The sequence below is a fragment of the Terrabacter sp. FW104-15G4B genome, from assembly GCF_058790095.1.
In genome coordinates, this window is the sequence record NZ_JBYTCI010000009.1 from 54,501 (window position 1) to 111,455 (window position 56,955).

At 70.9% G+C, this 56,955-nt stretch carries 47 protein-coding genes and 2 pseudogenes (2 of these 49 running past the window's edge); 24 read left to right on the forward strand and 25 right to left on the reverse strand.

What is annotated here, in order from left to right:
* A protein-coding gene (locus AC3WRT_RS09465) for a nitrate reductase subunit alpha (RefSeq protein WP_492721225.1) crosses the window boundary here: on the reverse strand, positions 1–1,642 show its 5' portion. 2,129 nt of this gene lie to the left of the window's left edge; the window shows 1,642 of its 3,771 coding nt (coding positions 1–1,642); it begins with the start codon at positions 1,640–1,642; the stop codon falls past the left edge of the window.
* A gap of 467 nt (positions 1,643–2,109) precedes the next feature.
* Here AC3WRT_RS09465 and AC3WRT_RS09470 point away from each other — a divergent pair, with 467 nt between their 5' ends.
* A complete protein-coding gene (locus AC3WRT_RS09470) occupies positions 2,110–2,292 on the forward strand; it encodes a hypothetical protein (RefSeq protein ID WP_492721226.1) in 183 nt (60 codons plus the stop codon).
* A 142-nt stretch (positions 2,293–2,434) separates the two neighbouring features.
* Here the strand turns inward: AC3WRT_RS09470 and AC3WRT_RS09475 are convergent, their stop codons facing one another.
* Positions 2,435–4,186 (reverse strand): serine/threonine-protein kinase, encoded by a 1,752-nt coding sequence (locus tag AC3WRT_RS09475; RefSeq protein WP_492721227.1) that lies wholly within the window; start codon positions 4,184–4,186, stop codon positions 2,435–2,437.
* A gap of 255 nt (positions 4,187–4,441) precedes the next feature.
* Here AC3WRT_RS09475 and AC3WRT_RS09480 point away from each other — a divergent pair, with 255 nt between their 5' ends.
* Complete coding sequence (locus tag AC3WRT_RS09480) at positions 4,442–5,443, forward strand: YihY/virulence factor BrkB family protein (RefSeq protein ID WP_492721228.1); 1,002 nt, start codon at positions 4,442–4,444, stop codon at positions 5,441–5,443.
* 83 nt (positions 5,444–5,526) lie between these two features.
* Positions 5,527–6,810, forward strand: a complete 1,284-nt coding sequence (locus tag AC3WRT_RS09485; protein WP_492721229.1) for an FUSC family protein — start codon at positions 5,527–5,529, stop codon at positions 6,808–6,810.
* On the opposite strand, the gene AC3WRT_RS09490 is transcribed toward AC3WRT_RS09485, so the two are convergent.
* Positions 6,735–8,519, reverse strand: coding sequence for a hypothetical protein (locus tag AC3WRT_RS09490; RefSeq protein ID WP_492721230.1), 1,785 nt, complete (start codon positions 8,517–8,519; stop codon positions 6,735–6,737). The two genes, AC3WRT_RS09485 and AC3WRT_RS09490, sit on opposite strands and share 76 nt — an antisense overlap.
* A 160-nt stretch (positions 8,520–8,679) precedes the next feature.
* On the opposite strand from AC3WRT_RS09490, the gene AC3WRT_RS09495 reads away from it, so the two are divergent.
* Genes AC3WRT_RS09495 through AC3WRT_RS09505 form a run of 3 tightly spaced genes read left to right on the forward strand, consistent with a single transcriptional unit; the run spans position 8,680 to position 11,709 of the window.
* Positions 8,680–9,333: an MBL fold metallo-hydrolase gene (locus tag AC3WRT_RS09495; RefSeq protein WP_492721231.1), complete on the forward strand. Its 654-nt coding sequence runs from the start codon at positions 8,680–8,682 to the stop codon at positions 9,331–9,333.
* Between the two features lie 22 nt (positions 9,334–9,355).
* A complete protein-coding gene (locus AC3WRT_RS09500) occupies positions 9,356–10,162 on the forward strand; it encodes an ABC transporter ATP-binding protein (protein ID WP_492721232.1) in 807 nt (268 codons plus the stop codon).
* Positions 10,138–11,709: a hypothetical protein gene (locus tag AC3WRT_RS09505; RefSeq protein WP_492721233.1), complete on the forward strand. Its 1,572-nt coding sequence runs from the start codon at positions 10,138–10,140 to the stop codon at positions 11,707–11,709. Before AC3WRT_RS09500 ends, AC3WRT_RS09505 begins: the two co-directional genes overlap by 25 nt.
* Before the next feature lie 40 nt (positions 11,710–11,749).
* Here the strand turns inward: AC3WRT_RS09505 and ppgK are convergent, their stop codons facing one another.
* Both ppgK and map read right to left on the reverse strand, forming a co-directional pair.
* A complete protein-coding gene (ppgK, locus tag AC3WRT_RS09510; protein ID WP_492721234.1) occupies positions 11,750–12,520 on the reverse strand; it encodes a polyphosphate--glucose phosphotransferase in 771 nt (256 codons plus the stop codon).
* Positions 12,521–12,585: 65 nt separating this feature from the next.
* Positions 12,586–13,467, reverse strand: a complete 882-nt coding sequence (map, locus tag AC3WRT_RS09515; protein WP_492721235.1) for a type I methionyl aminopeptidase — start codon at positions 13,465–13,467, stop codon at positions 12,586–12,588.
* A gap of 98 nt (positions 13,468–13,565) precedes the next feature.
* Between map and AC3WRT_RS09520 the strand changes: the two genes are divergently transcribed.
* Positions 13,566–13,769, forward strand: a complete 204-nt coding sequence (locus AC3WRT_RS09520; protein WP_492721236.1) for a methionine aminopeptidase — start codon at positions 13,566–13,568, stop codon at positions 13,767–13,769.
* 67 nt (positions 13,770–13,836) lie between these two features.
* Here the strand turns inward: AC3WRT_RS09520 and panB are convergent, their stop codons facing one another.
* The gene (gene panB, locus AC3WRT_RS09525; protein WP_492721237.1) at positions 13,837–14,727 is read right to left on the reverse strand and encodes a 3-methyl-2-oxobutanoate hydroxymethyltransferase; all 891 of its coding nucleotides are present in this window, start codon (positions 14,725–14,727) and stop codon (positions 13,837–13,839) included.
* A 277-nt stretch (positions 14,728–15,004) separates the two neighbouring features.
* Here panB and AC3WRT_RS09530 point away from each other — a divergent pair, with 277 nt between their 5' ends.
* The 4 genes from AC3WRT_RS09530 to AC3WRT_RS09545 all read left to right on the forward strand — a co-directional run bounded on the left by AC3WRT_RS09530 (position 15,005) and on the right by AC3WRT_RS09545 (position 23,169).
* Entirely contained in the window at positions 15,005–17,335 is a 2,331-nt protein-coding gene (locus AC3WRT_RS09530; RefSeq protein ID WP_492721238.1) for an immune inhibitor A domain-containing protein, read from the forward strand.
* Between the two features lie 143 nt (positions 17,336–17,478).
* Positions 17,479–18,816, forward strand: a complete 1,338-nt coding sequence (gene glnA, locus AC3WRT_RS09535; RefSeq protein ID WP_492721239.1) for a type I glutamate--ammonia ligase — start codon at positions 17,479–17,481, stop codon at positions 18,814–18,816.
* Positions 18,817–18,871: 55 nt separating this feature from the next.
* A complete protein-coding gene (locus AC3WRT_RS09540) occupies positions 18,872–21,904 on the forward strand; it encodes a bifunctional [glutamine synthetase] adenylyltransferase/[glutamine synthetase]-adenylyl-L-tyrosine phosphorylase (RefSeq protein WP_492721240.1) in 3,033 nt (1,010 codons plus the stop codon).
* Positions 21,901–23,169, forward strand: coding sequence for an MFS transporter (locus tag AC3WRT_RS09545; RefSeq protein WP_492721241.1), 1,269 nt, complete (start codon positions 21,901–21,903; stop codon positions 23,167–23,169). Before AC3WRT_RS09540 ends, AC3WRT_RS09545 begins: the two co-directional genes overlap by 4 nt.
* A 100-nt stretch (positions 23,170–23,269) precedes the next feature.
* Here the strand turns inward: AC3WRT_RS09545 and AC3WRT_RS09550 are convergent, their stop codons facing one another.
* From AC3WRT_RS09550 to AC3WRT_RS09560, 3 genes are all read right to left on the reverse strand, one after another.
* The gene (locus tag AC3WRT_RS09550) at positions 23,270–24,256 is read right to left on the reverse strand and encodes a peptidoglycan-binding domain-containing protein (RefSeq protein ID WP_492721242.1); all 987 of its coding nucleotides are present in this window, start codon (positions 24,254–24,256) and stop codon (positions 23,270–23,272) included.
* A 194-nt stretch (positions 24,257–24,450) separates the two neighbouring features.
* Positions 24,451–25,941 (reverse strand): MFS transporter, encoded by a 1,491-nt coding sequence (locus AC3WRT_RS09555; RefSeq protein ID WP_492721243.1) that lies wholly within the window; start codon positions 25,939–25,941, stop codon positions 24,451–24,453.
* Positions 25,938–26,381 carry a DUF1810 domain-containing protein gene (locus tag AC3WRT_RS09560; RefSeq protein ID WP_492721244.1) on the reverse strand — a complete coding sequence of 148 codons (444 nt, stop codon included), beginning with the start codon at positions 26,379–26,381 and terminating at the stop codon, positions 25,938–25,940. Before AC3WRT_RS09560 ends, AC3WRT_RS09555 begins: the two co-directional genes overlap by 4 nt.
* 47 nt (positions 26,382–26,428) lie before the next feature.
* On the opposite strand from AC3WRT_RS09560, the pseudogene AC3WRT_RS09565 reads away from it, so the two are divergent.
* Positions 26,429–26,548, forward strand: a pseudogene (locus tag AC3WRT_RS09565) (hypothetical protein); the annotation flags it as partial.
* 320 nt (positions 26,549–26,868) lie between these two features.
* Positions 26,869–27,480, forward strand: a complete 612-nt coding sequence (locus AC3WRT_RS09570) for a flavodoxin family protein (RefSeq protein ID WP_492721246.1) — start codon at positions 26,869–26,871, stop codon at positions 27,478–27,480.
* A 101-nt stretch (positions 27,481–27,581) separates the two neighbouring features.
* Here the strand turns inward: AC3WRT_RS09570 and AC3WRT_RS09575 are convergent, their stop codons facing one another.
* A complete protein-coding gene (locus AC3WRT_RS09575; RefSeq protein WP_492721248.1) occupies positions 27,582–27,932 on the reverse strand; it encodes a TfoX/Sxy family protein in 351 nt (116 codons plus the stop codon).
* Positions 27,933–28,586: 654 nt separating this feature from the next.
* Between AC3WRT_RS09575 and AC3WRT_RS09580 the strand changes: the two genes are divergently transcribed.
* Complete coding sequence (locus AC3WRT_RS09580; RefSeq protein WP_492721250.1) at positions 28,587–29,084, forward strand: hypothetical protein; 498 nt, start codon at positions 28,587–28,589, stop codon at positions 29,082–29,084.
* 171 nt (positions 29,085–29,255) lie between these two features.
* Complete coding sequence (locus tag AC3WRT_RS09585) at positions 29,256–30,947, forward strand: sigma factor-like helix-turn-helix DNA-binding protein (RefSeq protein ID WP_492721254.1); 1,692 nt, start codon at positions 29,256–29,258, stop codon at positions 30,945–30,947.
* Positions 30,948–30,996: 49 nt separating this feature from the next.
* On the opposite strand, the gene AC3WRT_RS09590 is transcribed toward AC3WRT_RS09585, so the two are convergent.
* A complete protein-coding gene (locus AC3WRT_RS09590) occupies positions 30,997–33,117 on the reverse strand; it encodes an APC family permease (protein WP_492721257.1) in 2,121 nt (706 codons plus the stop codon).
* An 81-nt stretch (positions 33,118–33,198) separates the two neighbouring features.
* On the opposite strand from AC3WRT_RS09590, the gene AC3WRT_RS09595 reads away from it, so the two are divergent.
* Positions 33,199–34,662, forward strand: coding sequence for a sensor histidine kinase (locus tag AC3WRT_RS09595; RefSeq protein ID WP_492721260.1), 1,464 nt, complete (start codon positions 33,199–33,201; stop codon positions 34,660–34,662).
* Positions 34,659–35,453, forward strand: coding sequence for a response regulator (locus AC3WRT_RS09600; protein WP_492721263.1), 795 nt, complete (start codon positions 34,659–34,661; stop codon positions 35,451–35,453). The genes AC3WRT_RS09595 and AC3WRT_RS09600 overlap by 4 nt, the downstream gene beginning before the upstream one ends.
* A 23-nt stretch (positions 35,454–35,476) precedes the next feature.
* On the opposite strand, the pseudogene AC3WRT_RS09605 reads toward AC3WRT_RS09600, so the two are convergent.
* Positions 35,477–36,533: pseudogene (locus AC3WRT_RS09605) on the reverse strand (IS3 family transposase); the annotation flags it as partial.
* A gap of 163 nt (positions 36,534–36,696) precedes the next feature.
* Positions 36,697–37,128 carry an SRPBCC family protein gene (locus tag AC3WRT_RS09610; RefSeq protein ID WP_492721265.1) on the reverse strand — a complete coding sequence of 144 codons (432 nt, stop codon included), beginning with the start codon at positions 37,126–37,128 and terminating at the stop codon, positions 36,697–36,699.
* Positions 37,129–37,347: 219 nt separating this feature from the next.
* On the opposite strand from AC3WRT_RS09610, the gene AC3WRT_RS09615 reads away from it, so the two are divergent.
* Both AC3WRT_RS09615 and AC3WRT_RS09620 read left to right on the forward strand, forming a co-directional pair.
* Complete coding sequence (locus AC3WRT_RS09615; RefSeq protein ID WP_492721267.1) at positions 37,348–37,515, forward strand: hypothetical protein; 168 nt, start codon at positions 37,348–37,350, stop codon at positions 37,513–37,515.
* Positions 37,516–37,704: 189 nt separating this feature from the next.
* Entirely contained in the window at positions 37,705–38,379 is a 675-nt protein-coding gene (locus AC3WRT_RS09620) for a methanogen output domain 1-containing protein (RefSeq protein ID WP_492721269.1), read from the forward strand.
* Between the two features lie 647 nt (positions 38,380–39,026).
* Here AC3WRT_RS09620 and AC3WRT_RS09625 read toward each other — a convergent pair.
* The 3 genes from AC3WRT_RS09625 to glnA (AC3WRT_RS09635) all read right to left on the reverse strand — a co-directional run bounded on the left by AC3WRT_RS09625 (position 39,027) and on the right by glnA (AC3WRT_RS09635) (position 41,925).
* Entirely contained in the window at positions 39,027–39,680 is a 654-nt protein-coding gene (locus tag AC3WRT_RS09625; protein ID WP_492721271.1) for a vWA domain-containing protein, read from the reverse strand.
* 35 nt (positions 39,681–39,715) lie between these two features.
* On the reverse strand, positions 39,716–40,135 hold the full coding sequence (locus AC3WRT_RS09630) for a hypothetical protein (protein WP_492721273.1): 420 nt from the start codon (positions 40,133–40,135) through the stop codon (positions 39,716–39,718).
* A gap of 365 nt (positions 40,136–40,500) precedes the next feature.
* Positions 40,501–41,925 carry a type I glutamate--ammonia ligase gene (gene glnA, locus AC3WRT_RS09635; protein WP_492721275.1) on the reverse strand — a complete coding sequence of 475 codons (1,425 nt, stop codon included), beginning with the start codon at positions 41,923–41,925 and terminating at the stop codon, positions 40,501–40,503.
* Between the two features lie 195 nt (positions 41,926–42,120).
* Between glnA (AC3WRT_RS09635) and AC3WRT_RS09640 the strand changes: the two genes are divergently transcribed.
* Positions 42,121–42,606: an RDD family protein gene (locus AC3WRT_RS09640; protein WP_492721277.1), complete on the forward strand. Its 486-nt coding sequence runs from the start codon at positions 42,121–42,123 to the stop codon at positions 42,604–42,606.
* 159 nt (positions 42,607–42,765) lie between these two features.
* Here the strand turns inward: AC3WRT_RS09640 and AC3WRT_RS09645 are convergent, their stop codons facing one another.
* The 5 genes from AC3WRT_RS09645 to lipB all read right to left on the reverse strand — a co-directional run bounded on the left by AC3WRT_RS09645 (position 42,766) and on the right by lipB (position 47,444).
* The gene (locus tag AC3WRT_RS09645) at positions 42,766–43,500 is read right to left on the reverse strand and encodes a DUF4191 domain-containing protein (RefSeq protein WP_492721279.1); all 735 of its coding nucleotides are present in this window, start codon (positions 43,498–43,500) and stop codon (positions 42,766–42,768) included.
* A gap of 5 nt (positions 43,501–43,505) precedes the next feature.
* Positions 43,506–44,531 carry a lipoyl synthase gene (gene lipA / locus AC3WRT_RS09650; RefSeq protein WP_492721282.1) on the reverse strand — a complete coding sequence of 342 codons (1,026 nt, stop codon included), beginning with the start codon at positions 44,529–44,531 and terminating at the stop codon, positions 43,506–43,508.
* A 138-nt stretch (positions 44,532–44,669) separates the two neighbouring features.
* A complete protein-coding gene (locus tag AC3WRT_RS09655) occupies positions 44,670–45,719 on the reverse strand; it encodes an ABC transporter permease subunit (protein WP_492721284.1) in 1,050 nt (349 codons plus the stop codon).
* Positions 45,716–46,678: an ATP-binding cassette domain-containing protein gene (locus AC3WRT_RS09660; protein ID WP_492721285.1), complete on the reverse strand. Its 963-nt coding sequence runs from the start codon at positions 46,676–46,678 to the stop codon at positions 45,716–45,718. The genes AC3WRT_RS09655 and AC3WRT_RS09660 overlap by 4 nt, the downstream gene beginning before the upstream one ends.
* Before the next feature lie 94 nt (positions 46,679–46,772).
* Positions 46,773–47,444, reverse strand: a complete 672-nt coding sequence (gene lipB / locus AC3WRT_RS09665; RefSeq protein WP_492721288.1) for a lipoyl(octanoyl) transferase LipB — start codon at positions 47,442–47,444, stop codon at positions 46,773–46,775.
* 36 nt (positions 47,445–47,480) lie between these two features.
* Here lipB and AC3WRT_RS09670 point away from each other — a divergent pair, with 36 nt between their 5' ends.
* On the forward strand, positions 47,481–48,548 hold the full coding sequence (locus AC3WRT_RS09670) for a Gfo/Idh/MocA family protein (RefSeq protein ID WP_492721290.1): 1,068 nt from the start codon (positions 47,481–47,483) through the stop codon (positions 48,546–48,548).
* A gap of 128 nt (positions 48,549–48,676) precedes the next feature.
* Positions 48,677–50,251, forward strand: a complete 1,575-nt coding sequence (locus tag AC3WRT_RS09675) for a serine/threonine-protein kinase (protein ID WP_492721291.1) — start codon at positions 48,677–48,679, stop codon at positions 50,249–50,251.
* On the opposite strand, the gene AC3WRT_RS09680 is transcribed toward AC3WRT_RS09675, so the two are convergent.
* Genes AC3WRT_RS09680 through lpdA form a run of 3 tightly spaced genes read right to left on the reverse strand, consistent with a single transcriptional unit; the run spans position 50,229 to position 54,529 of the window.
* Positions 50,229–51,137, reverse strand: a complete 909-nt coding sequence (locus AC3WRT_RS09680) for a TIGR01777 family oxidoreductase (RefSeq protein WP_492721293.1) — start codon at positions 51,135–51,137, stop codon at positions 50,229–50,231. The two genes, AC3WRT_RS09675 and AC3WRT_RS09680, sit on opposite strands and share 23 nt — an antisense overlap.
* A gap of 25 nt (positions 51,138–51,162) precedes the next feature.
* Positions 51,163–53,118: a 2-oxoglutarate dehydrogenase, E2 component, dihydrolipoamide succinyltransferase gene (gene sucB / locus AC3WRT_RS09685; RefSeq protein ID WP_492721296.1), complete on the reverse strand. Its 1,956-nt coding sequence runs from the start codon at positions 53,116–53,118 to the stop codon at positions 51,163–51,165.
* Positions 53,119–53,149: 31 nt separating this feature from the next.
* Positions 53,150–54,529: a dihydrolipoyl dehydrogenase gene (lpdA, locus tag AC3WRT_RS09690; RefSeq protein WP_492721298.1), complete on the reverse strand. Its 1,380-nt coding sequence runs from the start codon at positions 54,527–54,529 to the stop codon at positions 53,150–53,152.
* A gap of 220 nt (positions 54,530–54,749) precedes the next feature.
* Here lpdA and AC3WRT_RS09695 point away from each other — a divergent pair, with 220 nt between their 5' ends.
* Together AC3WRT_RS09695 and AC3WRT_RS09700 are read left to right on the forward strand one after the other, a co-directional pair.
* Positions 54,750–55,097, forward strand: a complete 348-nt coding sequence (locus AC3WRT_RS09695; protein WP_492721302.1) for a hypothetical protein — start codon at positions 54,750–54,752, stop codon at positions 55,095–55,097.
* 129 nt (positions 55,098–55,226) lie between these two features.
* The gene (locus AC3WRT_RS09700) at positions 55,227–55,427 is read left to right on the forward strand and encodes a DUF5302 domain-containing protein (protein ID WP_492721307.1); all 201 of its coding nucleotides are present in this window, start codon (positions 55,227–55,229) and stop codon (positions 55,425–55,427) included.
* Between the two features lie 64 nt (positions 55,428–55,491).
* On the opposite strand, the gene AC3WRT_RS09705 is transcribed toward AC3WRT_RS09700, so the two are convergent.
* Positions 55,492–56,955, reverse strand: the 3' portion of a protein-coding gene (locus AC3WRT_RS09705; protein WP_492721308.1) for a leucyl aminopeptidase. 6 nt of this gene lie beyond the right edge of the window; 1,464 of the gene's 1,470 nt are visible here — the last part of the coding sequence; its start codon lies beyond the right edge, outside the window — the gene reads right to left on this strand; the stop codon is at positions 55,492–55,494.

Below are 56,955 nucleotides of genomic sequence, written 5' to 3' on the forward strand. Positions count from 1 at the left end.
AGTTCGTGGCGAACTCGCGCGCGATGCGGATGCACTGCTCGGCCGGCACGCCGGTGATCTCGGCCTGCCACGCCGGGGTGTAGGGGGCGCTGACGTCGTCGTAGCCGGTGGGCCAGCTTCCCGGCAGGCCCTCGCGCCCCACGCCGTACTGCGCGAGCATGAGGTCGTAGACGGTGGTCACGAGGTGGCCGCCCACCCGGCGGGCGGGCACGCCACGGCGCAGCACCGAGCCGGTGCCGTCCGGCTCGACGAAGGCCGGGAGCAGCACCTCGACGTTCTCGGCCAGGAGCCCGTCCATGCTCAGGGCTGGCCGGACGCCCTCGAGGTCGAGGTTCCACCGGCCCTTGCCCGAGTCGGCGTAGCGGAAGCCCATGGAGCCGTTCGGGACGACCGGCTCACCCGTCGCCTCGTCGAGCAGCACCGTCTTCCAAGCGTTTTCGTCAGGGCTGGTGTTGCCGTCAGGGGCGAGGTCGGCCGCGGTGAGGAACTTGCCGGGCACCCGCGGCACGGTGGCGGCGTCACCCGAGGAGACGGCATACGCCCCCTCGGCGGGCTCCAGCCGGATGAGGAAGGGCAGGTCGCTGTAGGTGCGCACGTAGTCGGTGAAGAACGGCACCTCCCGGTCGACGAAGAACTCCTTGAGCAGGACGTGACCCATGGCCATCGCGAGCGCGGCGTCGGTGCCGGCCTGTGCGGGCATCCACTCGTCGGCGAACTTGGTGTTGTCGGCGTAGTCGGGGCTGACCGTTACGACCTTGGTGCCGCGGTAGCGCACCTCCGCCATCCAGTGCGCGTCGGGGGTGCGGGTCACCGGGACGTTGGAGCCCCACATCATCAGGTAGGTCGCGTCCCACCAGTCGCCGGACTCCGGCACGTCGGTCTGGTCGCCGAAGACCTGGGGGCTCGCGACGGGCAGGTCGGCATACCAGTCGTAGAAGCTCGTCATGACGCCGCCGATGAGCTGGATGAAACGGGTGCCGACGCAGTGCGACACCATCGACATCGCCGGGATCGGCGAGAAGCCCGCCACCCGGTCGGGGCCGTACTCCTTGATCGTGTGGACGTGCGCCGCGGCCGCGATCTCGACCGCCTCGCCCCACGATGCCCGGACGAGGCCGCCCTTGCCGCGTGCGCTCTGGTAGCGCCGGCGCTTCTCCGGGTCGGTCGTGACCTCGTGCCACGCCGCCACCGGGTCACCCAGGCGAGCCTTGGCCTCGCGGTACATCTCGAGCAGGACGCCGCGCACGTAGGGGTAGCGCACCCGGGTGGGGGAGTAGGTGTACCAGGAGAAGGCCGCGCCACGGGGGCACCCGCGCGGCTCGTACTCCGGCCGGTCCGGCCCCACGGACGGGTAGTCGGTCTGCTGCGTCTCCCACGTGATGATCCCGTCCTTGACGTAGACCTTCCACGAGCACGATCCGGTGCAGTTGACGCCGTGGGTCGAGCGGACGACCTTGTCGTGACTCCAGCGGTCGCGGTAGAAGACGTCCCCGGCCCGACCGCCCTCGCGGTAGACGGCACGACCGTCCTCGGACTCCTCCCAGCGGCTGAAGAACCGCCCAGCCTTCAGGAGCGCGGCGGAGGCGGGCCCGTCGACGCCCGCGGCGCTGGCTGGGAAGGCGGCTGAGCCGGGGTGGGCCATGCCGGGACGACCTTTCGCGGGCGAAGAGGGGGCCGGTGTCGGAACCACCCCGCCGGAAGGGCTGCGCGGACGGGTGTCGTGTCGAGACGGCGACCCAGCCCGATCCCGCGCCACGCTACTGACGCATTCGTCGTCGGGGGAGCGATATGGCGGATCCGCGCGGTTGAGACGAGGACATCCCGTCGCGGATGGGTGCGTGCACGAGGTGCGCGCGACCACTCCGGGCGGGAGCCTGAGCACGCCGTCACGTCGTCATCGACCTCGGCGTGGAGTCGCACGCGCCGCCCCGGCCGCTCGCCTGACCCGTCCTTCAGCAGGCCGTGACTTGCACGTCCCTTGAGACTTTCTTGACTTTCTTGCGGAAACTGGGGCAATAGGGATGTATGCGGCCATCTCGGCTGGTACACCTTCTCCCAGGGACAACCGGATGCAGGGAAGCGCCGGCGGACGTGACTAGGAGACCCACGATGAGCGCAGTGACGTCGGCCGACGACGAGACGATGGTCACCGTCATGACCGGCAGCGAGCGGGCAGCGATGCTCGAGCGCCTGGTGCAGGCCTGCACGACCAGCGCCGTCGCGCCGATCGGCTCGTCCGGGAACCGAATGGGTCACCCGGGTCGTTCAGTGGGCATGTGGCGCTGCCAGTGACGGGTCATCCCGTCAGGACGCAGGCCCGCCCCGATCACCCCGCCGGCCGCGGCGCCCCGCCCACGTTCTGAGGGCACGGCCACCCGAACGCGGTCGGCGGGGCTCGATGACGTGACGTGGCCCGGGCGCGGTGCCCGACCCGCTACAGCTGCCGGCTGCTCAGCACGGACGATCGGTCGATCTTGAGGATGCCGCCGTCCCGGACGAGGGTGTAGGACGTGCGCTCCTCGAACCGGCGGCCGTCGCTGAAGTCGTAGCGGACCGTGGCCACGACCGAGGCAGGAGCGGAACCATCCGCCTGGCGCACCTGCACGGCGTCCACCGACTTCCAGAACTGCTCGTACGTCGCTCGGTTGTGGGCCGTGGTTGCCCGGTAGCGGTCGGTCAGCCGCGCCCAGCCGGCGTCGGTGTTGCCGGGAAGCAGGCCGTAGTAGTCGCGGATCGCGCGAGCCAGCTCCGCGCCCGTGACCGCGCCCGGTGCCTTCGAGGTGGGTGCCTGGCTGGTGGGTGCCTGGCTGGTGGCTGCGGGGCTCGAGGGGGGTGACGTCGACGGGCTGGCGGTGGACGAGGGCCGCTGCGTGGTGGTGGGCGACGACGACGGCCGCCCGGTCGACGTGGTGGCCGAGGGCGAGCTGGGCCGAGGTGTCTCGGCGGAGGCGCTCGGGACGCTCGGCGGTGCGGCCTGCGTGCGGTCGGCGTCGTGGGGCAGCAGCGCCCACAGGAGTATGCCGGCGCCGACGAGCGCGACGACGAGCAGGGCGACGACGGCTCCGCGTCGTCGGTGGGGCCGTGGCCCGGGCCCGGCGGTGCCGCCGGGAGGGGCGCCATCCCCATCGCCGCGTGGAGTCATCGGGACGGGAGGCCCGGCCGTTCTCACCGCGCCAGCAGCGCCAGCAGCGCCGGCAGCGCCGGCAGCGCCGGCGGCACCCATCGCCGCGGCGGCCGCGCCGCCGCCCTTCCCGCTGTCGACGGACGGTCCGGACGTACGCGCGGTGCCACCGGTCACGGGAAGCACCCTGGTCCGTGTGGCTGGGGCGTCGGTCGCTCCGGCAGCGGACCCCAGCCGACGGACGGGGCGCCCTGCCGCCACGTCGGCGAGCGCCTCGGACGCCTCCTGCATCGAGGGGCGGTCCTCCGGCGCAGCGGCGAGCATGCGCAGCAGGACGGGCGCGAGCGGGCTGTCACCGGGCGGCGTGATCGTGCCCGACGCCACCCGGTGCAGCAGCGCCATCGCGTTGTCGCCGGTGCCGAAGGGAGGCCTGCCCTCGAGGACGGCATAGAGGGTGGCGCCCAGGGAGAACACGTCCGAGGCAGGGCTGGCGGTGGTGCCCCGGGCGACCTCCGGTGCCAGGTAGGCCGGGGTGCCCGTCACCATGCCGGTCGAGGTGAGCGACGCGTCCCCGAGCGCATGGGAGATGCCGAAGTCGGTGATCCGTGCCGTGCCGTCCTCCGCCATGAGCACGTTGCCCGGCTTGACGTCGCGGTGCACGATGTCGGCTTGGTGGGCGGCCGCCAGCGCCGAGGCGAGCTCGCTGCCGAGCCGCGCGACCTCGCGAACCGACAGCGGGCCCCGTTCCGTCAGCACGGATTGCAGGCTGCGAGACGGGAGGTACTGCATGACGAGGCAGGGCGCGCCGTCGTGGTCGACGACGTCGAAGACCGGCACGGCGTTGGGGTGATGCAGGCGTGCGGTGATGCGTGCCTCGCGCATCGCCCGCTCGTGCGCGATGCGGGCGTCCGCCTCCGGGAGGCCGACGGGGGAGTGCAGCTGCTTGACGGCAACTGCGCGGCTCAGGCGCTCGTCCCAGGCCAGCCACACGTGTCCCATGCCGCCCGAGCCGATGCGGTTCATGAGCCGGTAGCGCCCAGCGATGAGCTCGGGCCGTTCGGCCACCATCGTCAGCGTCTCCCTCCGAGGCCGTCCGCCTCGCGATCGGCACGGCGTGCCCTGGTCGGTCGGTCAGTGTCGGTCAGTGTGGTTGGTAAGTGTGGTCGGTGCGCGTCCTGGCGTGTCCGCGCCTGTTCGCGTGTTCGCGCGGTCGGAGGGTGACGTACCCAGACAGGAGCTCCTGCTGCCACCCGGCCCTTCTCCCGGCCACCCGCCCGCACGTCCTGTGCCGCGCCGCGTGCCAGTGGGTACGGCTGCGACATGGCACCCGAACCGGACACCGCCCGTCATGACGCACCGGACAGCCCCACCGAGCTGCCCCGCTCGTCCATCGTGGCCGTCCTCAAACGCGCTCGTGTCGAGTTCAAGCGGGACAACCTGACCGACCTCGCCGCCTCGTTGACCTACTACGGCCTGCTGTCCATCGCCCCCGCACTGGTCGTGCTCGTCTCGGCTCTGGGTCTGCTCGGCCGTGACGCGACCTCCCAGGTCGTCGACCAGGTCCAGGCCATCGCGCCGGGGTCCAGTGCCCAGTTCGTGCGCACCCTCATCACGCAGGCGCAGAGCAACCGCGCCGGCGCCGGCCTCGGGGCCGTGTTCGGCATCCTCGTGGCGCTGTGGTCCGCATCGGGTTACGTGTCCGCCTTCATGCGCGCCTCGAACGTCATCTACGACATCCCCGAGGGCAGGCCGATCTGGAAGACGCTGCCGATCCGCGTCGGCGTCACCGTCTTCGCGGTCGTCGTCATGGTGGTCGCGGCCGTGATCGTCGTGGTCTCGGGCCCCGTGGCCCGACAGATCGGCGACCTCGTGGGGGCGGGTGACACCGCACTGCTCGTCTGGAGCATCCTGAAGTGGCCCGTGCTGCTCATCCTGGTCTCGGTGCTCTTCGCGGTGCTCTTCTGGGCGAGCCCCAACGCCAAGCAGGGCGGCATGAAGTGGGTCAGCCCCGGAGGCCTGCTCGCGGTCGTCATCTGGCTCGTCGTCTCCGGCCTCTTCGCGCTGTACGTCGCGTACTTCTCCTCCTACAACAAGACGTACGGCTCCCTCGCGGGCGTCGTCATCTTCCTCGTCTGGCTGTGGCTGACCAACATCGCCATCCTGCTCGGGGCGGAGGTCAACGCCGAGCTCGACCGGAGCCGCGCCATCGCTGCCGGCCTGCCCGAGGACCTCGAGCCCTTCGCCGAGCCGCGCGACACGCGGAGCATGGACGACATCGACAAGCGGGCCATGGCGCAGGCGGCCGAGCGTCGCTCGCGTTGAGGGGCGGGCCCTCAGCACGGGCCGGGGCCAGGCCCCGTACGCCACCGGCACCGCCCGCCGGCTCACCTTCCGGGCGACCGCCGATGAGGGGTTGGCGCGACGACAACCGGCAACGGGCTCGTGCGCTCGGACGCGCGCTGCGCCAGGCCGGGCCGGAGCGCGACGCGCTGCTGTTGCTGGTCAAGGCGGCGGCGGCGACGGTCCTCGCGTGGCAGTTCGCGGTGCGGGTGCTGCACAGCCCGGTGCCCTTCTACGCGCCGATGGCGGCCCTGCTCGTCGTGGACCGCACGATGGTCCGGTCGCTCTCGGCGAGTGCCCAGCGCATCGCCGCGGTCGTGCTCGGCCTCGGGGTCGCGTGGCTCGTCGCCACGGTGTTCGGGGTGACGTGGTGGACGGTGTTCGGCGTCATCCTCGTCGCGCTGGTCATCGGCCGCTGGTCGCGGCTGGGCGACCACGGCATCCAGGTGCCGTCGATGGTGCTGCTCTCGCTCATCACGGCCGGTGGCACCGACGAGCAGTTCACCTACCTGACCATCATCGAGACCGTCGCCGGCGGTGTCATCGGCGTGGCGACCAACGCGATCGTCCTCGCGCCCCTGCACCTGACCAGGCCACGGCAGCGCGTCACCGCGCTGGGCCGGCAGGTGTGCGAGCTGCTCGACGAGATGGCCGAAGGGCTGCGTGAGGACTGGGACGGTGAGAGCGCTCGCCGGTGGTACCGACTCGGCAACGACACGGCGGACAAGGCGCCGCTGGTGCTCGCCGACATCCGCACGGGCCAGGAGAGCACGCGTTTCAACCTGCGCCAGAACCTCCGCCCTGCTGACATCGACTGGCAGGGCTACGAGCGCACGGTCACGACGCTGCGCCGGACGCTGTGGCAGGTGACGGGCATCAGCCGGACGCTCGTCGACGCGGCCGAGGGAAGGGAACACCATCCCGCTCCGTCGGCCGACTTCCTGGTGCGGTATGCCGACGCGCTCGCCGCCATGTCGGTGGCCGTCTCGCAGCTGGGCAAGCACGACGACGCCTCCCTGGAGGCGCTGGACGACGGGCTCGCCAAAGCCCTCCTCGTCCTGACGACCCTGCGGGAGGAGGTACGCAGGACACCGCTCGACGACCCCGAGCAGTGGCCCGTCTACGGCTCGCTCATCGCCGACTCCCTCCGGCTGGTGGCCGAGCTGGAGTCGGCGCGCGACGCCGCCGTGGTGCCCACCGAGACCGGGCCGCTGCGGCTCCCACCCACCCGTTCACCGGTGTGGGGGCGGGTGCGGCGATCACGCCTTCGGCGTCACCCCTGGCGGCGGAATGCATCGCGCAGGTTGACGAGCAGCACGACCACCGCGACCGACACGAGGCACCAGTAGGTGACGACCTGCCAGTGGTCCGCGAAGGTGACCACCAGCTCGACGAGCGCGACGACGAGCACGACGCGGACGGCATACGCCAGGAAGTAGCCGCGGGTGAACGCCTCCACGGCCAGCACGAGGGCGAGCAGCGCCACCGCGCCGAGCGGCCGGTCGGTGACCTGGGGCTTGAAGAAGCCCGCCACGAGGTAGATGACGATCGGCGTGCTCACCACCGCCCAGGCGCCGAGCAGCCGGTGGCGCGACCGCTCGCTCACGGTGATGGGGGTACGCCGGTGGTTCAGGTGGGCGTGCGGGCCGGGGGTGGGCAACCCCTCGTCCAGCACCCGCTCCATGCGGGCCCGCTCGTCGCGCAGCCGCACGGCCTCCAGGCGCAGGGTCGTCAGCTCCCGCTCCGCCGGGGCGAGGCGCCGCACGTCGGGGCTGTCGGGACCGAGCCCGGCCGCGCGGGTCGTCAGGGCGAAGGCAGCGGCCTGCGACTCGGCGGTCATCTCGACGAGCCGCTGGTCGATCTCCTCGATGCGGTCGGCGACGAGCCTCGTCTCGGCCGGGGGACTGGGGGCGACCTTGGCCAGTGAGGCCCAACCGACGGGGTCTCCCCACGACGGCCGCACCGTGGCATTCCGCTCGTAGCGCGGGCCCGCCGGACCGCGCTCGCCGCCGAGGCGGTCCTTCGTGTCGTGACCCCACAGGCCGCGGTACTCGCGGACCCACGGCGTGTCGTCGTCGATGACCACCGGGTTCCACGCGTGGTCCGCGCCCGGCCCGATGCACACGCCGTCTCCGCGGGCGTAGTCGATGTAGGGGATGCCGAGACCGTCGCCCTGGGCGGCGCGCGCCCATGGCGTGAAGAGCTTGGCCAGCCAACGCGCCGCCGGGATGAACCCGCCCCACGACGGCGGCACGACGGTGATGAGGTAGTCGCCGCGAAGGTAGGCGCCCGAGTGCGACCCCGCCCCGGGGAAGACGACCGGATGTCGTGCGTCCACAAGGGCGAGGTCGGGGTCGTCCCAGCGCCGGCGCAGGTCGTCGCCGGTCTCGTCGTGCGCGCTGAAGACGACCCAGCGGGGCGGGGGGAGGCCGTCCTGTCCAAGCGTGCCGGAGCCGTCGAGGAAGACGGTCACCTGCTCCCAGTCGCCCTCGTGCTCGTTGACCCCGGAGAAGCCGGACCGCCAGTTGTTGAACGAGTAGAAGAACCAGTACTGGCACACGACCCAGGAGTCGCTGCGCACCACGCGCCCGTAGTACGTCGGTCTGTCCGGCGCCAGGTACTCCTGCTGGACCGCGAAGGCGGCCGCGGCGCTGCCACCCGGCACCGACCCGCGCAGCAGCAATGAGAGACGGCTGATGGTGTCGATTGTGCGTCCGAGCAGACCCACCTGGGCCAGGCGGCTCCCGGCATGGAAACCGGGTCGCGCGCCGGGCAGCCACCGGCGAACCCGATCGCCGACGGTCCGCGGCTCGGTGATGCCCGACAGGGAGAGACCGGGCCCGTCGTGCTCCGCCCCGTGGGCGGCGAGGCCCGCGAGGCCGAGGGCGCCCGGGGCTGCGAGGACGTCAGTGGAGCCGGCCCGGTCACGGATCAGGCTCGCGTGCGCGACGTACGCGTCGACCGCGACGGGGACGAAGTACTCCCCTCGCGTGAGCCGGACGACCGGCTCGTGCGCCCGCAGCAGCGCAAGGTCCTCGTCGTGCCCGACGGAGTCCACGCGTACCGCACCCCCACCAGTCCGAAGCGGCGCTGCCGGACCGGACGGACCGGCCCTGGCGCCGAGTCTGGCACCCGCACCTGACCGTCGTCGCGGGTTCCCTGACCTGGCCCGTGGTGTCTCGCCGACCGGACGCCGGTGCCCGTGGTTAGGTTGGGCCATGCGCGTGACTCATCTCGGACATGCCTGCCTCCTGGTCGAGGCGGCCGACCGCCGCATCCTCATCGACCCGGGCAGCTTCTCCTCCGGCTTCGAGGAGCTCACGAGCCTGGACGCGGTTCTCGTGACGCACAACCACGCCGACCACTTCGACCCGGAGCGGGCCGCCGCCCTCATCCGCTCGAACCCCGGCGCGACGGTCCACACCGACCCGCTGACGGCCGAGAAGCTGCGCGACGAGGGCCTCACGGCCGTGCCGTCGCGGCAGGGTGAGGACTTCACCGTCGGCGATGTCACGGTCACCCCGGTCGGTGAGCTGCACGCGTTCAACCACGCCGCGATGCCGCGCATCCCCAACGTCGGCGTCGTCCTGCGGGCCGACGGCGAGCCCTCGCTCTTCCACCCGGGAGACGCCTACGACGGCGAGCCCGGCCAGATCGACGTCCTCGCGCACCCGCTCAACGCCCCGTGGGCCGCCAGCCGGGACTCGATCGCCTTCGTCGGTCGCATCGCCCCCAAGGTGTTCATCCCCATCCACGACGCGCTGCTCAGCGACGTGGGGCACAGGATGTACTCCGGCCACATCGAGCAGTTCTCGGGGGTCGAGGGCCTGACCTACACCCCGCTGCGCGACTCCGAGTCCGCGACCTTCTGACGCCCGGCGTCGGGGGAGAGACATGGTCGAGATCGCCGGAATGCCCGGACCACACGGAGACCCGAGCGACGGGCCTGCCCTCGCGATGCGTGGGCTGGGCAAGCGCTTCGGCGACCTCATCGCCGTCAAGGGCATCGACCTCGACGTGCCCCGCGGGTCGTTCTTCGGCCTCGTGGGCCCGAACGGCGCCGGCAAGACGACGACCCTCTCGATGGTCACGGGGCTGCTGCGCCCCGACGCGGGCCAGGCGTTCGTCCTGGGCCGCGACGTGTGGTCCGATCCCGTCGCCGCCAAGCGCCTCCTCGGCGTGCTGCCCGATGGGCTCAAGCTCTTCGACCGGCTCACCGGGCTGCAGCTGATCACGTATGCCGGCCTGCTGCGTGGCATGCCGCGCGAGCTCGCTGCCGAGCGGGCTGCCGAGCTCGTGGCCGCCCTCGGGCTGACGGAGGCCCAGGGCAAGCTTGTCGTGGACTACTCCGCCGGGATGACGAAGAAGGTGACCCTCGCGTCGGCCCTCGTGCACGCCCCGCGGGTGCTCGTCCTCGACGAGCCCTTCGAGGCGGTGGACCCGGTGTCGGCCGCGACGATCCGGCACATCCTCGCCGGCTTCGTGGAGTCGGGAGGCACCGTCGTGCTCTCGAGCCACGTCATGGACCTCGTCGAGCGGATCTGCAGCCACGTCGCCGTCATCTCCGAGGGGCTGGTGCTGGCCGCGGGCGAGCTGGACGACGTGCGCGCGGGCCGCTCGCTCGAGGAGCGGTTCGTCGACCTCGTCGGCGGGTCCACGGAGGTGGTGGGGCTGTCGTGGTTGCGCACCTCGTCCGACTGAAGCTCGCCCTGCTGCGCAACATCTTCCGGCGCAGCAGGGCCCAGGCGGTCGGTGCCGTGATCGGCGTCGTCTACTTCGCGGTGCTCGTCGCCGGGCTGGCCGTCATCCTGGCCTCCTTCCGCGGGTCGCTCGACGTCGCACGGGTCGTGATCCCGCTCGCCGGCGCCGCGGGAGTCGTGCTGTGGACGGTGGTCCCGCTCTTCTCCTTCGGGTCCGACCCGACGCTCGACCCGGGCCGTTTCGCCACCTTCGCCGTGCCGCACCGCGACCTCGCCGTGGGGCTCGTCGTGGCCGCCCTCGTCGGCCTGCCCGCGATCGCCTCGATGGTGCTGGCCGCGGGCGTCGTCGTCGCCTGGTCGCACACTGCGGCCTCGACCGTCGTGGCCGTCGTGGCGACCGCCATCGGTCTGCTGACCGCCGTCACGACGAGCCGGTGGGTCTCGGCGCTGATGAACCACGCGATCTCGAGCCGCCGCGGCCGCGACGCCATCGCCATCGTCGGCCTGCTGCTGCTCGTCGTCATCGGCCCGGCGATCTCCGTCGTCGCCAACCTCGGCAGCGACCTCCGGGGCCTCGCCACCGCCGCCTCGCAGGTCGTCTCCTGGTCGCCGCTCGGGTGGGCGTGGGCGGCTCCGGGCGACGTGGCTGCGGGTGATGTGGGCACCGGCCTGCTGCGGCTCCTGCTGGCGGCCGGTGCGCTCGGCACCGTCTTCGTTCTGTGGTCACGGGTTCTGCGCCACGAGGTGGACAACCCACGTGCGGTGTCGCGCCTCGACTCGGGAGCGTCCGAGGGCGACGACCTCGGCCTGCTCGGACGACTGCCGGGCACCCCGCTCGGCGCCGTCGCTGCGCGGGTGCTGACGTACTGGCGCCGCGACCCGCGTTTCCAGATCAGCATGGCCATGACGCCCCTAGTGCCGCTGGCTCTGCTCATCCCGTTCTTCACCGCCGACCTGCGGTGGACGCCGTTGCTGATGGGCCCGCTCGTCGCGTTCCTGCTCGGCTGGAGCGAGCACAACGCCGTCGCCTACGAGTCCGACGCGCTGTGGCTGCACATCGTTTCGGGCACGTCCGGCCGTGACGACCGGCGCGGGCGTCTCGTGCCCGACGCCGCGCTCGCCGCCCTGCTCGTGCCCGCCTACAGCCTCGTCGGGGTCGCGGTCGGCGGGCGCTGGGACGTGCTGCCGGCGGTGCTCGGGCTGGCGGTCGCCCTGCTCGGCGCCGGGTATGCCGTCGCGAGCGTCATGAGCGTCGTGCTGCCCTACCCGGTGCCTGAGTCCGGGGAGAGCCCGTTCAACGCTCCACCCGGGGCCGCCGGGATCACCATCGCCGCGCAGTCGCTCGCGAGCGTCGGCACCATCGCTCTTGCCTCACCCGCGATCCTGCTCGCCTGGCTCGGCTGGCAGGGCTCGACCCCGGCGGTCTGGGCCGCCGGGGTCGTCGGCATGGGCCTCGGCGTCGTCGTCGCTGCCGTCGGTGTCGCGCTCGGCGCACGGCTCTACGACCAGCGTGCCCCCGAGCTGCTGTCGTCCCTGCGCCGAAGCTGACTCGCGGTCGCCCCACCGATGCGAGGGCACGACGCCTCGGTCAGCGCCTGGCCTCGGCGAGGTCGACGGCCAGGTGCGCGGCGCCGATGATCCCGGCCTGGTTGAGCAGCTGGGCCGGCACGATGGGGCAGCGCAGCTTCAGCCGCGGCAGGAAGTCGTCGCTGTCCTTGGAGATGCCGCCGCCGACGATGAGCAGGTCGGGGGAGAAGAGCTTCTCGATCGTGTCGTAGTACGTCTGGAGGCGTTCGACGTAGTCGTCCCAGGAGAGTCCCTCGGCGTCCTTGGCCGACGAGGCCGCCCGGTCCTCGGCGTCGTAGCCGTCGATCTCGAGGTGACCCAGCTCGGAGTTGGGCAGCAACCGCCCGTCGTGGATGATCGCGCTGCCGATCCCGGTGCCGAGTGTGGTGAGGATGACCAGCCCCCGCACGCCCTTGGCGGCGCCGTAGTACAGCTCGGCCAGGCCGGCGGCGTCGGCGTCGTTGAGCACGGTGACGCTGCGGCCGGTGTGCTCCTTGATGAGAGCCTCGGCGTCGGTGTTGATCCAGGACGGGTCGATGTTGGCCGCGGACAGCACCGTGCCGCGAATGACGACGGCCGGCACGGTGACACCGATCGGCGAGTCGCCCGTCTGCTCGGCGAAGTGGTCGACGATCTGGTCGACGACCTGTGCGACGGCTTCGGGCGTGGCCGGCTTGGGCGTCAGGATCTTGCGCCGCTTGCCGGCGAGCTCGCCCGCCTTGAGGTCGACGGGCGCGCCCTTGATGCCGCTGCCGCCGATGTCGATGCCGAGCGGCTTGCCGTGCTTGGCCATGGTCCTGCTTCCTGGTCGAGACGTGGTCGTCGTGTGACTGGTGCGTGGTGGGGGAGCGCGACGGCTCAGGGCGCCTCGACGCCCTCCGGGAGGGTGAGGATCTCGAAGCCGTCGTCGGTGATGAGGATCGTGTGCTCGAACTGTGCCGAGCGCAACAGGTCGCGCGTCACGACGGTCCACCGGTCGTCCCACATGTCCCACTCGTGGGTGCCGAGGTTGAGCATGGGCTCGATGGTGAAGGTCATGCCCGGCTCGATGACCGTCTCGTAGTGGGGCGCTGCGTCGTAGTGCGGGATGATGAGCCCGGAGTGGAACTCGAGGCCGATGCCGTGACCGGTGAAGTCGCGCACGACCCCGTAGCCGAAGCGCTTGGCGTAGCTCTCGATGACGCGGCCGATGACGTTGATCTCGCGGCCCGGGCGGGCGGCGCGGATGCCGCGCATCATCGCCTCGTGCGTGCGCTCGACGAGCAGGCGCGATTCCTCGTCGACGTCGCCAACGAGGTAGGTGGCGTCGGTGTCGCCGTGCACGCCGTGGATGTATGCCGTCACGTCGATGTTGACGATGTCGCCGTCCTCGAGCGGGCGGGCGTCCGGGATGCCGTGGCAGATGACCTCGTTCACGCTCGTGCACACCGACTTGGGGAAACCCTTGTAGCCGAGCGGCGACGGGTAGGCGCCGTGGTCGAGCATGTACTCGTGCGCTACGGCGTCGAGGTCGTCGGTCGTGGCCCCGGGGGCGATGGCTCTCGAGGCCTCGACCATGGCCGTGGCCGCGATGCGCGACGCGATCCGCATCTTCTCGATGGTCTCGGCGTCCTTGATCCGCAGGTCGCCGTCCTCGCGTGGGCTCGGCACGTCCACGTAGTGGGGCCGCTCGATGGAAGCCGGTACCGGTCGTCGCGGACTGAGGGGGTGCGGGGACACCCGCGGCTGGAGCAACGGCATACGGTGGAGTCTAGGTCGTCAGCAGGTGGCGTTCACGACGGGCGCCCACGGGACGGACCGACGTCATCGGGACGGTTCCGAAGAGAGAAGGAGTCCTCGTGAGCTTCTGGTACAACGTCGACACCGGTCAGGTCGAGACCGACGAGAACCGCAGCCGGGGGGAGCAGGTGCTCGGCCCCTACCCCACGGAGGCCGCGGCCCGCGCCGCCCTCGACACCGCGCACGAGAAGACGGAGCAGTGGGACTCCGAGGACCGCGAGTGGAACGAGCGCGGTGGCTCGGCGGGTGGCACGAAGGACTGAACGTCGAGCGCGCTGCCGTCGCGCTCCTGCGCCCGCCCCGTCGAACGACCGGGCGGGCGCCGCCGCGTCAGGAGTCGAACGAGTGCTCGGCGTCGGGGAACGCCCCCGACTCCACGTCGGCGGCATACGCCCGGGCCGCGTCGAGCAGCGTCCCGCGCAGGTCGGCGTACTTCTTGACGAAGCGCGGGGCCTTCCCGCTGCGCAGGCCGGCGAAGTCGCTCCAGACCAGCACCTGGGCATCGGTGCCGCTGCCCGCCCCGATGCCGATGGTCGGGATGCGCAGCTCCTCGGTGACCCGGGCCGCCACGGGGGCCGGGACCATCTCGAGAACCACCGCGAACGCGCCCGCGTCCTGGAGGGCGCGGGCCTCGGCGACGAGCGCGTCACCGGCCTCGCCGCGACCCTGCACGCGGTAGCCGCCGAGCTGGTGCTCGCTCTGAGGAGTGAAGCCGACATGGGCCATGACGGGGATGCCGGCGTCGGTCAGGAGCTTGACGAGCGGCACCATCGCGGTCCCGCCCTCGAGCTTGACGGCGTGGGCGAGCCCCTCCTTCATCAGCCGCACGGCACTCGCGAAGCCCTGCTCGGGCGAGCCGCCGTAGGAGCCGAACGGCAGGTCGGCCACGACCAGGGCCCGTCGCGCGGCGGACGAGACCGCGCGCACCAGCGGGATCATCTCCTCGAGGGTGACCGGCACCGTCGTCTCGTAGCCGTAGACGTTGTTGCCGGCCGAGTCGCCGACGAGCAGGACCGGGATCCCGGCCTCGTCGAAGATCTGCGCGGCATACATGTCGTATGCCGTGAGCATCGCCCAGCGCCGGCCCTCGGCCTTCATCGCGTGCAGGTGGGGGATGCGCACCTTGCGTGGGCTGGCGGCGCCCGTGCCGCCGGGCGATGGCTGCTGCGGCCGGTTGCCGGAACCGTAGGGACTCTGCTCCTCGGGGGCGTCTGCGGTCATCCGGGGAGCATAGCGGTGGGGCGCTGTTCGCAATGTCGCTCACGGGATGGGACCCACGGTGCATCTGGGGCGGATGAGGTTTGTGGGATCGCTACCTCATCGGCGGCCGAAAGAGAAGATTTCGGGCACCTGACTTTACGAAGATTTTACCTCTGACGCACTGAACGACGTTGTGGCACAGGTTTTTTCGAATTATCTGTGCGCACGCACCACATCGTCTGTGATCTGTGTTCTTATACGCGAGGCGCCCGATTTGTGGCGCCTTGACCAGGAGGACATGATCTTGAACAAGCGCCACTGGAGTGCTGTCTCGGGACTGGCCGTGGGGGCGCTCGTCGTCACCGGCCTCACCAGCCCGATGCAGGCTCAGGCAACCCCTGTTGCCAAGGCCCCGGTGAGCGGCGACCCCGCTGCAGCCCAGGCCTCCCAGCCGGACACCCTGCCCAACCCTCTCGCCGAGGCCCAGGCGGCCGAGCGCAAGGACGCGGTCGCCAAGCTGCTCAAGGGCGAGGCGACGACCAAGACGATCAACGGCAACCGCGTGATCGAGGTCAAGACGGCCGCCAAGAACGGCAAGGCCGGCAAGTCGAAGTTCGTCAACTACCCGGTCAACCGGGAAGAGGACATCTTCACGATCCTGGTCGACTTCGGCGACCAGATCAATCCCACCACCAAGGGCTCGGCAGGCCCGGTGCACAACCAGATCCCGAAGCCGGACCGCAACTGGGACGGCAGCTCGACGGACGACAACTCGACCTACTGGCTGTCGGACTTCAACCGCGAGCACTACCAGCAGATGATGTTCGGTGAGGGCGAGTCTTTCCGCGACTTCTACCTCAAGCAGTCCAACGGCCGTTTCCTCGCCAAGGGCGACGTGTCCGACTGGGTCAAGGTCCCCTACAACGAGGCGCGCTACGGCTCAAACGCCGTCGCCCAGAGCTCGACGTACTGGCCCTTCGTGCGCGACACGGCCAAGGCTTGGTACGACGCGCAGGTCGCGGCGGGCAAGACCCCGGCGCAGATCAAGGAGTACCTCGCGCAGTTCGACAAGGTCGACCGCTACGACTACGACGGCGACGGCAACTTCAACGAGCCGGACGGCTACATCGACCACTTCCAGGCCATCCACGCCGGTGAGGGCGAGGAGGCCGGCGGCGGCAAGGAGGGCGCGGACGCCATCTGGTCGCACCGCTGGTACGCCTACTCCAACCAGGCAGGGCAGAGCGGCCCCGAGCAGAACAAGCTCGGTGGCGTGCCGCTCGGTGACACCGGCATGTGGATCGGTGACTACACGACCGAGCCCGAGAACGGCGGCCTGGGAGTCTTCGCCCACGAGTTCGGCCACGACCTCGGCCTGCCGGACCTCTACGACACCGCCGGCGGCGACAACAGCACCGCGTTCTGGACCCTCATGAGCGGCGGCTCGTGGCTCAACCACGGGACCGACTCGATCGGTACGACGCCCGGGTACATGGGCGCGTGGGAGAAGCTGCAGCTCGGCTGGCTCGACTACACGACCGTGCCCTTCGGTGAGGACACCTCCGTCAAGCTGAGCCAGGCTGACCTGGCCACCAAGAACGGCTCGGTCCAGGCTCTCGTCGTCCCGCTCCCGGAGCGCGAGGTCAAGTCAGACCGCAACACCCCCCACTCTGGCAAGGCCGAGTGGTGGAGTGGCTTCGGCGACAACCTCAACTCGACCCTGGCGCGCACCGTCGACCTGACCGACGCCAAGTCGTCGGCCTCCGTCGGCGCGTGGGTCCAGGGCAACCTCGAGAAGGACTACGACTACCTCTACGGCGAGGTGTCCACCGACAACGGTGCCACCTGGACGCAGGTCGGCTCGCCCGTCAACGACGTGTTCGGTTGGAGCGAGAAGTCCTGGGACCTCTCGGCCTACAAGGGTCAGAGCGTGCAGTTCCGCTTCCGCGTGGCCACCGACGGTGGTGTCTCGAGCGAGGCCTTCATCGATGACATCGCCGTGACCAAGGACGGCGTCGCCGGCGCTGTCGACGACGTCGAGGCGGGCGCTGGTGCGTGGACGGCCAAGGGCTTCTCGATCATGGACGGCAAGACGTCGCGGCAGGTGCAGGACTTCTACTTCGCCGAGAACCGCGTCTACAGCGGCTACGACGCGACGCTGAAGACCGGCCCGTACAACTTCGGCTTCGCTGACAGGCCCGACTGGGTTGAGCGCTTCCCGTACCAGAACGGCATGCTCGTGACGTACGCCAACGGCGAGTACACCGACAACAACACGTCGGCCCACCCCGGTGGCGGCGAGATCCTCCCGGTCGACGCCCGTCCGGAGCCGATCATGCTCAACAACGCCAACGGCACGCAGTCGATGCTGGGCAACCGCCGCCAGCCGTTCGACGCCACCTTCGGCCAGGAGGCCACCGACGCGGTGACCTTCCACCGCAACGGTTTCCCGACCACGGTTCCGTCGCAGCCGGCGATCCCGACGTTCGACGACTCGGACGTGAACCGCTACTGGTCCTCGAAGAACCCGGGGGCGTCCACCAAGGTGGCCGGCTCGGGCACGACGATGACCGTCTTCAAGACCCGCGACGGTGGCAACGAGCTGCAGGTCAAGGTCAACTTCAAGTGACCTCACGGTCATGAGACCGAAGGGCCCCCGGGATGTGTCCCGGGGGCCCTTCGCGTGCCCGCCCGACGGCATACGACCGGGGGCTCGTCCCGAGCATCGTGTGTCGCAACATCCGTGAAACACCCATGCGGCAGGATCGACCCATGAACCGTCAGGAAGAGTTCGTGCTGCGCACGATCGAAGAGCGTGACATCCGGTTCGTCCGTCTGTGGTTCACGGACGTCCTCGGCACCCTCAAGTCGGTGGCGGTCGCGCCGGCCGAGCTCGAGGGGGCCTTCGCCGAGGGCATCGGCTTCGACGGTTCGGCGATCGAGGGTTTCGCCCGGGTCTACGAGGCCGACATGCTCGCCAAACCAGACCCGTCGACCTTCCAGATCCTGCCCTGGCGCGGCGACCCTCCGGGCACGGCGCGGATGTTCTGCGACCTCCAGCTGCCCGACGGCACGCCGAGCTTCGCCGACCCGCGTCACGTCCTCCAGCGCGCCCTCGGCCGGGCCGCCGACCTCGGCTTCACCTTCTACACCCATCCCGAGATCGAGTTCTTCCTCCTCGAGCAGGGCCGGGGCGCGGATGGCCGGCCGGTGCCCGTCGACGACGCCGGCTACTTCGACCACGTCCCGCACGGCACCGGTCACGACTTCCGCCGCGCGGCCATCACGATGCTCGAGAACATGGGCATCTCCGTCGAGTTCAGCCACCACGAGGGCGCGCCGGGTCAGAACGAGATCGACCTGCGCTACGCCGACGCCCTCAGCATGGCCGACAACATCCAGACCTTCCGGACCGTCATCAAGGAGGTCGCCCTGACCCAGGGCATCTACGCGACCTTCATGCCGAAGCCCTTCTCGGAGCACCCCGGCTCCGGCATGCACACCCACCTGTCCCTCTTCGAGGGAGACGCGAACGCCTTCTACGAGGCCGGCGCCCCGTACCAGCTGAGCAAGGTCGGTCGGCAGTTCATCGCGGGCCTGCTGCGCCACGGCGCCGAGATTGCCGCGGTGACCAACCAGTGGGTCAACTCCTACAAGCGCCTGTGGGGCGGGGGAGAGGCCCCGGCCCACCTGACCTGGGGGCACAACAACAGGTCGGCGCTCGTCCGGGTCCCGATGCACAAGCCGAACAAGGGGCAGTCGACGCGGGTCGAGGTGCGCTCCCTCGATGCCGCCTGCAACCCCTACCTCGCCTTCGCGGTGCTGCTCGGAGCCGGGCTCAAGGGCATCGAGGAGGGCTACGACCTCCCGCCCGAGACCGAGGACGACGTCTGGAGCCTCACCGACTCCGAGCGCCGCGCGATGGGGATCAAGCCGCTGCCCGCCTCGCTCGGCCGGGCTCTCGAGGTGATGGAGGAGAGCGAGCTCGTCGCCGACGTCCTCGGTGAGCACGTCTTCGACTTCTTCCTGCGCAACAAGCGTCAGGAGTGGCTCGACTACCGCCACGAGGTCACCCGCTTCGAGCTCGACCGCTACCTGCCGCGGCTCTGACCACCCGCCCGGCACGTCCACCCAAGGGCCTCGCGGCCCCGACGATTCGACACCGATGTCACCACGCACCAGCACGACCGAGGGAGCCCTGGCCCGCCTCGGCTTCGCCGATCCCGACCGGGCGGCCGCGCTCGTCGAGGATGCGGCGTTGCTGCCAATCAGGGCGGCCGTGCCCGACGGGCAGCTCGACGACGTCGCCGCGGTGATGGCCGACACCGCAGACCCCGACCAGTGCCTGCTCGGGCTGGTGCGCGTGGCGGAGTCGCTTGCGGCGCTGGGTGACCCACCGGTCTGGGGCATCTCCGCGCTCGCGTCCGAGCTGGCGACCCCGGGGGTCGGGCGCGAGCGCGTGCTCGGCGTCCTGGGCGCTTCGACCGCCCTCGTCGACGAGCTCGTCCGCCACCCGGAGCACTGGGTGGATGCGGCTGCTGCGGAGCGCCATCCCGGTGAGCGGGTGCGCGAGGAGCTCGTGCGTGCCGTCACCACTGAACGCGGCGACGTGGTGCCGCTCGATGCATTGCGGATCGCCTACCGCAGGGGGCTGCTGCGGATCGCCGCGGTCGACGTGACCTCGAGCGACCCGCTCAACGACATGCCAGCCGTGGGGGAGGCACTGGCGGAGCTCGCAGAGGCCGCCCTCGAGGCGGCGCTCGCCATCGCGCGGGAGGAGTACGGCCAGGGTCACGAGGCCTGCCGCCTGGCGATCATCGGCATGGGCAAGACGGGCGGCGGGGAGCTGAACTACGTCAGCGACGTCGACGTCATCTTCGTCGCCGAGCCCGCCGACGGCGTCGACGAGGACACTGCGCTTCGCGTGGGCACTTCCCTCGCGACCGCCACGATGCGTGCCTGCTCCGCGCCCACCCAGGAGGGCAGCCTCTGGCCCGTCGACGCCGCACTGCGGCCGGAGGGCAAGCAGGGGCCGCTCGTGCGCACCATTCGCAGCCACAAGGCGTACTACGAGCGCTGGGCCAAGACGTGGGAGTTCCAGGCGCTGCTCAAGGCATGGGTCTCCGCCGGCGACAGGGAGATCGGCCTTCGCTACAAGTCGGAGATCGCCCCCATGGTGTGGGAGGCGGCCGGCCGGGACCGGTTTGTCGAAGACGTGCAGGCGATGCGGCGCCGGGTGGAGCAGCACGTGCCGGCGAACGAGGCCGCGCGCCAGCTGAAGCTGGGCCCGGGGGGCCTGCGGGACGTGGAGTTCAGCGTCCAGCTGCTCCAGCTCGTCCACGGCCGCACCGACCCCAGCCTCCGCTCGGCCACGACGCTCGAGGCTCTGGCAGCCCTCGCCCGCGGCGGCTACGTCGGGCGTGACGACGCCGCGACGCTCGACCGGGCCTACCGCCACCTGCGCTGTCTCGAGCACCGCATCCAGCTGCACCGCCTGCGCCGCACTCACCTGATGCCGGTGGGCGAGGCCGACCTTCGTCGTCTCGGCAGGTCCATGGGCCACCGGACCCACCCCGAGCAGGCAGTCGTCGCCGACCGCCAGGCCTCGGCGCGTGAGGTGCGCCGGCTCCACGAGCGACTCTTCTACCGCCCGCTGCTCGCCGCGGCGGCCAAGCTCAGCCCGACCGACGCGCGCCTCAGTCCCGAGGCGGCGCGCGAGCGGCTGCTCGCCCTCGGCTTCGGCGACCCGGCCGGGGCGCTGCGCCACATCGAGGCGCTGACGACCGGCGTGAGTCGTCGTGCGGCGATCCAGCGCACGCTGCTGCCGGTGATGCTCGGCTGGTTCGCCGACGAGGCGGACGCGGACGCCGGGCTGCTGTCCTTCCGTCGGGTCTCCGACGAGCTCGGCTCCACGCACTGGTACCTGAAGATGCTGCGCGACGAGGGCCGCGCCGCCGACCGGCTCGCCCACTGCCTCGCCCGCAGCCGGTATGCCGCCGACCTGCTCGTGCGCTCCCCGGAGAGCGTCTCGATCCTCGGCGACGACCACGGCCTCACGCCGCGCAGTCGCGACGCCATCACGGCGACCATGCAGGCGGCGGCGGGACGGCGGGAGACCGCCGCCGACGCCGTCGCCGCCGTGCGAGCCATCCGGCGCCACGAGCTGCTCCGGATCGTCATGGCCGACCTGGTCGGCACCGTCGACCTCCCGGCCGTCGGCGCCGCCCTGACCGACCTCACGGGCGCGACGATCCAGGTGGCCCTCGAGGCGACGACCAGAGAGGTCGAACAGCGCGAGGCCCAACCGATCGGGGGCGACATCCTGGTCGTGGCGATGGGCAGCCTGGGCGGCCGCGAGCTGGGCTACGCGTCCGACGCTGACGTGATGTTCGTGCACCAGCCGCATCCGGGCTCCTCGGACGAGGACGTGCAGGCCCGAGCGACCATGGTCGTCCAGGAGCTGCGCAGGCTGCTGTCGGGCTCTGGCCCGGACCCTGCCCTCGGACTCGACGCGGACCTGCGCCCCGAGGGCAAGGGCGGTCCCCTCGTCCGCAGCGTCGACTCGTTCCGCACCTACTACGAGCGCTGGGCGCTCACGTGGGAGTTCCAGGCGCTGCTGCGCGCCACGCCGCTCGCCGGTCCGGAGGCTCTCGCCGACGCCTTCCTCCAGCTCATCGACCCGCTGCGCTGGCCGGAGGGCGGCCTCAGCGCCAGCCGGGTGCGCGACATCCGCACCCTCAAGGCACGCGTCGAGAGCGAGCGGCTGCCCCGCGGGGCCGACCCGCGCACGCACCTCAAGCTCGGACGTGGTGGCCTGACCGACGTGGAGTGGGTCGTCCAGCTGCACCAGCTGCAGCATGCCCGCGCGCGGCCCGCGCTGCGGGTCACCGGCACCATGGCCGGCCTCGCGGCGCTCGAGTCCGAGGGCCTCATCGCCGCCGACGACGTCAAGGCGCTGCGGGAGGCGTGGCGGCTGGGGGCGCTCATGCGCAACGCCGGGGTTCTCTGGCGCGGACGAGCCATCGACAGCGTTCCGTCCGACCTCCGCGACCTCGACGGCATCGGTCGCATCATGGGTCGTCCCGCCGGGGAGGGCGCTGCTCTCGCCGAGCTCTGGCGCCGTATTGCCCGCCGTTCCCGGCATGCCACTGATTTCAACTTTTACGACTCCCCACCTCGGGGTAGCGTCAACACGTGAATCCAAGCCAGGGGCAGGGCGGCAGCGTCCCGACGTACGCCGCCGTCCTCCGCGTTCCGCGGTACCTGCCGGTGTTCCTGGCCAGCGCCCTGTCGATGTGGGGCGACTACATCGCACGTGTCACGATCGCCGCCGTCGTCTTCGCCGAGACAAAGTCGCCGCTCGTCACGGCCACGACGCTGGCGGTCAGCTTCGTTCCCACCTTCTTCGGCCGCAGCCTGATCGGCCCGGTCGTCGACCGGTTCCCCTACAAGTGGGTCCTGATCTGGTCGCACCTGCTGCGCGGGGCGTGCGTCCTCGGCCTCATGTGGCTCGTGCTGCACGGCTCACCTCTGTGGGGGATGTTCGTGCTGCTCTGCCTGCTCGAGCTGATCGGTGGTGCGTCCACGGCCTCCTACATCATGCTCGTGACCGACCTCTTCGAGGACCGCCACCTCTACGCGAGGGCCGTGGGCCTCGGGGCGATGTCCGAGCAGTTCAACCAAGCCATCGGTCTCGCCGTCGGCGGCGGCCTCATCGCGCTCGTTGGGCCGGAGACCGGGCTGCTCTTCGACCTCGTCACCTTCGTGGTGGCTGCCCTCGTCATCCTCTTTGTCGTCGAGCTGCGGCCGGTCACAGGAGCGCGCGGGCGTGGTGTCCGCGGGTTCGCACGAGACCTGTCCAGCGCAGCCGGTGACCTGGCGCGCCACCCGGTGCTCGCCCGACTGGTCACGCTGAGCGCCGTCGCCTGCCTCGGCGTCGTCGCGCCCGAGGCGTTGGCGCTGCCGATCGCCGGGCGCAACGGGTGGGGCGGCGTGCTGATGGCCTCGCCGATCATCGGAGCGGTCGTCGGCATCGTGCTCATCGGACGCCGGGACGTGCAGCGGCAGAACCGGTCGATCCTGCCGCTGGCCCTGGCCATGCCGATGCCTCTGCTGCTGACCGCCTTCGCGCCGCCGATCTGGGTCGTGGCCGTCCTCTTCTTCGTGTCCGGCATGATGCAGGCGTTCATGGTGCCCTTGCAGGCGACGTTCGCACTCGTCACGGAGCCGGCGCTTCGCGGGCGCATCTTCAGCCTCGCCGGGTCGGTCTCGATCGCCGCGGCCGGCGCGTCCTACCTCGCGGCCGGCTGGGTCGGCGAGCACTCGAGCCCCCATTACGGCGTCGCCATCTGCGCCGCGGTCTGCCTCATGCTCATCGCTGTCATGGCCACCACCTGGCCGCACGGCCGCGTGCGCTCGGCCGTCGACCACGCGTACACACAGCCGTCCTCCCGCGCCGCCTGATCCACCGAGCAGCCGGGCCCGACGCGGCCGGGCCGCCGCGGCCGGCCCGACGCCCACGTGTAGCGGGCGGCAAGCCGACTGGTGCGGCTGCCCGGACCGGTCAGCGCATCCCGTTGGCGGCGAGCAGCGCCCGCCACGTCGACGGGTAGGCGATCCCCGTCGCGATGAGCCCATGCCGGGTCTGCCACGCCTTGAGGCGTGTCGTCGTCACGGACAGGAAGTTGCCCGTGGCAGGGGAGACGCCGATCGCCTTCTGGAGGGTCGTGACCGCCGGTCCCGACATGCCGGGCCGAAGGACCATGCCCGAACGCGGCACCAGCTCCTTGAGGAGGGAGCTGGCGCCCGTCGGCGCCTTGACGACGGCATACGTGGGGCAGGGGCGCCGGTTCGGTCCGGCCAAACCGGTCGACCAGTTGAGGTCCGCGGGGCGGCAGGGGCCGAAGTCGACGGCCGCCACCGACTTGGTCCAGAACGAGGTCCGCCCCATCGCACCCTCCCAGGAGAGGCTGATGTGGATGTGGTTGCGGTGGCAGGCGGTGTCGTACGCTGCCGACGGGGTCGTGGCGCAGGTGCTGTAGGGGCGCCAGCCCTCGGACGTGCGGTAGGAGCTCCACATCTTGTTGTTCCAGATGACGTACATGACGCCGAGGCGCCGGGCGTTGGCGTAGCGGTTGCCCGCCTTGTCGGTCGCGAGCAGCCAGGTCAGCAGCGCGTTGGCGTCGGCGCGCTCGGACGCAACCCGCACGTTGAAGAAGGTGTCGACGGCCCGGCCGTCGAAGTGCTCCGAGGTCGGCGTGGTCGCGGAGGTGCAGCTGCGCGACAGACCGTAGGTGTTGGCATACGTGACCTGCACCAGCTTGGCGAGCTTGACCGAGCCGGCCCGGTTGCTCAGGTCGCAGCCGGTGGGCTTTACGTAGGGTGCCAGCCCCTCGATGGCCGTGGGCATCCCGCTGGGGGACGGTGGCACGGCGGGTCCGCCGCCGGCCGACGCGACGGGTGCCGTCGAGGCCACGAGGGCCAGGGACGCGACGACCGACAGCAGCCGGGCGAGGGTGCGCACCCGGCGGGGAGCGGTGACGTGCTTCATGGGTTCTCCGAACGGTCTGGGGCGAGGTGCCGCCGGCGCCGGTTGGGCGCCCAAGGCCTGGGTGGCCCCGTGCCCGTCGACGGTAACCTTTTTGTCCGTTTCGTCACTCCGGAATGCGCAGAACTGACAGCTGTCCCCGCTGCCGGGGCCGGTTCAGCCACGCGGACGCCGGGGTGCCGGTCAGGATAGGCCGGTCAGGAGCGCCGTTCGGAGGCAGCGTTCTCCGCCGCTTCCGCCGAGTCCTCGCGTGCGGCCTGCGCCGCGGCGCCCTGACGGCGGCGGCGCAGGTCGAGGGCGCTGGCGCCGAGGGCCACGGCGACCAGCACCGCCGTCACGCGCAGGGCGGCCGCGGCATCGAGTCCCTTGCCACCGGCCACGCTGGAGTAGAAGACCGCTCCGACGAGTGCGATCCCGGCTGCCGTACCGATGCGCTGGCCCGTCTGAAGGAGTCCTCCCGCGGTGCCGGCCCGCTCGACCGGTACTCGCGCCACCGTCAGGGTGATGTTCGGCGAGATCACCAGGCCACTGCCGAGGCCGGCGACGAGCAGGGGCACGGCGAGCCACCACCCGAGGGAGGTGTCGTGCACCCGGCCCAGGACCACGTCAACCGCGACGATGCCGACGAGCACGATGATGAGCCCGCCGGTGACGAGGGACCGCTCGAAGCGGTCGACGAGACGGCCGCCGATGGCCGCGGTCACCGCGGACCCCGCAGCGAACGGCGTCACCGCCAGCCCGGCGATCAGGGGCGTGTAGTGCAGCTGCTCCTGGAAGAAGATGGTCAGGACGAAGAAGATGCCGGTGAAGCCGCCGAAGTAGATCGTGCCGACGGCCGCCCCCGACGAGTAGCCCGGCACGCGGAAGAGCCCGAGGTCGACCAGCGGGCTGCGCCCTCGAGCGGTGTAGAGCCGCTCCCAGGCGAGGAAGCCCGCGACGAAAGCCGCACCGATGAGGGCCACCCACCAGGGCACCGTGGTGCCACCTCGCCCGGTCTCCACGATGGGCAGCAGGATCCCGAGGACGCCGGCCCCGAGGAGCACGACGCCGACCGGGTCCACGTCGACGCGGTGTGACCGGTCGCGCGGCGGCGGCTCCGGTAGCCATCGCATCGCCAACACGACGGCGGCGGCGGCCACCGGCAGGTTGACGAAGAAGATCCACCGCCACCCCGTCTGCTCGCCCAGGCCGTCGAGGATCACGCCGCCGACCACGGGGCCGACGGCCGTGGAGATGCCGATGGTGGCACCGAGCAGCCCGAAGGCGCGACCCCGCTCGGCCCCGCGGAACAACTGCTGGATGAGCCCTGAGACCTGCGGGTTGAGGATGCCGCCGGCGGCCCCCTGCACGAGCCTCGCCGCGATGAGCAGTGCGCTGCTCGGGGCGAGTCCGCACGCCAGGCTGGCGGCGCCGAACAGGACGACCCCGACCACGAAGGCCGTGCGACGGCCCACCGCGTCACCGATGCGGCCGGAAGGCACGAGCGTGAGCCCGAAGGTGAGGGCGTAGCCCGACACCACCCACTGCAGGTCGCTGGGCGTGGCCTTCACGCCCGTCTGGATCGAGGGGAGGGCGACGTTGACGATGCTGACGTCGAGGAGGGTCATGAAGCCGGCGACCAGGCAGACCCACAGCGCCTTCCAGCGGCGGGGGTCGGGTTGGGCGCCGGCGCTCTGCTCCGGCGTCACGAGCCCAGGATCCCCGTCGTCGCGTCGTCGCGTCGGCCATCGAAGAAGTGGTCGAGGACGCCACCGAAGAGCTGCGCGTCCGAATCTTCGGAGGCGGCGCGCTCGAAGAGGGTCATCGAGGAGTGCAGCTTGACGGCGTCCAGGGAGCCGAGCACGTGCACGGGGTCCGTGGACCCGAGTGCGGTCAGGGCTCGGGCGCACTCGCGGAGGCGAGGTCCGAGAACGGGGTGGCGCAGGTAGGCGCGGGCCTCGGGCAGGCCCGACACGGCATACCTCTGGGCTGTCTCGCTCCGACCGAGCCCGGCGACCTGGGGCAGCACGAACCAGATCCAGTGGCCGCGCTTGCGGCCGTCCCTGAGCTCGGCCAGGGCGGTGGCGTACGTGCCGCCGGCGTCCTGCGCTCGCACGAACCGCTCGAGGTCGAAGGGGTCTTCGGTCATGGTCCACTCCTACCCGACGGGCGTCGCCATGGCACGCCGCGGACGGCGTACAAGGGATGACTCAGGACCCGATCGGTCCCGGCGCGCGGTTCACCTACGAGCTCGTGGCGCTGAACCGGGTACGAACGTCTTCCACTCGCACGCCGGGGTCCAGCTCGACCGCGTAGTCCGCTCATCGCGATCGAGGACCCCGAGCCCCGCGGTTACGACGACGAGTTGTCGTCGTGCTCGACGACTGGCTCGACAGGACCGGACGCGCTCCGGACCCAAGGCGTCAGTGGTGGCCCCGATCGACACCGTCCACATGGGGATGGCGGAGCGCTACGACGCCGTGTGACCCTCCGCGACGACGGATCCAGCTGGCCGGCATGGATCAGCGCCCTGGAGTACGTCTGAGTGGAGCCGCCTGCGATCGGCGCGGATCCGCCGCACGGCTACTCGTGCGGGCGCTCTCTGCCGGAAGTCCGACACGGGGTAAGAGGGTGCCATGGTGACCCTTCGCGCCCTGGTGCTGAACTGCACCCTCAAACCGTCCCCGAACACGTCGAGCACCGAACTGCTGGCCACCCGCATCGTTGCTGCACTCGCCGAGCACGAAGTGCAGTCCGAGGTGGTCCGCGTCGTCGACCACGACGTCAAGTTCGGTGTGACCACCGACGAGGGCGACGACGACGCCTGGCCATCCATCCGCGAGAAGATGCTGCGCGCCGACATCTTGATCATGGCCACCCCCATCTGGATGGGGCAGCCGGCGTCGGTGTGCAAGATGGTGCTCGAGCGCCTGGACGCCGAGCTCAGCGAGGTAGACGACGAGGGCCGGATGTCGACCTTCGGCAAAGTGGCGGGCGTCGCAGTGGTGGGCAACGAGGACGGTGCACACCACGTCTCCGCCGAGCTCTACCAAGCACTCAACGACACCGGATTCAGCATCCCGCCCAACGCGATCACGTACTGGGTCGGCGAGGCCATGCAGTCGGTCGACTACCAGGACAAGGACCCAGAGCCCGAGGAGACCGCCCAGACCACCCGGTCACTCGCTGCCAACTGTGCACATCTGGCCCGCGCCCTGAAGAGCGCGCCGTACCCGCCCCAGAAGTGAGCGGAACACCACCTCCACTGAGGGAGATCCCTCGCCCACCCGTGGAGTGAGCGACCTCATCGACCTGTTGGCGCCGCCAACCGGTCGGTGCCGTCGCCAGCCTATTTCCTCGGCTTCTTGAGCTTGGGAGGCAATGTCGCAACGTGCGCGCGGGCCCGGTCCACCCATGCCGTCTTGCCTACGTCGTCCAGATCGGCTGGCAGAGAGAGATATCCGCCCATGGGCCGTTCCGCCGGGCCGAAAGGTCTGCTGCCCGGCATTGCCCGCAGCTCTTCCAAGGCGGCATCGTCAAGCTTGACCCCGACGTCCTCGCCGAACAGGCCGGCAAACATGTTGCCGTTGACGAAGGCCCCGAGGCTGCCGAACATGGGCTTCACCTCGACTCCCGGCGCCGGCTGTACAAGAGTGCGGAAGTGGGCCTTGGCCTCGTCGCTGTGCTTGGGCATCTGCATACCCCAACGTACGGCCAGATGTGGCCCGACGCAGACGAGTCCGCCCGCGCTGCGCTTGCTACGGAGCCGGCAGCACGAGCGGACCAGTGAGAATGCAGAGTCTTGCGACCTGAACTGCAGCGTGACCTACACACAGCAGGTCAGATCTGCGTCTTCGACCGCACGCCCGGGATTGTGCTCGCGCTGGGCGGGCCGTTGTTCCTTGCGTTGGCTGGCCCATTCGTACCGGTCGCTAGCGCCCTGTCGGCCCCCTGTCGGCCCTCTTCTTCGGCGGCGCCCAAGTGTGGTGGGGCTCCCTGCTGTGGCGTACCGCTAACCGGTCCGCAGCAACAGCGGCCTGATGCCACCCCGTTGGAGACGAGGTGGGCGACCCCGCTCACCACGACCAGACAGTCCGCTTCCTCACCGTCATGAAGGGTCGACACGACTCGCAGGCGGGGAGGGCGCAGAGCCGGTTCGCCGGCGACGCCGGACTCGCGTAGATGGTGAAGGCGACGCGAACTGCGGGCCTTTAGCCCCTACCGAAACCCCTTGCGGTACAGCCACTCTGACCTTTGAGGACCCGCGCCGGGTCGCTCTCAGGACTCATCCTCTGAATGGCTCCACGCCGTGCAGTTCCAGGCTGCCGGGTCCCAGACCCGAGGAGTGTCGACCATGCGCTACGACCACGACACCAAGTCCAACAACGCCCAGCCCGACAGCGCCAACCCGGCTCCTGACACGCCAAGCCGCCGGATCGGGGCTCAGCTCGCCCGCTTCGGTCTCCACCTGGCGCAGATGTGCGCCGTGATGTGCGTGAGCCTGGCCTTGCTCCGCCTCCTCGCGTCCGGGGCCGGCGCCCTGCTCGGGTTCGACGATCCGCGACAGACAGCTCCCGTTCTTTCAGCCGTCGTGGTCACTCTGACGCTGAGCGGTTCCATGCTGGTGTGGATGCGTCTCATGAAGATGGGGTGGCGGCCCACCGTGGAGATGGTGGCATCCACCGTGGCCTCCGGTGCCGTCATGATCCTCGGCTACCTGGTGGGCATCGTGGCCACCCGTGAGCTGGTTCCGGGGGTGTGTGGATTGGCGTGCGTCGCCATGATCGCCGTCATGCTTGCCAGGTTCCGCACGTACGCCTCCCACACCGGTCGCCACGTCATCGCGGCATGACGGGCAGAGGCGGCCTTGCCCGGGTTCTCGTTGCGTGCTCTCATTTGCGGGCGTGTTGTCCTCCTTCGGGCGGAGGACTTCGCGCGCGCCTCGCTGCTTGGGGGGACCCTTTGCCGCCCCGGGGGATGCGCTCAGGCCGTCGCTGCGTCCATTCTTGGAAGAGGAGGGCGTATGCGCGTGATCGACGCGGACTTCGCCAGCTACGTGTGGGCGCGGCAGCTGGGGCTGCTCCGCGGCGCCTGGCTCGTGACCGGCGACGCCCGTCGCGCCGAGCAGCTCGTGCTGGGCGTCCTCTCGAGCCTCGCCGGCCGCTGGCGGCACCTCCCCGACGCGTCGCCTGAGGCGTTCGTACGCGCCCGCGTCCACCGGGACGCCGTGGCCGCGGCCATCGCCCCGACCGACGGGCGCTCGCTCGGCGAACATCCCCTCGCCCTGCTCCCGCCACGGGAGCGCGCGGTGCTGGTGCTGCGCTTCTGGGAGGGCCGGTCGCTGGACGAGACCGCCGAGGCGTTGGGAGTTGCCCGGCACCGGGCCCGAGAGGCGGAGCGGGACGGCCGGCACGCCCTGGCTCGGTCGGACGGTGCGGCGCCGACCGGCACGCAGATCCGAGCGCTGCTGGAGGAGGCCAGCGCGGGCGTTCTGGAGGTCGACCTCGCGGACCGCGCCTGGCAGCAGGCGCTGCTTCAGCGGTCAGCGACGTGGCGCCGCGTGCTCTCGGGGCTCGTCATCGCGACCGCCGGGGCGGGCGTGTGGGCCGGCGGTCGAGGACAAGCGGTCATTGACACCACAGGGCCGACCGGTTTCACCGGGGTGAACGGGCTTGCACTCCCCACGATGGCCGGCCTGACGCCGGTTCCGCAGGCCGCCGAGGCGATCTGGCACACGACCGCCGACGGCCTGAGGTACGTCGTCGCGCCCGAGGCCGGCACGGAGGCGAGCCAACCGCAGCTCGCGACCGGCCTGACGCCCATCATCGACCCGGGCCGTCCCCATGAGCTCGCGAGCAGGCACCGACCCAGCGGGCTGAAGGCGCTCGCTGACGCGGTCTACCTCGAGGAACGCTCCCCGGGGCAGTGGGTTCCCGTGGTCGTATGGGGTGACGGCCGGCTCGTCACCCTCGACACCGTTGCCCTCGCCGGCCTGCGGACCGGACCGGGCATCGGCGGCGCGCCCTTGGGTGTGTGGGCGTTCTCCGGGGACAAGACGAGCCTCGCGTTCCCCCAGCCGGGAGGGGTCGTCGTGGTCGACGTCGGCACCCGTACTGCGCACGACGTCGCGGTCCCGTCGTCCGACCTGCAGTGGGCCGGGTGGCTGGGCGGCTACGTCCGGGCCGGTTCGGCAGCCGGCACCTGGTCGCCGGGACTGTCCCAACGGTGGCCAGCACCGGACGCACCCCGCAGCCCCGGCGCACGGGAGTTCCGGCTCGAGAACGGCCGGACCGTCCTGGACCAGCACTCGCCCGACCCGTCCGCACGGCCGGTTCCCGTCGACTGGCCGCACACGCGTCCGCTGGGTGAGACCGTGTCCGACGCCGCACAGTACGCGTCCGCCTTCGCGCTCGACCCGGGCCAGGACCGCGACCTGCAGGCGGCCACGCCGCGCACCGTCATCGTCGCCACGAACCGGATGGGCTACGAGCGGATGCTCGTGTTCGGCGAGGAGCAGCCCCGCGACCCCGGCTGCTGCACGGTGTTGGGATGGACGGTCCGCGGTGAGGTGCTCTACCTCTCCGTCGCGCCGAGCGGCACGTGGCTCATGGGCTGGAACCCGGAGAGCGGGATCGTATCCCGCGTTTCCCGCTTCCTCACCTCTGCGACAGTGCCCCCGCTCATCGCGCTCGGGGCGCGCTTTACCGTCGGCTAGGAGGAGGAGGCTGAGGAACCGCTCGGGACGACCGAGAGCAGCACGCGCTTCATTCGAAGTGATGCCGGTCAGCGCCATGATCGGACGTTGGCCCCGGTGCCTCTGCGTGCGTTGGCGAGTCGGCGCTCATGGTGGAAGTGGATGGCGGCGGGTTGGCCGGAGGCGTCCGCCCGTCGCCCGCATGCTGCACCAGGCTGCCGACGTGTGGCTCGTCATGGCTCTGGGGCCGAAGGTGGTACGGAACGCTCTGGGGCCGAAGGTGGTACGGAACGCTGGTCACCACGACGCCGGGCATGTTGAACAGGCGAAGCTTGAGCCGCAGCGCGCTCTGGTTGTGCAGCATGCCCTCCCACCACCGGTCGACGACGTACTCGGGGATGAAGACGACGACGAGGTCCCGCGGGTTGTCCACGCGGAGCGTGCGGATGTGGTCGATGACCGGTGTGGTGATGTCGCGGAACGGGGAGTCGAGCATCGTCAGCGGCACCGGGACCTCGGCTGCAGCCCAGTCGCGCTCGATGGAGCGTATGCCGTCTGGATCGACGCACACGGTGAGGCCGGTCAGCGAGGACGGGCGGGTGGCGCGGGCGTAGGCGATCGCCCGAAGCACTGGCTCGTTGACGTTCGACACGAGCACGAGGGCGTGGACCCGGCTGGGAAGTAGTCGTGCCTCTTTCCCGGGGCTGAGCTCGCGCTTGACCCTGGTGTAGTGGTGGTTCACTCCGCGCATGAGCAGCAGGAGCACGGGGACGGCGATGACGACGAGGTAGGCGCCGCCGGTGAACTTGGTGACCAGGACGATGACGAGAACCAGGCCGGTCAGGGTGGCGCCGAACGCGTTGACGAGGCGAGCACCGTTGAGGCGGCTGCGGACTCCCGGGGCGATGACCACGCGCAGCTCACGGTTCCAGTGCCGGACCATGCCGGCCTGGCTCAGTGTGAAGCTGGTGAAGACCCCGAGGATGTAGAGGTGCAGGAGCTGGTTGACGTCGGCGTGGTAGGCGACGACGAGCAGGCCGGCGATCAGGGCGAGCCCGATGATGCCGTTGCTGTATGCCAGCCGGTCGCCCCTGGTGCGCAGCTGGGTGGGCATGAGCCGGTGCTGCGCCAAGAGGGATGCGAGCATCGGGAAGCCGTTGTAGGCGGTGTTCGCGGCCAGCACGAGGACGAGGGCGGTTGAGGCCTGGACGAGGTAGAACGCCGGGCTGCCCGCTCCGAAGACGGCGGAGGCGAGCTGGGCGATGACCGTCTGCTGTGGATCGGTGGTGCAGTTGCCGGGGAACCCGATCAGGTCGCACGTCGACTCCGCGACGTGGACGTGGGCGATCATGGCCAATGCGGTGATCCCGACGAACATCGCTACGGCGAGGGTGCCCATGGCCACGAGGGTGCGGGCGGCGTTGCGTGCCTTGGGTGGGCGGAAGGCTGGGACCCCGTTGCTGATGGCCTCGACGCCGGTGAGTGCGGTGCATCCCGATGAGAACGCCTTGAGCGCGAGGAAGAGGAGCGCGAGGCCGGTCAGACCGGTCTGCTGGGCCTGCACTGAGTAGTTTGCGCTCTCGGCGACGGGGGCCTCTCGCATGAGAGCCCTCACCAGACCGAGCCCGCTGACGGCCAGGATGCAGGCCACGAACACGTACGTCGGTATGGCGAACGCGCGGCCCGACTCGCGGGTGCCGCGCAGGTTCATCAGGGTCAGGCCCGCGATGACGGCGACCGCGATGGTGACCCGGTGCGGGTTGAGGCTGGGCGCCGCGGAGATGACGTTGTCGATGCCGGCGGCCACCGACACCGCGACCGTCATGACGTAGTCGACCATCAACGCCGCGGCCACGACCATGGCGGCTCCCTGACCGAGATTGCTGCGCACCACCTCGTAGGACCCGCCACCACTCGGGTATGCCTTGACGACCTGGCGGTAGGAGATCACCACCGTGACGAGCAAGACCACCACGGCTGCCGCGATCCAGGGCGTCAGGTAGAGGTAGGCCACCCCGCCGACGGCGAGAACCCTGAGGATCGCCTCGGTCGCGTACGCCACCGAGGAGAGCGGGTCCGACGCGAAGATCGGCAGCGCGATCCGTTTGCGCAGCAACGTCTCCCCGATGTCCTCGTTACGCAGCGGTCGGCCGACGAGAAGGCGTTTGGCGGTGCTGAGCTGGCTGGGCACTCCTCGACGCTAGGAGCGGACCCGCATAGGCGGCGCAAGGATTCACGCGGGTGCCGCAAGGGTTGCGCAAGGATGGGTGGCGTGACCGACGACGTAGCGTTGCCGCTCGGCACGCTGCCGGACATGGCGGCGGCTACCGGCCTTCCCCTGAGACGACGTCTTGCCGGGTTGCTACTCGCACTGCTCCTGCCCGTCGCCCTGACGGCCTTGCTGGTGATGCTGAAGTCTGCCGTCGGGCTCGCCGGGGACGCGCTGGTGCTGCTGCTGGCCGTGATCGTGACGGCCCTCGTGGGCGGGCTGTGGCCCGCGATCGTGTCCGCGCTGCTGAGCTCGACGTTGCTCAACTACTGGTTCATCCCGCCCGTACGCACGTTGCAGATCGGCGAGCCGCACAACTACTGGACGGTGGGCGGTTTCGTGCTGGTCGGACTGCTGGTCAGCACGGTCGTCGACCGGGCCGCGTCGACGGCGACCGCAGCGGCCCGGGCGGCCGCCGAGGCGCGCACCCTGGCCGACGTCGCCAAGGCGACCTTGCGCGGGGAGGACGCACTGCCCACGCTGCTCGAGCACATGCGCCGCGCCTTCGGCATGACCTCGGCGAGCCTGCTGCGGCGCGACCCCGCCGCGTCGGGGGCCTGGCAGGTGGTCGAGGCGCGCGGCCCGGACGCGCCGGGCGAGCCGGGTCTGGCCGACGTACACCTCCCTGCCGGGGAGGACCTCGTCATCGCCCTCTCCGGCCGCCCTCTGAGTCCCTCCGATCGGGCGATCCTGGGTGCCTTCGCGGCCCAGGCCCAGGCGCTCCTCGAGCGGGACGAGTTGGCTCGGACGGCTGCCCTCGCGGCTCGGTTGGAGGCTTCCGAGCGGCTCCGGGACGCGCTGCTGGCCGCCGTCGGCCATGACCTTCGCACACCGCTGGCCTCCGCGACGGCGGCCGTCACCAGCTTGCGCAGCCGGGACATCACCTGGAGCGAGGACGAGCGTGACGAGCTGCTCGCCACCGCCGACGAGTCGCTGTCACGGCTCGCCTCGCTCGTCTCGGACCTGCTGGACCTATCGCGCCTTCGGGCGGGAGTGCTGTCGGTGCTGAGCCAGACGCTCTGGCTCGATGAGCTGGTGCCGCCGGTGCTCGACGAGCTGGGCCCTGACGCGACCCGGGTGGACATCGACCTGCCCGACGACCTGCCGGCAGTCGTCGGGGACGCCGCCCTGGTCGTACGCGTGCTCGTCAACGTCGTCGGCAACGCCCTGCGGCACGCCCCAGCCGACGCTGATCCACCCGAGCTGACGGGCTGCCAGGCCGGGGACCGCGTCGAGCTGCACGTCGTCGACCACGGTCGAGGGGTCGCGGAACGCGACCGAGACCGCATCTTCACCCCGTTCCAGCGCTTCGGCGACACGGACAACACCTCGGGCTTGGGCATCGGCCTGGCTCTGTCCAGAGGACTCGTCGAGGCCATGGGTGGGACGCTCGAGGCCAGGGACACCCCGAACGGAGGGCTCACCATGGTGCTCGCCCTACCCATCGCACCGGGAGTCGAGCCGTGACCCGCGTCGTGGTTGTCGACGACGACCCACAACTGGCCCGGGCCCTTCGGATCAACCTGCGCGCCCGTGACCATGAGGTCCATGTCGCCACGTCGGGGGAGGAGGCGCTACGCACCGTCGCAGCAGTCGCACCCGACCTCGTCATCCTCGATCTCGGGCTGCCCGACCTGGACGGCGTAGAGGTCATACACGGCGTGCGCGGGTGGAGCCAAGTCCCCATCATCGTGTTGTCCGGGCGTGGTGCGGGGCCCGACAAGGTCGCCGCCCTCGACGCCGGGGCCGACGACTACGTGACCAAGCCCTTCGGCATGGACGAGCTGCTCGCCCGGATCCGCGCCGTCACCCGGCGATCGCCCTCCGGCGACACCACGCCGGCCGCCCGGATCGTATTCGGCGACATCACCGTGGATCTCGCCGACAAGGTCATCACTCGACGGCGGATCGGCGGTACTGAGGAGCCTGTGCACCTGACGCCCACGGAGTGGAGCCTGCTCGCGGTCCTCGTACGTCAGCCCGGCAAGCTCATGTCGCAACGGCAACTGCTCACCCAGGTATGGGGACCGGCCTACGTCAACCAACCCGCGAACCTTCGGCTCTACATGACCCAGCTGCGCCGCAAGCTCGAACCGGAACCCACCCGACCACAACACCTCCTCACCGAACCAGGCATGGGCTATCGATTCCGCCCCGAGGGCCGCGGCGAGCCAGCACGCGTCGCCAACCCCAACGGGCCAGCAGCCAATGCGCCACAGTCCAACCCGTCACTCAGGCTCGGTCACGATCCGGAGTGAACCGCCCCGGTGAGTCGGGAGACTCAGTGGTTTGAGAGCTCCAGCTCCTGCTGGGCCCTGTTTTGAGCGTAGTAGGCGGCCTCGAGGTCGGCCGGTGAGATGTCGCCGCAGTACTCGTAGAGCCGGCGGTGGTTGAACCAGTCGACCCACTCGGCGGTCGCGTACTCGACGGCGTCGAGGGTGCGCCAGGGGCCGCGTGGTTTGATCAGCTCGGTCTTGAACAGGCCGTTGATCGACCCCGCCAGAGCGTTGTCGTACGACGAGCCGATCGACCCGACCGACGCCGCGATGTTCGCCTCGGCGAGGCGTTCGGTGTACCGGATCGCCGTGTACTGAGACCCTCGATCCGTATGCGCCACAACGGAATCCAGGGAACGGCCCTCGCGTTCCCGGGTCCACATAGCCTGCTCGAGGGCGTCCAGGACCAGCTGGGTGGACATGCTCGACCCGCACCGCCAGCCGATGATCCGGCGCGCGAACGCGTCGATGACGAACGCGACGTACACCCACCCCGCCCACGTCGACACGTAGGTGATTTCCGGGACCCAGAGCCGGTCGGGAGCGAGCGGGGCGAAGTCGCGCCGGACCAGGTCACGGGCCCGCGGGCCGGCTGGGACAGCCGGGTCGGCGATGGTGGTGCGCTTGACCTTGCGCCGCACCGCACCAGCCAGGCCGTCCTCGCGCATCAGCCGCTCGACCGTGCACCGGGCCCCGGAAATCCCTTCACGGTTCAAGGCCAGCCACACCTTCCGCGCCCCGTACACGCCGTAGTTGCTGGCGTGGAGCCGGCGGTTCTGTTGAGCAGCAGCGCATCCCGGTGCTCACGCACGGTCGCCTGACGGTTGACGTGGGCGTAGTACGTCGACGGGGCGATCGGCATCCCGTGCTCGCTGAGCACGGTGCAGATCGGCTCGACACCCCAACGCAGGCCACCGTTGTCGCGCTCCTCGCGGTGGTCGGCGTGCTCGCGGATGCACTCCACGATCAGCGGGAGGGCCGGTCGAGCTCGGCTCCGAAGAAAGCCGATGCCGCTTTCAGGATCGAGTTCGCCCGGCGCGGCTCGGCGTTCTCTCGTTTCAGCATCCAGGTGGCCGGCTCGAGACTGCGGTGCCGAGCCCTGCGGGGCGCTCCCCGCAGGCGGAACCGTCATGGCCAACTGGGTGGCGCGACGGCTACTCCGCCGGTCTTCGCGGACCAGTAGTCCGCCGAGCCGACGCCGAGAGCCCGTTCCGTGGGGCGCTGGCTATCGAGCTTCCAGCAGTCGCTTCGCAGTGTCGAGACCGGCCATCTCACTATCCATCGACTTCTGCACCGGACCCGACAGGAAGACCTTCTTCAGACCGGTGATTTCGGTGCCCAGGGAGAAGGTCACCTTGGTGCCGGCCGCCGTGGCGGCGAAGCGGAACTCGCCGGTGGGTCGAGCGGGGCCGGCAACCACCTTGAACGCGTAGCGGCTCGGTGGTTCATAACCGGTGACCTCGATGTCGGCGGGAATGCCGCGTCCCGCTGGTCCAGCGACAACCTGGTGGATTCTGGAACCGACGGCGGGGGGCCCTTCGGCAGCGATGCTCTTGACATGGGGCCGCCACGACAGGTCGTTCGCCGGGTCCGAGAAGAAGGCGAACACGGCCTCGACCGGGCGGGCGATGGTCACGGTGCGCTGTGCCTGCGGCATGTTGTCCTCTCGTCGGGGCGGTGGCTGCTCGGGGGTTCGCCGCCGCCTTGCATCCCTCATCGTGGCGGAATGTGACCCTCGATGATCGGTGAATCACAGACATATGCGCTGGCTCGCCACCGAGGTCGAGGTGCTCGTGGACGTATCAGCGGTCGCCAGGGCTTGAGGGGGCTAGACACGAACCTTGCTCCTGCCGACCAACTCGGCCACGCTTTGCCGATGGACTGGTTCCTCGGGGCCGCCGACCAGATCAGTGACTTCAGACGCGAGCTGGCGGCCTGCCTCTCGCGGCACGGGGCCTCCGGATGCGACGGCGCTATCGCGGACGCCAAGCTGGCGTCCGAGGCCCTCGGCAACGCCATGCGGCACACGGGTGGCCCCGTCTAGGTCTCGTTGTCATGGACCACCGAGCTGCCGGTGCTGCAGGTCTTCGATCGGCCCCGGCTTCGACACCGCAAGCCTCACGTCGACGACAGGCGTCCCGGTCCGGGACCCCGCGCGTGGGGAGGAAGGGAAGATGGTGCGGGTCTGGACGGCGTCGAGCTCGAGGCCGAGTCCGGCCGGGGGCTGCTCATCATGCAAGCCCTGGCTCCCGAGGTGGAGGTGTCGCTGAGGAAGCATGCCGGGGTCGTGGTCACGATGCGGCTGCCGGTGGCGCGCCGGCGTGCGGTGAGCATCGACCCGCCCCGGCGCCGCAGCCGTGTGCTGCCGGCCCTGCAGGAGGCGCGACTCGGTGGCGGCTTCGGCAAGGAGTCGTTCCTGCGGGCGTTGGTCGTGCAGCTGTCGCGCACCGTCGAGGAGCAGCATGGCCCCGACGCCGCCGAGACCGCGGTCGCCCAGGTGGGCACCGACGTCGGTGGCCAGATGGAGGCGGAGTTCCGGCTCGCCGAGGAGATCACGGGCCGGCTGACACCCGAAGAGCTCGGCCGCTGCTACGTGCGGCTGAAGCAGGCCATCGACGGCGACTTCCGGGTCGTCGAGGCGAGCGCCGAGCGGATCGTCCTGGAGAACACCCGGTGTCCCTTCGGCGACACGGTTCGCCGCGCACCCGCCCTGTGCCGGATGACCTCGAGTGTTTTCGGTGGCATCGCCGCCGGGAACACCCCGGTCGGAGCGTCGGTGCTGCTGGAGGAGCGGATCGCCGTCGGGGACAGAGGATGCCGTGTCGTGGTCTACCTCGGCTCAGCGCCGGCTGAGATCGAGCCGTTCGCGCACCACTACCTGGCCCCAATCTCTACCGCCCGCGGGTGACGCTGGGCGCCGCCCAGCCCCACCCACCGTGGCAGCCGGCATGTGCACATCGTCGAGCCTGGGTGGGCGCACCTCGGCCGGAGGGCGGGGGTCGATGGCGCACCCAAAGTCTGCCGGGGTGGCTACGCGATTGTTCGCACCTTGCGTAATGGACTAGCTGTCAGCCCACCGCCACGAGAGCGAAGACCCCTGCTGCGGTAAGCAGCGCAGGCCGGTTGCCCCAAGCGTCGGCGAATACTCCCGGCGGCGGCTGCGACGATCATGGCGACGGCGCGGTTGAAGGAACGCAGCGTGTTGTTGGTGCGGGCCGCGTGGTGGTCATCACAGCGCGGTCGGGACCTTGGCTCTGGTGCGTGCGGGTGTGGCGGCCGAGGCGCCCTCATCCTGCACGAGCGCCTCACCTGGCCGACTGCGCTCGCCGGCATGGTCGTCATCGCCTGCGCCCGGTTCGCGCTGACGCCAGGGCTGGTGCAGCCCACTGGCGCCTGCGATGGCCGATCGACCGGAGCCACACGGGGGCCGCGGCGAGTCGCCACCCCACGACGGCACGCACGCCCGGCGGAAGTAGAGGACGTCGTACGAAGGCCGCTGGACCGCGAGGAGGGCGATCAGGGCCTTGGCGTGCCTCCGTGATGGCCCGCGACGCGTCATTCGGTGGCGGATCGACGCTGCTCGTCGTCGAAGGCGAGGTGGACGGCCGCTTCCTTGGCGGAGGCGCCCGCGGCGACGGCCGAGCGGGTCAGTCCGATGTTGCGGGAGGTGGCGGCCATGGCGGCGGCGACGTGGCCGCGGCCGTAGGTCATCGAGTTGGTGGCGGCGACGCCGATGCTCGAGCCGACTTCGATGGCGTCCTGATCGGCGCCCATGTAGAGGAACTGCCACGCGTACTCGGCGGTCTGCCGCTCGATCAGCGCCTTGACCTGGGCGTGGGTGAGCTCGCGGGAGGAGTTCTCGTGGCCGTCGGTCATGATGCCGACGATGACGACGCCCGGACGTTCGGGCTCGGGCAGGGCGGCGAGGCGGGCGCCGGCCTCGCCGAGGAGGCGCCCGATGGAGTCGAGCAGCGCCGTGGACCCGCGCGGTGACAGCCGCAGCGGCGGCACGTCCGCCACCGGTACGTCCCGGTAGACCTCCTCGTACTGGTCGTCGAACTGCGCCAGGGTGACCCGGCACTCGCCGGGCTGGCTGCGCTGCTCGGCGATGAACGCGTCGAAGCCGCCTTCGGTGTCGTCCTTGATCGACTGCATCGAGCCGCTGCGGTCGAGCAGGAAGTAGAGGTGCGTGAGGTTCGGGTTCGTCATGGCGTCTCCTCCGTGCTGGGCTGGGCTGGTGGTCGTCAGGTGCTGCGGCGGGCGCGGAAGCGCACCGGGCGGTCCGACGCCTCGGGCGCGGGCCGGTGGCGTCCTTCCTCGAGGTCGTAGCGGGCACGCTCGACGCCGGCGGCGGTGACCCGTCCGGCCTCGGAGCCGTAGGCGCCGAGCAGGCTGGTGCGGGCCAGGCGCGGCCCGACGGCGTTCTCCGACAGGCCGGCCAGGGCGCCGGCGGTCCGGATCGTGCCGCCCTCGGCCACGAGGACCGCCGCCATCGCCTCGTCGACAGCGGAGGTCAGGTGCTCCTGGGCGGCTCGCAGCAGCGGCAGCGCGTCGAGCGGGCGGGACGCGTCGGCACGCTCGAGCGCCTCGCGCGCGGCGTCGACCGCCGTGCGCAGGGCCTGCTCCGTCTCTGCCGGCAGGGGCCGTCGTGCGTCGTCGCTCATCCACCCATGATAGGCGCAGTAACTGCGGCCCCGCAACCGTTGAGCCGATCCGATCGTGCGTCCGGCGGTCGGACGGGCGTTGTTTGACCGATGACAGCTGAGTTTGACCCATGACACGCCCCGCGCCATCGCGGGGCGGACCGTTTTGGCCATACGCTCCCACCCGAGCGGCGCGAGGCGTTGCAGTCGGGGCCTCCGAGCTCCCGCGCAGAGTTGGGACGTCTAGCCCGACATGCGGAGGGAGCCTCCGAGCCGCTATGGCAAACATATGGGAAACGCGGGGGCCGGGGCGGGGGCCCCGTGCGGGGCCCGCGTTCCGAACCGCTTGTCCGTCAAGGGAATCGCGGGAGAAGAGTCCGAGCGGCTCAGATGTCGAAGTACATCTCGAACTCGTGCGGGTGCGGGCGGAAGCGGATCGGGTCCACCTCGTTCTTGCGCTTGTACTCGATCCACGCCTCGATCAGGTCCTGGGTGAAGACGTCGCCCTCGAGCAGGTAGTCGTGGTCGGCCTCGAGCGCGTCGAGCACCTCGGGCAGCGAGCCAGGGACCTGCTCGATCGCCGCGTGCTCCTCGGGCGGCAGCTCGTAGAGGTCCTTGTCGACCGGCTCCGGCGGCTCGATGCGGTTCTTGATGCCGTCGAGGCCCGCCATCAGCTGTGCGGCGAAGCACAGGTACGGGTTCGCCGACGGGTCGGGCACGCGGAACTCGATCCGCTTGGCCTTGGGCGACGTGCCCGTGATCGGGATGCGCACGCAGGCGGAGCGATTGCGGGCGGAGTAGACGAGGTTGACCGGGGCCTCGTAGCCGGGGACCAGGCGGTGGTAGGAGTTCACCGTCGGGTTGGTGAAGGCGAGGAGCGACGGGGCGTGCTTGAGCAGGCCACCGATGTACCACCGCGCGATGTCGGATAGGCCGCCGTAGCCGCGCTCGTCGTAGAAGAGCGGCTCGCCGTTCTTCCACAGCGACTGGTGCGTGTGCATGCCCGAACCGTTGTCACCGAAGAGCGGCTTCGGCATGAACGTCGCCGTGTGGCCCTGCCTCCACGCGGAGTTCTTGACGACGTACTTGAACTTCATCAGGTCATCGCCGGAGTGAAGCAGCGTGTTGAAGCGGTAGTTGATCTCCATCTGGCCGGCGGTGCCGACCTCGTGGTGGCTGCGCTCGACGTTCAGACCGACCTCCTTGAGCTCGAGGCAGATCTTGTCGCGGAAGTCGGCGAAGTGGTCGACGGGGGAGACCGGGAAGTAGCCGCCCTTGTAGCGGGTCTTGTAGCCCTTGTTGCCGCCCTCCTCCTCACGCCCGGTGTTCCACGCGGCCTCGATGGAGTCGAGGTAGTAGTACGAGGCGTTCGACTTCGTCTCGAAGCGCACGTCGTCGAAGACGTAGAACTCCGCCTCGGCGCCGAAGTAGGCGGTGTCGGCGATGCCTGTGGACTTGAGGTACTCCTCGGCCTTGCTCGCGATGTTGCGCGGGTCGCGGCTGTAGCGCTCGTCCGTGAAGGGGTCGAGGATCGAGAAGTTCATGACCAGCGTCTTCTCTGCCCGGTACGGGTCGAGGAAGGCGGTCACGGGGTCGGGCACGAGCTTCATGTCGGACTCGTGGATCGCCTGGAAGCCGCGGATCGATGACCCGTCGAACATCTGGCCCACGGTGAAGAAGTCCTCGTCGACCGACTCAGCCGGCACGTTGAAGTGCTGCATGACACCGGGCAGATCGCAGAACCGAATGTCGACGAACTTGACGTCCTCGTCCTTGATGAACGTGAGGACCTCGTCAGCTGAGCTGAACATCCAACCTCCTGATGTGGGGCGAGGTCGTCCCCTGATCCGGAGCTGCGAGCGGCGCGGATCGAGGGACGGCCTCGTGCTGTCGGGTTTGACCCTAGCGACCACCGATTTCTCGGCCATGACCCGGATGTTTCGCCGGTGTTACGGGCGGACAGGGCCGGGCAAGGAGCCCGGCTGGCATCTCGTTACGCTGGACCCGTGGTGGACCGGAAGGACATGGGCTCGTGGCTGCAAGGCCCGCGGGCGCGAACGAGCTCCGACGAGGAGTACCGAGGGCGCGACCTGGGGCTCCCACGGCGTGGCCCCGGCTCGATCGCCGGCTTCGGCATCCGCCTCGTCGGTGTGCTCATCGACTGGGCCATTGCCTCGCTGATCGCCCGGGGCCTGTTCGGAGTCCCGCTGCCCTTCTCCCAGCCGCCCGCCTCGGGCCCGCAGGGCTTCCTCGTCCTCGGTGTCTTCGGGGTCATGCACCTGCTGCTGGTGGGCACGGTGGGATTCACCATCGGTCACCGCATCATGGGGCTCCAGGTGCGCTCGCTCGTCGGCAGCGGAAGAGTCCTGCCGCTTCAGGCGATCTCGCGAACCGTCCTGCTCTGCCTTTTCCTGCCCGCCGTGGTCTGGGACCGCGACGGCCGCGGCCTGCACGACAAGGTGCCGAACACCGTCATCGTCCGCTCCCGCTGACGGTCGAGGGAGCAGTTCGTCCGTCCTACGATCGAAAGAGCAGTTCGCCCGAACGGACGAACTGCTCTTTCCATCTGAGTGCCGCGCAGGGCGGCGGACGAACAACTGCTCTCTCGAGTCAGGGCTGCGCGGGGTAGCGGAGGTACAGCTCTCTCGGAGTCACTTGCCGCGCAAAGCCTTTCGGTCCATGCGGGTGCGCATCGGGTCGACGCCGGGCGGCAGGGGAGCGCGCATGCCGCCGAGCGCCTTGAGGCGCTTGTTGACCATCGCCATCTCGTCCTTGGTGATCTGGGGCTTGAGACGCTGCACCTTGCTCGCGAGCTTGGGCAGCGGCACCTCGTTGTCGCCGGACCCCACGCGCAGGGTGGTGACGGGCACACCGGGAGCGACGCGCTCGACGCGCTTCTTCTCGGCGGCCAGCAGCTTCTGGACGCGGCTCGTCGGGCCCTCGCCGACCAAGACTACGCCGGGGCGCCCGAGCGCGCGGTAGACCATGGCGGCCGAGTTGATGTCACCCGGGCGGGCGACGTCGGCGGCGACGGGCTCGCGGTCGGTGTACCAGCCCCGACGGATGGAGGTGAGGGCGGCACCGGCGGCGCCCGCCTGACCCTCGATCTGGCTGTAGGCGGCCCGCTCGGCGCGACGGCTCATGATGATGGTGGCGGCCAGGATGCCGAAGAGCACGCCGAAGATGCCGAAGATCCACGGCAGCTTCACGAGGAAGCCGACGATGAGCAGCACCCCGAAGACGACGAGGAACGACAGCAGCATGTACCAGCCGATGACCGGGTCAGCCTGCTTGGAGATCCGGTAGACGTCACGAATCTGGGACACACGTCCCTGCTTCTTGTCCTGGGGCGAGCTGCTCGCGTCGCCGTCCTTGTTGCGTGCCATGGTGCTCAGGATACGGCGCTCTGGGCGCGCGCCACCAACGATGCCGCCTCCTGGCGGGCCGGTGACTCCGCGGCCTCGGCGAGGTGCGACAGGTGCGCCGGGATCTCGCGTCCCCACTTGCGCATCGCGGTGGCCCAGAGGCGGCCGGCACGATAGGACGAGCGGACGAGCGGACCGGCCATGACGCCCTTGAAACCGATCGCCTCGGCGACCTCGGACCAGTGCACGAACTCCTCCGGCTTGACCCACCGGTCGATCGGGTGGTGCAGCTTGGAGGGGCGGAGGTACTGGGTGATCGTGAGGATGTCGCACCCCGCGTCGTGCAGGTCGCGGATGGCCTCCTCGATCTCGGGGTCCGTCTCACCCATGCCCAAGATGAGGTTGCTCTTGGTGACGAGCTGGGCCTCGCGGGCCATCGTCAGCACCTGCAGCGACTTCTCGTACGTGAACGCCGGTCGGATGCGCTTGAAGATGCGCGGCACCGTCTCGAGGTTGTGCGCGAAGACCTCGGGCCGCGCGTCAAAGACCTGGCTGACGAGCTCCGGCTTGGCGCCGAAGTCGGGCGGGAGGATCTCGACGCCCGTGTTGGGGTTGAGCAGGTGGATCTGGCGGATCGTCTCGGCGTAGAGCCCGGCGGCGCCGTCGGGCTGGTCGTCGCGCGCGACGCCGGTCACGGTCGAGTAGCGCAGACCCATCTGGGCCACGGACTCGGCCACGCGGCGCGGCTCGTCGAGGTCGAGGGAGGTCGGGCGGCCCGTGGCGATGTCGCAGAAGTCGCAGCGCCGGGTGCAGACGTCACCACCGATGAGGAAGGTGGCCTCCTTGTCCTCCCAGCACTCGAAGATGTTGGGGCAGCCGGCCTCCTGGCACACCGTGTGCAGGCCCTCGGACTTCACCATCGAGTGCAGGGCGGTGTACTCGGGTCCCATCTTGGCGGTCGTCCGGATCCAGGACGGCTTGCGCTCGATGGGGGTCTCGGCGTTGCGCGCCTCGACGCGCAGCAGACGACGGCCGTCGGGAACGACAGACACACGGGCTCCTTGGTCGGGATTTGCTGCTTCGCACAGGTTACGCCCACCGAGCGACAACTCTGGACGCAGGCGTATGCCGTCGGTATGCCGTCGGTTGGCCGTGGCCGTGGCCGTGGGCCGTGGCCGTGGCGGTGCGGCTCAGCTCACGTCGCGGCGCCGGAACGCGGCGACCCCGACCAGCACGACGAGGCCGAGCACGCCCAGCAGGTAGACCCATCCGTGCGTGTAGGTCAGGGTCTGCTCCCGGAACTCGCACGCCGTCGACGTGCAGGTCTCCGCGAAGTAGGTCGTGCCCTTGTCGATGAAGGCCTCGACGTTCTTGAGCACCGACCACTGCTGGAGCCGGCCCTGGAAGAAGGCCTGCACGGCAATGCCCTCGACGACGACCGCGAAGCCGAGCACGGCGCCGACGATGGCAGCGGTGTGCCGGAGCACCAGCCCGAGGGAGGCACCCACCAGTCCGGCGCCGAGGGAGAGGGCGACGACGCGAAGTCCGAGGACGAACAGGGGCTCGTCGAGGGCCGGGGCGTCGGGCAGGCCGAGGTCCGAGGCGGGCCGGTTGACGACGGCGACCATCCGGGCCCCGAGGTTGGTCAGCACCAGTCCCGCGACGGCGACGGCGGCTCCGCCGGCGGCAGCCGCGGTCAGCTTGCTGGCGGCGACCCGCACCCGGCGTGGCTGGAAGGTAAGCCAGGTGCCCATCGATCCGGTCGAGAACTCAGCCCCGACCAGGCTCGCGCCGAGGAGCAGTGCCACGAAGGCGAGCAGCAGGGCGCTGATCTTCACGATGCCCTTCGTGATCGTGTCGGCGACCGGCAGCGCGAGACCCATCTGCTCGAGGGTGGGCGTTTGTCCCTGCTGGTCGCACCCGAAGTCGAGCGTCTGGTCGCCGCTGCGCTCACGCTCGGCGGCCTGCTGGTCGCGGCACTCCTGCACCATCCGGGGCGCGTCCCGCTGAATCGAGCGATAGTCGTCCAGCTGTCGGGCGATGCGCTCCGGGTTGCTCTCGTTGTAGGCGTTGTAGATGGTCGCGCCGGTGAACAGCACCATGGCGATCACGGCGGCCTTGGTGAGGCGCCGCCACCACAGGCGGCGCAGCTCGACACCGACGAGGCCGACGAAGCTGGTGCCGCGAGGCCGTCGGTCCGCACGGGGGCGGGAGTCGGGGGAGATGAGCGTCTGGCTCATGCTGCGTCCCCCGTCCCGCGTCCACCGGCGGCCCGGTCGGCATCGCTGCCCAGACCCTCGTCGGCGGTGAGGGCGAGGAACGCCGACTCGAGGTCAGGGCGCACCGGCACGAGCTCGGCCACGTAGAGGCCGTGACCGGCGAGCGAGCGGGTGACGGCGGCAGGGTCCTCGGTGCCGACCACGAGGTGCGTCGCGTCGCGGCTCACCGAGAAGCCGGCGTCCTGCAGCAGCTGCGCGGCACGGTCGGGCGAGGCCACGCCGACCCGAACTTGGGCCACGCCTGCGCCGCCGAGGATGTCGGCGACACGGCCCTCGGCCAGGAGGGAACCGTGCCCGATGATCGAGACGGTGTCGGCGACCTGCTCGACCTCGGCGAGGATGTGCGAGCTGACGAGCACTGTCTTCCCTTGCGAACCAAGCGATCTCATCGTGTCGCGCACCTCGCGGATGCCGGCCGGGTCCAAGCCGTTGGTGGGCTCGTCGAAGATCAGCAGGTCGGGGTCCTTGAGCAGGGTGGCCGCGATCGCGAGCCGCTGCTTCATGCCGAGGGAGAAGCCGGCATACCGGTCGCGGCCGCGGTCGGACAGGTGCGTGGCTTCGAGCACCTCGTCGACGCGGTGGCGCGGGCTGCCGATCGCCCCGGCGAGCAGGACGAGGTTCTGGCGGGCGGTGAAAGCGGGGAAGAACTTCGGTGCCTCGACGATGGCGCCCACCCGGTCGATGACGGACGGGAGGCGCTTGGGCACCGCCTCGCCGAAGACCTCCGCGGTGCCGGAGTCGGCCCGGACGAGCCCGAGCAACATCCGGATCGTCGTCGTCTTCCCCGAGCCGTTGGGGCCGAGGAAGCCATGGACCCCGCCGAGCGGCACGGCCATGGACAGGCCGGTGACCGCGACGCGTCGCGACCCTCGGCTCAGGTACGTCTTGCGCAAGTTGACGGTGCGGACGGCGACGTCCATCGATCCCCCTGTGTAGACCGGTTGGTGGTCGACACCCTAGGGGCGCGAGGGACGCGCGGCGGGGCTAACAGGCGGTCGCCGACGTGTCGCGGCGTCAGCCCTGCGGCAAGGCGAGCGCTCGCCGGTTCGGCTGCAGCGTCGGCAGGATGTCGGCCAGGTGCTTCTCCACGTGGGGGAGCACCTCGGTGACGGGCACGTCGCGCCCGAGCTCGAAGGAGAGCGACGTGACCCCGGCGCCGACGATGCCGCACGGGATGATGACCTCCCCCCAGGACAGGTCAGGGTTGCAGTTGAGCGCGAAGCCGTGCATCGCCACCTGCCGGCTGACCCGGATGCCGATCGCCCCGATCTTGCGACGAGGACCGCGGTCGTCGGCAGCGATCCACGTGCCGCTCTCGCCCTCGACGCGCCCCGCCTCGACCCCGAAGTCGGCGCAGACGCGGATCATCATCTCCTCGATGTGCCGCACGTAGCCGACGACGTCGATCGGCGCGGGGAGGCGGACGATCGGGTAGCCGGTGATCTGCCCCGGGCCGTGCCAGGTGATCTTGCCGCCGCGGTCGACGTCGATGACCGGCGTGCCGTCGCTGGGACGCTCGTGGGGCTCGGTGCGCTTGCCGGCGGTGTAGACGGCGCGGTGCTCGAGGAGGTACACCGTGTCGGGCTCCTCCCCGGCGACGACCTTCGCGTGGGTGTCGCGCTGCACCTGCCAGGCCTGCTCGTAGTCCACGAAGTCGGGGTCGAGGCCGAGGTGGACGAAGCGCATGCGGCCACCCTACGCCGGGCGGCATACGATGCCGGAATGCCTCCCACCGAGCCGTCCTCGTCCACCCCGCTGCGCGTGGGGCTCGTCGGTTACGGCTCCGCAGGACGCGGCATCCACGCCCCGCTCATCGTGCGGGCAGGGCTCACCCTGGCGGCGGTCTCGACGTCGAACGCGACGCGTGCCGACGAGGTGCGGTCCGACGTGCCGGACGCCGAGGTCGTCCCCGACCTCGAGGCGCTCCTCGGAGTCGAGGGCCTGGACCTCGTTGTCCTCGCCTCGCCGAGCGGGGTGCATGCCGATCAGGCCAAGAGCGTCATCGAGGCGGGTATCGCGCTGGTCGTGGACAAGCCGCTCGCCGTCGATGCCAGCCGCGCCCTCGAGGTCCTCGACCTGGCGGCGCACCGTGGCGTGCCGCTCACGGTCTTCAACAACCGTCGCTTCGACCCGGAGCTGGCGGCCCTGCGGTTCGTCCGTGACAAGGGGCTCGTCGGGGAGATCTGGCGGGCCGAGTACCGCTGGGACCGTTGGCGTCCCGTGCCGAAGCAGCGCTGGCGCGAGAAGGTGCCGGCCACCGAGGGCGGCGGTCTGCTGCTCGACCTCCAGACCCATCTCGTCGACCAGGCCGTGCTGCTGCACGGTGAGGTGGAGTCGGTCTACGCCGAGGTCGATGCCCGCACGACCGTCGCCGAGGACGACACGTTCCTCGCCTGCCGCCACACCTCGGGCGTCCTGAGCCACGTGATGTCGAGCTCGGTCAACGGCGCACCCGGGCCCCGGGCCCGCCTGAACGGTTCGGCGGGGTCCTACGTCATCGGACGCCAGTTCGATGACGTCAGTGCCTTCACCGAGTTCGAGAACGAGGGCGACGCCGTCGGCTGGCTCGTGCGTGGAGACGAGCGTGAGCCGGGGCCCGTCGTGACCGACGCCGACCAGGCGAACTTCTACCGGGCCGTGGCCGCGGCGCTCGTGTCGACCGACCCCCAGACGACCATGCCCGTCGACCCTCGTGACGCCGTGCACGTCCTGGCCGTGATCGACGCCGCGCGCATCAGTGCCCGCGACGGCCGGGTCGTCGACGTCGTGACCCCCGGACAGACTCCCTGAGCCGTCCTCGCGCGGGCAGCCCCCGATGGCGTATGCCGTGTGCGGCGCGGGTGCCGCCGCCGGTGGCGTCGTGGCGAGCCTGTGGATGATGCGCCCGCCCGACGCCCGGCCGCTGTTTGCATGGGCTGGTGACCGACAACGAGCAGGAGAAGGCACCTGAGCGACCGGACGTGCCCGGGCACCGCGTCGATGCCGTGATCGGCGTCGGCGGATCGGCCGTGGTGTGGTCGGGGTCGGACCCGGCGGGTCGGCAGGTGGCGATCAAGGTGCCGCACCGGGGACGTGACGAGGCCGACGTGCGGCAGTCGATCGCGGAGCAGCAGGTGCTGCTCGCGGTGCAGCACGAGCACCTCGTACCGCTCCGGGCGGTGGTCCCCCTCACTGACGGGCGGGAGGCGCTGGTCTTCGACCTGGTGCGCGGGGCTCCGCTCGCGGGGATGGTCACCGCGCGCGGTCACCTGCGCCCGGGTGAGGTCGTCACGGTGCTCAGCCCGGTGTGCGAGGCGGTGGCCCACCTGCATGAAGCCGGGGGAGTGCATGCCGACATCTCCGCGTCCAACATCACCGTGACCCCGGAGGGCCGGCCGGTCCTGCTCGACCTCGGCGCGGTGCGGGTGGCTGGGCGGGACGCCGAGCGCGCTTGGGGCACCGCGGGGTTCGTCGCCCCGGAGGTCCGGCTCGGAGCGCACCCGAACGAGGCCGCCGACGTCTACGCGCTCGGGGCGGTGGCATGGTTCTGCCTGACCGGCAACGGTGCCCCCGACACGATGATGCGCCTCGACCACGAGATCGTCGTGAGCCATGTCGGAGCCGAGCTGGCCGTGGTGGTGGCGGCCGCCATCGACCCGGAGCCGGAGACCCGGCCGAGTGCCGCCGAGCTGGCCCGGCTCTTCTACGACGCGGCGCAGGCGGAGCCCGTCGAGGTCGTCGTCGCCGCGGACGACGCGTCTGCGCTGACGCACCGGCTGCGCGCCGATGCCGAGCGCGAGGCTCGCGTGCCGAGCCCCGACACCCGCCGGTGGCCACGTCGCTGCCCACGGTGCTGGCCACGTCGCTGGTCGCCTCCGGTGCTGGTACCAGTCCTCCTCGTCCTGCCACTGCTGGCCGCCATGGTCTGGGCGTTGGCCTCGCGGGCGCCCGACGCGGCCGCCTCGGCCACCACCGGACGAGTTCGGGCGACCGCTCCGGGCGGCGTTGTTGCCACGTCGGAGCACATCACGGCGGAACCGGTCAGGACGAAACCCGCCACGTCCCAGCCGGCAACGGCCGAGGCCGCGAAGGCCGCCGACCGGGTGGTCAGGAACGCCGCAAGCCCGTCGACGCGTCCGGAGGACCTGCTCCAGGCCCTCAGCGACCGTCGCTCGGTGGCGCTCGCTGCCCGCGACACCCGGGCGCTCGCCGCCGTGCACGCGACGTCGTCTCCCAGCGAACAGAGCGACCGGGTGCTCGTGACCGGGCTGCTCACCGCCGGGACGCGCTGGCAGGGGCTGCGCCTCGAGGTGGCCGAGGCCCTCTTCGTGTCCGGCTCGACGAGCGAGGCGGTGCTGCGCGCGCGCGTCGACTGGACCGCATACGTCGTCGTGGCGTCCGACGGGGCACGAACACCGAAGCCGGCGGATACCGGACGCGTGCTCGACTTCCGCCTGACGAGGGGCAGCGCGGGGTGGCGGATCAGCGCGATCAGCGCCGCACCAGCCACCTGACGGCCCTCTCGAGGTCGGGGTGCTCGAACGTGAACCCCGAGGCCAGCAGGGCTGCCGGCTCGATGTGCTGGCTCGCAACGACGTAGTCGGCGAACTCGCCGACGACGGCGCGCATCGCGAAGCGCGGGGCCGGGACGAACGCCGGGCGCGAGAGAGCCCTGCCGAGGGCCGACGAGATCTGCTGCTGCCGAGCGGCTTCCGGCCCGACGAGGTTGAACGGCCCGACGAGCTCGGGATGGTCGATGAGGTGCGCGATGGCGCGGACCTCGTCCACGAGGGTGATCCACGGCCACCACTCGCGGCCGGTGCCCATCGGTCCGCCGAGACCCAGTCGGCCGAGCAGCAGCATCGGCTTGAAGGCCCCGCCGTCGGGTGCCATGACCAGGCCGCTGCGCGCCAGGGCCACGGGGATGCCGGCGTCGGCCGCCGGCTGCGTCGCGCCCTCCCAACGGACGACGACACCGGCGAGGAAGTCCTGGCCTGGGGCGCTGGGCTCGGTGAGGACCTCGTCACCCCGGTCACCGTAGTAGCCGACGGCAGACGCGTTGACGAGCCTGACCGTCTCGCCCGTGCGCTCGCGGTGCGCCAGCAGGGCCTGGACGACGGTGCCGGCGGCGTCGGTGCGTGACCGCTCGACAGCCCGCTTGTGCTCGGCGCTCCAGCGGTGGTCGCCGATGCCCACCCCTGCGAGGTTGACGACCGCATCCACACCGTCGAGCACACCCTCGCCGATCCGCCCGCGGGCGGGGTCCCACTCCACCTCGTCGGGCGCCGTGGGGGAGTGCCGGACCAGACGGATGACCTCGTCGCCCCGCTCGCCGAGGTGACGACGAAGCGCGCCCCCGATCAGGCCGGACGAGCCGGTGACGGCGACGCGCTTCGTCATGTGGTGCTCCTCATGGAGGCTGACGTCAGGCCTCGAACTGGCCCTCTTCGAGACGTGCCTTCATCGTCGCGAGGAACCGAGCCGCGTCGGCCCCGTCGACGATGCGGTGGTCGTAGGAGAGCGCGAGGTACATCATCGAGCGGATCGCGATGGTCTCGCCGCCGTCGGCGTCGGTGACCACGACGGGACGCTTGACGATCGCCCCGGTGCCGAGGATCGCGACCTGCGGCTGGTTGATGATCGGCGTGTCGAAGAGCGCCCCGCGGCTGCCGGTGTTGGTGATCGTGAAGGTGCCACCGGCCAGGTCGTCGGGCGTGATCTTGTTGCTGCGCGTGCGGGCCGCCACGTCGGCGATCGCACGGGCGAGGCCGGCGATGTTGAGGTCGCCGGCGTTCTTGACGACCGGGACGATGAGGCCCTTCTCGGTGTCGACCGCGATCGAGAGGTTCTCGGTGCCGTGGTAGACGACCTCGTCGCCCTCGATGCTCGCGTTGACCATCGGGTGCGCCTTGAGCGCCTCGGTCGCGGCGAGGGCGAGGAAGGGCAGGAAGCTGAGCTTCGTGCCCTCGCGGGCCTCGAAGTCGGCCTTGACCCGGGCCCGCAGGCGCGCGACCTTCGTCAGGTCGACCTCGACGACGGTGGTCAGCTGCGCCGAGACCTGCAGCGACTCGACCATCCGCGCGGCGATGACCTTGCGCAGACGCGTCATCTTCTCGCGGGTGCCGCGCTTGGGCGAGACCGCCGACGTCCCGGCGGACGCTGCCGGGACCGCCTGGGCCGCGGGCGCTGCGGCCGGGGTCGCGGCCGGCGCCGCGGCGGGCGCTGCTGCCTTGGCGGCTTCCGCGGCCTTGGCGGCCTTGGCGGCTTCGGCGGCCTCGAGCACGTCCTGCTTGCGGATGCGGCCCCCGACACCGGTGCCGGTGACGGAGCCGAGGTCGACGCCGTGCTGATTGGCGAGCTTGCGCACGAGGGGCGTGACGTACGCGGCAGCGTCGTCGCGGGACGAGGCGGTGTCCTGGAGTGCGGCGGACGGCTCGGGCGCCTCGGGTGACTGCTGGGCGGCGGGACGGGGAGCGTCGGCCGGCTTACCGGCGGCCTCTGCGCGCGCCTCCTCGGGCTTCGCCTGCGCGGGAGCCTCCGCGCCGGCAGGCGCCTCGGCGGCCTCCTGGGCCTTGGCATCGGGACCGGCGGACTGCGGCGCGGGAGCCGCCTCGGGCTCGGGTGCCTGCTCCTGCTGGGGGGCCTGCGCCGGCTCGGGCTGCGGCTCGGGCTGCGGCTCGGGCTGCGGCTCGGCCTTGGGCTGGGCCTCCGGCTCGCCACCACCGATGACGGCGAGGTCGGCGCCGACCGGGACGGTGTCGTCCTCCTGGACGAGGATCTTCGTCAGGGTGCCGGCCACCGGCGAGGGGATCTCGGTGTCGACCTTGTCGGTCGAGACCTCGAGGAGCGGCTCGTCGACGGCGACCTCGTCGCCCTCGGCCTTGAGCCAGCGGGTGACGGTGCCCTCGGTGACCGACTCGCCGAGGGCGGGCATCGTCACGGTCTGGCCGTCGCCACCGCTGCTCGAGGAGGCACCGGCCTGGGGCTGCGTCGCCTGCTTCGCCTCGGGCTCGCTGGTCGCCGGCTGCGGCTCCTGCTCGATGCTCGGGGCCTCCGGTGCGGGCGGGGCCTCGGCCTGCGCGGGCTGCTCCGGCTCCGGCTCGGCAGCGGCTGCAGGGGCGTCGGAGCCGGCGGCGGGCGCGGCACCGTCGCCGATGACGGCCAGGTCGGCGCCGACGGGCACGGTGTCGTCCTCCTGAGCGAGGATCTCCTGCAGGGTGCCCGCCACGGGCGAGGGGATCTCGGTGTCCACCTTGTCGGTCGAGACCTCGAGCAGCGGCTCGTCGATCTCGATGCGGTCACCGACGTTCTTCAGCCAGCGGGTGACGGTCCCCTCGGTGACTGACTCACCCAGGGCCGGCATGGTCACGCGTTCTGACATGACGTGTTTTCTCCTCTTCCCAGTTTCTGGCTCAAGCGTGTGCGTGCAGGGGCTTACCCGCCAAGGCCAAGTGTGCCTCGCCGAGTGCTTCGTTCTGTGTGGGGTGCGCGTGGACGAGACCCGCGACGTCCTCCGGGTGTGCTTCCCAGTTGACGATGAGCTGCGCCTCGCCGATCTGCTCGCCCATCCGGGCGCCGATCATGTGGACGCCGACGACGGGTCCGTCGACCTGGCGCACGAGCTTGACGAAACCCTGCGTGCCGAGGATCTGGGACTTGCCGTTGCCGCCGAGGTTGTACTCGTAGGTCGCGACCTCGCCGTGCTTCTCGCGGGCCTGCGCCTCGGTGAGGCCGACGCTCGCGATCTCGGGGTCGCAGTAGGTCACGCGCGGGATGCCCGTCTCGTCGATGACGGCCGGCGCGAGCCCGGCGATCTCCTCGGCGACGAAGATGCCCTGCGCGAAGCCGCGGTGCGCGAGCTGTAGGCCGGGCACGATGTCGCCGACGGCGTAGACGCCCTCGACGTTGGTGCGCATGCGCTCGTCGGTGGGGACGAAACCGCGGTCGACCGTGACGCCGGCGGCCTCGTAGCCGAGCCCGTCGGTGACCGGGCCGCGGCCGACGGCCACGAGCAGCAGGTCCGCGTCGATCGTCTCGCCCGACTCGAGCGAGACGGTGACGACGTCGCCCTGCTGGGTCGCTCCGGCGAAGCGCACACCGGTCTTGAACGCGATCTTGCGCTTGCGGAAGGAGCGCTCGAGCTGCTTGCTGATCGCCTCGTCCTCCGCGGCGACGAGTCGCGGGAGGGCCTCGATGATCGTCACCTCGGAGCCGAAGCTCTTGAAGACGGAGGCGAACTCGACACCGATGACGCCGCCACCGAGCACGATGACCCGTGCCGGCACGTGGTCGAGCGACAGCGCCTGCTCGCTCGTCATGATGCGCCCGCCGATCTCCAGGCCTGGGAGCGACTTGGCGTAGCTGCCCGTCGCGAGGACGACGTTGCGGCCGGTGACGCGGCGGTCGCCCACGACGACGGTGTGCGCCCCGTCCAGGACGCCCGCCCCCTCGACGTAGTCGATCTTCGCGGCCTTCACCAGGCCCTGCAGGCCCTTGTACAGCCGGATGACCACACCGTCCTTGTAGGCGTTCACGCCGGACATGTCGACGGACTCGAAGGTCGTCTTGACGCCGAACGAGGCGCCCTCGCGGGCGACGTCGGCCACCTCGGCGGCGTGCAGCAGCGCCTTGGTGGGGATGCACCCCTGGTGCAGGCAGGTGCCGCCCAGGCGCCCCTTCTCGACCAGGGCCACCGACAGGCCGAGCTCCGCCGACCGCAGGGCGCAGGCGTAGCCGCCGGACCCTCCACCGAGAATGACGACGTCGTAGTCGCCTGCGGCATCAGCCGGCATGTGCATGTGCTCCTTCGGGTCGATCGCCGTCTCCTGCCGTCGTGCAGCGGAGTCCGGGGCGGTGCATGGGCGGTGCTTGGGCGGTGCTGGGGTGGCACAGTTTCACGCGCGGGTGGGCGTGCCCCTGCATCTTGTCATTGATCGTTTGGGACGTCACAGGCAGGTCACACCACCCGCGCGCTGCCGCGGCGAGCACGCGGCGACCCCGTACAGTGCGGCCATGGGCTGGTTCTCACGACGCGGCACCCGGCGGACCGAGGGTCTTCCCGGCCGCTCCGACGGGCCGCAGATGGAGATCGACCGCAAGGCGGTCGAGCAGCACCTGCGCTCCTTCGTCGACTCGCGCCTAGGGGTCGAGGCGTACGTCGAACCCGCCACGAGCGTCACCACGACGACGATCGTGCTGATCGCCTGGGACGGCGAGTGGACGCGCCGCGCCGTGGGTTCCCCGAAGGACGGCTTCGAGCTGAGCCGCAAGCTCGGCGTCCCCGTCTACGACGTCAACCAGACGGGCTACCCCAACCGCATGCGCGAGTGGAGCAAGCGCCGCCGCCAGGGTGACGCCTGAGGGCGCGACACGGCATACGACCTCCTCGCTCACCAGCCCGGTCAGCGGCCACGCGGTGGGTACGGTGGCGGGGGAACAGCGCTGCGTCCGCGCCGGACTCGGTGCCACAGCACAACAGGAGGTAGACGTATGTCGAAGCAGGATGACGCACCCACCGGCCCCAGCGAGGAGATGAAGGCCAAGTTCCGGGCCGCCCTCGACAAGAAGCAGGCGCACGGGGGCAAGGACGTGTCCGACGATCACGAGCGCAGCAAGGTGGACGGCGCCCACGGGCCGGCCAACCCCTCCGGTCGCAAGGGGTACCGCGTCAGCCGCAAGTCCGCTCCCTGACCCGAGTCGCGCGTTCGAGAGGCCACGTTCCGGACCGGAACGTGGCCTCTCGGCGCGATGGGGGTCAGACGTAGGACTCGGCGAGACCGACGAGGGTGCGCACGCCGAAACCCGTGCCGCCCTTGGGCCAGTAGCCCGTCGGCGCCTTGTCGTTGAAGGCAGGGCCGGCGATGTCGAGGTGGCTCCACGCGATGCCCTCGCCGACGAACTCCGACAGGAAGATGCCGGCGGTCAGCATGCCGCCCTCGGCGCCGCCCTTGTGGGCCAGGTCCGCGTTGACCGACTCGAGCGCCGGGCGCAGCTCCTTGGGCAGCGGCATCGGCCACATCGCCTCGCCCACCGACTCAGCCGCCTCGAGCACGCGGGTGCGGAAGGCGTCGTCGTTGCCCATGACGGCCGCCGTGTTGGCGAGCGCGACAACCTGTGCGCCGGTCAGGGTCGCGATGTCGACGATTGCGTCGGGCTTCTCCTCGGACGCCAGGGCGATGCAGTCGCCGAGCACCATCCGACCCTCGGCGTCGGTGTTGAGCACCTCGACGGTCTTCCCGCCGCGCATCGTGACGACGTCGCTCGGGCGCTGCGCCGACGCGCTCGGCATGTTCTCGGCCAGGCCGAGGTAGCCCGTGACGGCGATCGGCAGGCCGAGCTCGGCGATCGCGAGGACGGCGCCGGCGACCGCGGCTGCTCCGGCCATGTCGCATTTCATCGTCAGCATGCCGTTGGCCGGCTTGATGCACAGGCCGCCCGAGTCGAAGGTGATGCCCTTGCCGACGAAGGCGATCGACGCCTTGGCCCGCGACGGCGTGTAGCTGAGGACGGCGATTCGCGGGTCGTTGACCGAGCCTTGCCCGACGCCGACCGTGCCGCCGAAACCACCGTCGCGCAGCGCCTTCATGTCGTAGGAGCGCAGCTTGACCTTGGTGCCCTTGACCCGGTCGGCGAGCGAGTCCACGAACGTCTCGGGGTAGAGCAGGTTCGGTGGGAGGTTGACGAGGTCACGGGTGTAGGCGACTGCTTCACCGAGGGCGGCGGCGCGCTTCACGGCCCTGCGTGACGCTGCATCGGCAGGACCGACGAGCGCGACCGCGGCGACGGCGTCGGTGCTCGTCGCGCCCGCCTTGGACACGGCATATGCCCCGAGGGCCACGCCCTCGGCGACGGCCGAGACGAGCTCGACCGACGTGCCGGGGACGACGACGGCGACCTTCTTCTTCTTGCTCAGTCCACGGATCGCGGCGCCGACGCCCTTGCGGGCCTCCTCGAGCGCAGCCGGCTCGTCGGAGAGCTCGCCGACGCCGGCCAGGACCACCAGACGAGCGGCCACCTCGGGCACGGCGGCAAGCGTCGTCACCTCACCGGCCTTGCCGGCCAGCTCGAGGTCGTCGATGACGGAGGTGAGGTGCGAGACCGTCTTGCGCGGCAGGCCGTGGCCCGGCGCGAGGGCGCCCCTGCCGTCTGCGGCGACGAGCGGGATGACGAGCGCGTCGCCGGGGGTGTCGGCGGCCGAACGGTTCGAGATGGTGAGGGT

Coding starts and splice junctions, on each gene's coding strand:
- AC3WRT_RS09470 (WP_492721226.1), top strand. CDS start 2,110: ATGAGCGCAGTGACGTCGGCCGACGACGAGACGATGGTCACCGTCATG.
- AC3WRT_RS09480 (WP_492721228.1), top strand. CDS start 4,442: ATGGCACCCGAACCGGACACCGCCCGTCATGACGCACCGGACAGCCCC.
- AC3WRT_RS09485 (WP_492721229.1), top strand. CDS start 5,527: ATGAGGGGTTGGCGCGACGACAACCGGCAACGGGCTCGTGCGCTCGGA.
- AC3WRT_RS09495 (WP_492721231.1), top strand. CDS start 8,680: ATGCGCGTGACTCATCTCGGACATGCCTGCCTCCTGGTCGAGGCGGCC.
- AC3WRT_RS09500 (WP_492721232.1), top strand. CDS start 9,356: ATGGTCGAGATCGCCGGAATGCCCGGACCACACGGAGACCCGAGCGAC.
- ppgK (WP_492721234.1), bottom strand. CDS start 12,520: ATGGCCAAGCACGGCAAGCCGCTCGGCATCGACATCGGCGGCAGCGGC.
- map (WP_492721235.1), bottom strand. CDS start 13,467: ATGCCGTTGCTCCAGCCGCGGGTGTCCCCGCACCCCCTCAGTCCGCGA.
- panB (WP_492721237.1), bottom strand. CDS start 14,727: ATGACCGCAGACGCCCCCGAGGAGCAGAGTCCCTACGGTTCCGGCAAC.
- AC3WRT_RS09530 (WP_492721238.1), top strand. CDS start 15,005: ATGATCTTGAACAAGCGCCACTGGAGTGCTGTCTCGGGACTGGCCGTG.
- glnA (WP_492721239.1), top strand. CDS start 17,479: ATGAACCGTCAGGAAGAGTTCGTGCTGCGCACGATCGAAGAGCGTGAC.
- AC3WRT_RS09540 (WP_492721240.1), top strand. CDS start 18,872: ATGTCACCACGCACCAGCACGACCGAGGGAGCCCTGGCCCGCCTCGGC.
- AC3WRT_RS09550 (WP_492721242.1), bottom strand. CDS start 24,256: ATGAAGCACGTCACCGCTCCCCGCCGGGTGCGCACCCTCGCCCGGCTG.
- AC3WRT_RS09560 (WP_492721244.1), bottom strand. CDS start 26,381: ATGACCGAAGACCCCTTCGACCTCGAGCGGTTCGTGCGAGCGCAGGAC.
- AC3WRT_RS09570 (WP_492721246.1), top strand. CDS start 26,869: ATGGTGACCCTTCGCGCCCTGGTGCTGAACTGCACCCTCAAACCGTCC.
- AC3WRT_RS09575 (WP_492721248.1), bottom strand. CDS start 27,932: ATGCAGATGCCCAAGCACAGCGACGAGGCCAAGGCCCACTTCCGCACT.
- AC3WRT_RS09580 (WP_492721250.1), top strand. CDS start 28,587: ATGCGCTACGACCACGACACCAAGTCCAACAACGCCCAGCCCGACAGC.
- AC3WRT_RS09585 (WP_492721254.1), top strand. CDS start 29,256: ATGCGCGTGATCGACGCGGACTTCGCCAGCTACGTGTGGGCGCGGCAG.
- AC3WRT_RS09610 (WP_492721265.1), bottom strand. CDS start 37,128: ATGCCGCAGGCACAGCGCACCGTGACCATCGCCCGCCCGGTCGAGGCC.
- AC3WRT_RS09615 (WP_492721267.1), top strand. CDS start 37,348: ATGGACTGGTTCCTCGGGGCCGCCGACCAGATCAGTGACTTCAGACGC.
- AC3WRT_RS09620 (WP_492721269.1), top strand. CDS start 37,705: ATGCAAGCCCTGGCTCCCGAGGTGGAGGTGTCGCTGAGGAAGCATGCC.
- AC3WRT_RS09625 (WP_492721271.1), bottom strand. CDS start 39,680: ATGACGAACCCGAACCTCACGCACCTCTACTTCCTGCTCGACCGCAGC.
- AC3WRT_RS09630 (WP_492721273.1), bottom strand. CDS start 40,135: ATGAGCGACGACGCACGACGGCCCCTGCCGGCAGAGACGGAGCAGGCC.
- glnA (WP_492721275.1), bottom strand. CDS start 41,925: ATGTTCAGCTCAGCTGACGAGGTCCTCACGTTCATCAAGGACGAGGAC.
- AC3WRT_RS09645 (WP_492721279.1), bottom strand. CDS start 43,500: ATGGCACGCAACAAGGACGGCGACGCGAGCAGCTCGCCCCAGGACAAG.
- AC3WRT_RS09655 (WP_492721284.1), bottom strand. CDS start 45,719: ATGAGCCAGACGCTCATCTCCCCCGACTCCCGCCCCCGTGCGGACCGA.
- AC3WRT_RS09660 (WP_492721285.1), bottom strand. CDS start 46,678: ATGGACGTCGCCGTCCGCACCGTCAACTTGCGCAAGACGTACCTGAGC.
- lipB (WP_492721288.1), bottom strand. CDS start 47,444: ATGCGCTTCGTCCACCTCGGCCTCGACCCCGACTTCGTGGACTACGAG.
- AC3WRT_RS09670 (WP_492721290.1), top strand. CDS start 47,481: ATGCCTCCCACCGAGCCGTCCTCGTCCACCCCGCTGCGCGTGGGGCTC.
- AC3WRT_RS09680 (WP_492721293.1), bottom strand. CDS start 51,137: ATGACGAAGCGCGTCGCCGTCACCGGCTCGTCCGGCCTGATCGGGGGC.
- sucB (WP_492721296.1), bottom strand. CDS start 53,118: ATGTCAGAACGCGTGACCATGCCGGCCCTGGGTGAGTCAGTCACCGAG.
- lpdA (WP_492721298.1), bottom strand. CDS start 54,529: ATGCCGGCTGATGCCGCAGGCGACTACGACGTCGTCATTCTCGGTGGA.
- AC3WRT_RS09695 (WP_492721302.1), top strand. CDS start 54,750: ATGGGCTGGTTCTCACGACGCGGCACCCGGCGGACCGAGGGTCTTCCC.
- AC3WRT_RS09700 (WP_492721307.1), top strand. CDS start 55,227: ATGTCGAAGCAGGATGACGCACCCACCGGCCCCAGCGAGGAGATGAAG.